Here is a 57,671-nt window from a genome sequence, read left to right on the forward strand (position 1 = left end):
AATGTCAATTTGTAAGACATTTTCTACCTGCTGAATGTCGACCTCAATAGGCTTATCATCAGGTGAGAACTTTGCTGCATTTTCCAAGACATTGAAAATCGCTTGTTCAATCAAGGCAGGATGTACATACAACTGCGGAATGTTCTCTTGAATAGCGACATCAATGTTCAACTGAGGCTGATAGCGCTTTAACCGCTGTGTTGCCGATCCAATTAATTCATCAACACCAATCCAAGCACGACTCAGGGTCAAGCCTTGATGCCCCAAACGGGTCATATCCAATAAATTTTGGATATAACGATCCAAACGCTCACCCTCAACATGAATGGTGTCCAGTAATTCATTCCGATCCGTTTCAGGCATCTGTTCGCCATAGTATTTCAAACTATCTGCTGAACCAATCATTGCTGCCAGCGGCGAACGCAGGTCATGGGATACGGAAGAGAGCAAAGCTGAACGCAATTTTTCTGTTTCAGCAACCACTCTGGAATTCTCCAGCTGCAAAGATAACTGCACCCGTGAGACCGTTTGTGCAATATCTTCAATCATCAATTCCGCCAAACGTTGCTGTTCAAAGTTTATGGGCAACGTATCAGGCTGAAATCGAATCGCAATCACACCATGCTCACCCTCTAAGTTTAAGGGGTTAAACCACCATTCAGACTGAGTCAACGTATTGGTAAAGCGTCCACAGGGCTTGCCATTTTTTTGAGTCCAGTCAGCAGCGATCTGGTCTTTCTCATTTAAGTACACACCATCGTCCAGCATTTGCGTGCCGACCCTTAGCCAAACCGTTGCCTTCAAAGCACTCTCTACATGTTGTTTGGCAACATTTAAAACTTGTTCAATATCCACACAAACTGACAGCTTTCGTTCCAACTCCTGTAACTGCAATGAAACCGAATTTGCCGCACGCAAGCTCAGAACCTGAGCACGTAATTGATTGGCCAACCGTCCGACCAGTAAAGCAGAGACAATGAAAATAATAATGGTCATGACCCCACGTTCAGCACTGATCCGAAAGGTAAAACGCGGTTCAATAAATAGATAGTTATAGAGCAGGAAGCATATAAATACACTCATGATGGTAATCAGCATCCTTGCACGCATTGCCACCACCAGCACAGTAACCACAAAAATTAAGGCCAGTTCACTATAACCAATAAAATGATCACTCACGGCCGCTGCCATTAAGCCCACTAACACAATCACGATACTTTCAATAAGCTCACGCGGATTGAAGGCCAGCCCCTGCTCTAACCATGCACGATAAGAATGATCGATGTTGGGTACAGTGCTTTGATTTTTGCTTTTTAAAGGTTGGACAAAAGTAATCTCAAAAGGATGCTGTTTCTCTAATAACTGATCGGCAATATGATCTGAAAATAAGCGCTGCCATACTGACTTTTTAGGGCTTTTTCCCAATAGAATATTGGATGCCCCATAATCATAAGCCGCTTGCAAAATCGTAGAAGCGATATGATTGCTATACAGCAAATACGTATCAGCGCCTAGCTTGCGTGCCAAGTTAAATGCTTTGGTCACGGCGAATGTTTGCTTATTTTCAATCTTGCTTTTTTGAATTGAGATCACGCTCCATATCGCATTACGTCTTTCGGCAATACGGTGCGCACGTCGCACCAAATCTTCCGAAAACTCAGAGCCATCAATCGCTAACATCACATGATTTTGAATCGGAATGATTTGTCCCTGTGCGACAAACTTCTCCCGATAATCAATTTCAACTTGCCCTGCTACCGTTTGAATCGCGAGATCACGTAAAGCCGTTAAATGTGCGGGTTTAAAAAAACCTTGTAAGGCGTGCGGTGCGACATCAGCCAAATAAATCTTGCCATGATTCATACGCTCTAATAGCTCAGGCACAGGCAGATCAACCAAGCGAATATCTTTCAAACGTTTGAGCAATGCATCGGGAACGGTTTCACTGACCCGAATTCCTGTAATTTGATAGACCACATCATTGAGACTTTCCAGATGCTGAATATTTAAGGTGCTATAGACATCAATCCCAGCATCCAACAGTTCATTGACATCTTGCCAACGGTATTCATGCCGACTATTTGGCACATTACGATGCGCGAGTTCATCCACCAACACAATTTCAGGCTTTAATTTAAGGATTTGATCAAGATCCATCTCTTCCAGAGTACGACCCTGATAGTCCACGGCCTTTCTTGGAATCACATTCAAGCCTTGAATCAAACGCTCGGTATCAGATCGACCATGCGTTTCCACCACGCCCACTACCACATGAGAGCCTTGCTGCATCAACTCATGCGCCCGTGTCAGCATGGCATAGGTTTTCCCCACACCCGGTGCCGCACCCAAGAAAATGGTTAAACGACCAGATTGCTCCCGTTGACTATGCGCCAACCATGCATCTGCTTTATTATTTCGGTCGATCTGCATATCCTGTGCTCTATCAACGTTGGGTCGATGACAATTGATCTAATGCCAGATTCAATTTCAGCACATTAATCCGTGCTTGCCCATACACACCCAATTGAACAGGTTGAATCTGTTGTTGTACTAAATTATGTACCTGCTGCTCGGACAAATGACGCTGCTGCGCTACACGTTTTACCTGCAATAATGCACTTGCTGGTGAAATGTCTGGGTCAATACCACTGCCTGATGCAGTGATCATTTCAAGTGGAACCTGTTGCCCGGAAATATGATTATTCTGAGCAAACTGCATGGTTCTTTCCTGAATCTGTTTTTGCAGTACTGGGTTTGAAACAGCCAGATTGCTCCCAGCCATTGTATCCAATTGATAGTTGGATGCGCTTGGGCGGGCATGAAAATATTGTTCACTGACAAAGCTTTGTCCAGCTAAACTTGAGCCGATAATCTTGCCATTAAGCTCGATTAAACTGCCATTGGCCTGTTTGGGAAAGAATAACTGCCCCAGTGCTACACCAGCACTACTATACAGCACACCTGCAATTAAAAAGCCAACCAAAATCAGCCCTAAAGCAGGACGTAACAACGCGTGCGTATCTACCGACAATGGAAGATTTTCTAATGTATTCATTTTTCACTCCTAAATCCACAATGACACAACAAGGTCAATCAACTTGATCGCAATAAACGGAAAGATCACACCACCCACACCATAAATCAGCATATTACGGCGTAATAATTGCAAAGCACTGGCAGGTTTAAACTGCACCCCTCTTAAGGCAAGCGGAATCAGCATTGGAATAATTAACGCATTAAAAATCAGAGCAGAAATCACAGCGCTACTTGGACTACTTAAGCGCAAGATATTCAGTACATCGAGCTGAGGAATTGCCACGGCAAATAACGCAGGCAAAATCACAAAGTACTTGGAAACATCGTTTGCAAGAGAAAAAGTAGTTAATGCCCCACGCGTAATCAGCTGTTGTTTCCCGATTTCAACCACATCCAGTAACTTGGTAGGATCAGAATCCAAATCCACCATATTGCCCGCCTCTTTAGCCGCCTGAGTCCCCGAATTCATAGCAAGGCCAATATCCGCTTGGGCCAAAGCAGGCGCATCATTGGTACCATCCCCCACCATTGCCACCAGCTTACCTGCAGCTTGTTCTTGACGGATACAGGCCAGTTTATCTTCGGGTTTGGCTTCAGCAATATAGTCATCCACTCCGGCTTCAGCGGCAATTGCTGCAGCGGTTAGCGGGTTATCGCCTGTAACCATGATGGTTTTAATCCCCATTTCACGTAACAGCGCAAAACGTTCTTTTATGCCCTGCTTGATGACATCGGAGAGTTCAATCACACCGAGAATATTATGATTTGAGGCTACCACCAACGGGGTTGCCCCTTTTGAAGCCACTTGTTCGACGCGAGTCTTCAGCTCAAGGTTGTCCTGAATATTTTGCTCGGTAAATTTAAGAATGGCATCAACAGCACCTTTACGAATGCGTTGCCCAGTGACCAAATCGACGCCAGATAGCCGTGTTGATGCACTAAACTGAATAAACTCTGCATCTTTCGGCTCTTGAATATGTTCACCCAATTCTTTGCCTAAACTGACCACAGATTTCCCCTCAGGGGTTGGATCAGCAAAAGAAGTCAGCATGGCAGCTTGGCGCAACTCACCTGGACTCACACCTGCCAGTGGATAAAAGGCTGTGGCTTGGCGGTCACCATAGGTAATCGTTCCTGTTTTATCCAGCAGCAATACATCAATATCACCCGCAACTTCGACAGCCTTACCCGATTTAGCCAGCACATTGGCTTTTAAAGCACGGTTCATCCCTGCAATTCCAATCGCAGGTAACAAACCGCCAATTGTGGTTGGAATCAAACACACCAACAATGCAATTAATAATACCAAGCTGATTTTGACACCCGCCATCGCCCCAATAAATGGCAGGGTTGCTACCACCACAATAAAAGTGATGGTCATGATATTCAGTAAGATACCCAGTGCAATTTCATTCGGTGTTTTTTGACGGTTAGCGCCTTCAACCAAGGCGATCATACGATCCAAAAAGCTATGGCCAGCTTCATTACTGACACAAACTGTAATTTGATCGGATAGCACTTTGGTTCCACCAATCACCCCTGAACGATCCGTATTGGCTTCACGCAATACTGGTGCAGACTCTCCTGTAACTGCTGATTCATTGATGGTCGCAAAACCTTGAATGATTTCACCATCCGCAGGCACAATTTCTCCTGCTTTAACGATGACCAAATCATCTTTTTTCAATAGGTTTGCAGAAACAACTTCTGGGATTGCATTTAAATCAGCAAGGCGGTTTGCGGTTAAGTTCTCGCGCGCTTGGCGCAATGACGCCGCTTGCCCACGTCCTTTGGCTTCTGCAACTGCCTCTGCATAATTGGCAAATAATACGGTCACCAATAAGATACAGCTTAACAGTAAGCCAAAAACCAGACTTGCACTCCCCATGAATGTTGCGATGAGGCTTAAGACTGTTCCGATCCAGACGCATGCCATCACTGGATTTTTAAAAGCGTGTTGAGGTAACAGTTTATGAAAAGTCTGCTGAATAATCTCTTTATTCAAAATATCCAGCTGTTGTGTCGCATTTGAGTGTTTCATTGTGCTTGCTCCACACTTAAACTTTTATTGATAAATAATCAGCAATTGGTCCAATCACCAACACAGGCATGAATTGCAATAAGGTCAGAATCAGTACGATACCGATCAAGGTCAGTGCAAAGGTCGGAGATTCAATATGTAAAGAGCCTTTACTTTCCGCTGCTTGTGGTTTGGTTGCTAAACTGACAGCGATCAAAACAGGAATCATCAATACGCTATAACGCCCTGCCAATAACGCAACGCTCGCACTCAAATTCCACCACAGTGTGTTATCACCCAGTCCTTCAAAACCGGAACCGTTGTTGGCATAGGCAGAGACATACTCATAGAACACTTGACTAATACCGTGAAATGCTGGATTTGAGTTGGCTGTCAGGGACGGGAAAGCAATCGCAATTGCTGTCAGTCCAAGAATCACCACGGGCTGTAATAAAATCACCAGTGCCAACAACTTAATTTCGGTGACTTCAATTTTTCGGCCGAACAGTTCAGGGGTACGTCCGGTCATCAAACCCGCGATAAAGACCGCTAAAAACAGATAAATAAAGAACTGTAACAGACCACAGCCAATGCCTCCCCAGATGGCATTAATCAGCATATTGCAGAGTTCAACCAGTCCGGTCAGTGGAGATGCGGAGTCATGCATCATATTGACTGAGCCGTTATTCACTTGTGTGGTTAAACTGCCCCAAAGTGCAGAAGCCTCCACGCCAAACCGGAACTCCTTGCCTTCCATTACGGCAAGATTTGGAGTCAAAGATGATTTTTCAGCCCATAGGGTCAATACTGTCGAAGCCAATGACATCAATAACATGCTGCCAAAAATCATCCACATTAACTTTTTACGCTGGATAAAACGCCCCACCATAAATACGACAGACAGTGGGATCAGTAAGATCGCAATCATCTCCATCACATTGGACAAAGGTGTCGGGTTTTCCAAAGGCACGCTACTGTTTGGGCCATACCATCCCCCACCGTTGCTGCCCAACTGTTTAATCGCAACCATGGGTGCAACTGGACCAAGTGGAATATGTTGTGTTTTAACTTCTGTGCTCTGATCCAGAACTTGTGCTGTTGGCCCCGCAGATAAGGTTGCAGGAACCCCTTGAAAGGTCAGAAATAACGACAAGACAAGACCTAAAGGAATAAAGAATCGAAATAAAGGCCGAATGATATCCATCCAGTAATTACCCAGATTGATCTGGTTCCAACGCTTTTTATCCATACTTTGCGCATGATTAGGATTAGATTGTAAAAACAAAGCTCTTAGCATTGCAGCCAATAATGCCAACCCCATAATTGGGGACAGATACTGTAAACCGACAATCACGGTCATTTGTGACAGATAGGACAACTGAGCCTGTCCGGAATAATGTTGCTGATTGGTATTGGTCAAAAATGAAATGGTGGTATGTAAAGCCAAGTCCCAGCTCATATTCGGAATATGATCTGGATTCAGTGGCAACCATGCTTGGGTCATTAAAATGATGACGCTGCTCCCAAGCAACAACAGATTGCTGAGTACAAATGCAGCGAGATATTGTCGCCAGTTCATCCCGACTTGCTTTATATTGAGGACGGCGTAGATTGGCCGCTCAATCCATTTAAACAAACGGTCACTTTTCATTGGTTTGGCTTGCATCACATCGGCAAGATAAATGCCAAGTGGATAAGCCAATAGCAATGAAAGAATAAAGACAGAAATAAATTCCCACATAGCAAATGCCATTTAAAAATAGGTCAGCTTTAGTATGGAAATGAGGGACGTAAATTCTCTATATTGAAAAAAGAGCAAGGCGTAAATTTTGCGTAAAATTATTCAAGTCTGATCTGCTACGCTTAAAATTTTGCCTAAAAAGCATATGTGGAGAAATAAATCTCATTTTTTACAAAAAATCTTTGACCAAATAAAAAACATTATTTTGAAAAATGCAAAAAATAACGATTATTATTTGAGATTAATAATTTATATTTATCATTATTTTACAAATAAAAACACATATGTATATAAATTTTTTAAGATTTATTTTTATCCAATTTCAACAAAATTCGCATACTACATAGTTCATTTAGAACATTTACTCTTATTTTAATTATGGTATTTTTGTTACATGAAGTTATAGCCAATCACGATAGATAACTTTTTGTTGTCAGATCATAGCTTCTTAACACTTAAGAATCTTGAAGTTCAAGGAAAGATTTACAATGAAATTAAAACATCTTAGCACTGCCATGATTTTAGCAACGCTACCTGCAACTGGAGTTTTTGCAGCTGCGTTAGACCGTTCAGGTCAATCTATGTCTGCTTTTTTCCAGCCGGGTAACTATTTTGAAGCGGGTATTTCGGTTCTAGACCCAACAGTGAAAGGCCAAGAAGCTGGCACATCATCAACAACACGAAAAATTGGGGATATGGCGGATGACTATTATTTCCCTAGCGCAGCATTAAAATTACAACTGACTGACAACGTTTCTTTCGGTTTATTATACGACCAGCCATTTGGTGCAAATGCAAAATACACTGGCGATAACGTTTTTGTATCAAGTCCAACAGATGGCGTATTATCTGCAAAGTCAATTGATGGTATCGTCACTAAAAAAGCAATTGAATCATTACAAGAGAAAAACCTACCTGTAAATGCTCAAACAATTGCAGCAGCTAAAGCTCAAGTACAAAGTAGCCCACAATTTCAACAGTTAGCAGGTGCATTAAATGCAGCTAAAAACTACTTGGGCTCAAGTACAGGCTCTGATAGTACAGAAGTTAAAGTAGACACGCAGAACATTTCGATGGTCTTTGGTTTCCAACCAAACAAAAACTTAAATTTCTATGCAGGTCCTGTACTTCAAACAGTTAAAGGAAATGTAAGTCTTCGTGGCGAAGCTTACAGTGTCTATAACGGCTACGATGCGAATATTAAAGAAACAACTGGTGTGGGCTGGTTAGCAGGTGCTGCCTATCAAATTCCTGAGATTGCACTAAAAGCATCTTTAACTTACCGCTCTGAAATTGATCATGATGTAAAAATTAAAGAAGACTTATCATTACTCGGCTTCCCAGCGCTTACTAGCGTTTTAGGAGGATTAGGACTTGACCCAAGCAAACTCACAGCAGGCCTTGCGCAAGACAAGAAAACTAAAATCACAACACCTCAATCTGTTAACTTAGATTTCCAGACAGGGATCATGGCGGATACAGTTGCATTTGCAAATGTTCGTTGGGTGAACTGGAAAGATTTCTCTATCCAACCTTATAAGTTTGGTGTTTTATCACAACAAGTTGGTGGTTTAGTTGGTCGTCCAAACGGTTTCAACTTAGTTGAATACTCAGATGACCAATGGTCTGTCAACGCCGGTGTAGGCCGTAAGCTAAGCGAACAATGGGCTGGTAACGTTTCTGTAGGTTGGGATTCTGGTGCAGGCAACCCTGTAACAACACTTGGCCCAACAGAAGGTTATTGGAATCTGGGTGTAGGTCTTCAATTTAGCCCAACGCCTGCGACTTTCATTGCTGGTGGTGTGAAATACTTCTGGTTAGGCGATGCTAAAGCGCAAACAGGTGCTCAAGCAGGTGGTGATGACTACGTTGCGAAGTTTGAAGATAACCATGCAATTGCCTATGGCTTAAAAATGGGTTACCGCTTCTAATCAAGTTTTTTTAAAGCAAAGGTCATCTTAGGATGGCCTTTTTTTATACAATTTTAATAAATAAAATCAAAATCATAACTAAATAAATCGGCAGTGGCCCAAAGCTTAAAACCATCAATAAAAACTGTGAATGCTCAAGCATTTTCAGTGACTTCACCGTTCATTTATTGACATTTGTAAAATATTTAAGCGAATAAAAATTATGTTACTTTTCGCGCCATTCTGTTACAAAGTGATTTGAGAGAACATATTAATGAAGCTGAATGCTATTCAAACGGCTCTTCTACTTAGCTTAGTTCCAACAACAACATTCGCCGCAGCACTGGATCGCTCAGGTCAATCAATTGCCGCTTTTTTACAGCCAAATAACTATTTTGAAGCAGGGATCACCGTTCTAGATCCAAGTGTATCGGGTAAAGACACATCTAAAAACAATACTGGCGATATGGCGAATCATTATTACGCGCCAAACGCAGCCTTAAAAATTCAAGCCACCGATAAATTCTCGATTGGTTTGATTTATGATCAACCCTATGGTGCAGATGCAGAATATACAGGCCATAGCAATTTTATTGAAAGCCGCCCAGTTCCCTTCAAAGGCGGTACATCAGTGACGGTAGATACTGAAAACTTAAACCTGTTATTCGGTTACCAACCGAATCAAAACTGGAACCTCTACGCAGGCGCGGTCTATCAAACCCTAGACAGTACCGTACTGTTACGTGGTAAAAGTTATAGTGCCTACAGTGGTTATGACTTTAAAACAGGTAAAGATGAAGCCGTTGGTTGGTTAGCGGGTGTTGCTTATCAAATTCCTGAAATTGCACTTAAAGCTTCTTTGACTTACCGTGCCAAAATCAAGCATGAAATGAATGCTTATGAAAATCATGGTATTGCAGGTATGACTGGCAATGCAGGTTTGGATGCAGTTTTAAATAAAATTAATCATTCAGAAGGCACAACTGAAATCACCACCCCACAATCGATCAATCTCGATTTCCAAACAGGGATTATGGAAAACACCGTTGCGTTTGCCAATTTACGCTGGGTGAACTGGAAAGACTTTGCCATCCGTCCCTATAAATTTGGTGCTGCTTCGACTTTGCCACCAATCGTTGCCTCAACCGGTAAGAAAGATGGTTTTGATCTGGTTGCCTATACCGATGATCAATACTCGATTACGACAGGTGTCGGTCGTAAATTTAACGATCAATGGGCAGGTAATCTATCAGTTGGTTGGGATTCAGGTGCAGGCAACCCAGTCACTACACTTGGGCCAACTGAAGGCTATTGGAACGTAGGAGTCGGTGTTCAATACAGTCCTGCTCCAAATTACTTTATCGCAGGTGGGGTAAAATACTTCTGGCTGGGCGATGCAAAAGCACAATCAGGTTCACAATTTAATACACCTGGCTATGTTGCTGAGTTTGAAAATAACAATGCCATCGCCTATGGTCTAAAGATTGGTTATAAATTTTAAAAAATCTCCCCTAGCTCCTCTTTAATAAAGAGGGAAAGCTCCCTCCTTTACTAAAGGAGGGTTGGGGAGGATTAGTTATTCTGGAATATCACGTTGCGATACAGAACGAATCGCCTGTTTAAGTGCTTCATAACCATGCAATGGTGGGAATTGAGGGAATTCTGCAATCACATTTGCTGGCGCATCAAATAGGAAACCATGATCTGCTTCACCCAGCATAGTGGTATCGTTATAAGAATCCCCTGCTGCAATCACGCGGAAATTCAAACCATGTAACGCTTTTACCGCCTGACGCTTTTGATCAGGTTGACGTAATTTATAAGCTGTGATCATGCCATTTTCGTCGGTTTCAAGTTTATGACAGAAAATGGTTGGCCATCCCAATTGCTTCATCAATGGATGAGCAAACTCATAAAAAGTATCTGATAAAATAATCAGTTGGAAATGGGTGCGTACCCACTCAACAAACTCTTTGGCTCCTTCAAAAGGACCCATATCTGCAATCACTGCCTGGATATCATTTAAGCCCAAACCATGCTGTTTTAAGATATTGAGACGTTGTGTCATCAGCACATCGTAATCTGGAATATCACGTGTGGTGGCTTCTAGTTCTTTAATCCCTGTTTTTTTTGCAAAGTTAATCCAGATTTCTGGAACTAAAACCCCTTCAAGATCTAGGCATACGATTTCCATGCTTATCCAAGTACCTTATGTGTTAAAAATTGCGCTAGTTTAGCATGGAGATGTATTGAGCAATTGCCCTTTTTTCATACTCTAACCATAGATTTTTTGAATAAGAATTTGCTTTACGGAGATATCCGGCCAGAGATAATTACATTACTATATGAGCTAGTGTGTCGTGTATACGATAAAGACTGACGAAAAGAAAAGGCAACGCGTTATGACTTTAAACTTGGATCAAATCAATAGCGAATTGGGCAACGATGCTGAAAAATTAGTTGAATGGGCATTAAGCTTAAATGAAAAAGCTATTGTGACAACGAATTTTCGTCCATTTGAAGCTGTCATTTTACATATGTTGACCCGTGTTAAACCTGATATCCAAGTGGTATGGATGGATAATGGCTATAACACCGAAACAACCTATAAGTATGTTGATGAAATTACTAAACTCTTGAATCTTAATCTTCTGACTTATTTGCCAAAACGTTCACGTGCACATCGCGAAGCATTAGAAGGACCAGTCCCAGCACTGGATGATCCAAAACATGAAGCATTTACTGCCGAAGTAAAATTAGAACCTTTTGAGCGTGCCTTACGTGAGACTGCACCCAAAGTTTGGTTTACCGCTTTGCGTGCAACAGACACAGCTGTCCGTGCAGAAATGGATCCTGTAAGTATTAATCCAGATGGTCTTATCAAAGTTGCACCACTATTAAAATGGACCTCAAAAGACCTATGGGAATACATGCAAAAGCATAATTTACCTGATAATGAAGATTATTTTGATCCGACCAAAGGTGAAGAGCACCGCGAATGCGGTTTGCATCTCAATCACTAAATCAAATCCCTCATTAAAATAAAACCACTGATTCGTCAGTGGTTTTATTTTCCATGACTCGCTTGTCTAAAGTCATATTTTAACCAGAACAAACAGTATATACTGCGCAGAACGGTTCCAATAATTCTAATAAGAGCTCCAAGAGAGTATCTTAGAAAAAATGCGATGAGAGGCTAGATCTGCTATGCGCCCACTACACCCCATTGATTTTATCTTTCTCTCGCTAGAGAAAAGACAACAACCTATGCATGTAGGTGGGTTGTTTTTGTTTGAGCTTCCAGAGAATGCGTCACCCACATTTGTGCATGATCTCGTCAATGAAATTCGTCAATCTAAGAGCATTCCTGTTCCTCCATTCAATAACCAATTGAATGGTTTATTTTGGGGTGAGGACAGCGAATTTGATCTCGACCATCATTTCCGTCACATTGCCTTACCTAATCCGGGACGTATTCGTGAACTTCTGGTCTACATCTCGCAGCAACATAGCTCGTTAATTGATCGCGCCAAGCCACTTTGGACCTGTGACATTATTGAAGGCATTGAGGGCAACCGCTTTGCCATGTATTTCAAAATTCATCATGCCATGGTCGATGGCGTAGCGGGGATGCGCCTGATTGAAAAATCACTTTCGCAAGATCCGAATGAAAAACATGTGGTGCCACTCTGGTGCGTAGAAGGAAAACGCACCAAGCGTCTTAAAGCTCCGAAACCACCAACGGTCAGTAAAATTAAAGGGGTGATGGAAGGAATCAAATCGCAGCTGGAAGTTGCGCCAAAAGTCATGCAAGAGCTTTCACAGACTATTTTTAAAGAAATGGGCAAAAATCCAGATTATGTCTCAACCTTTCAGGCCCCCCCTTCAATTTTAAATCAGCGTGTAAGTTCTTCACGTCGCTTTGCAGCACAATCCTTTGAACTCGAACGTTTTCGCCGTATTGCCAAATCATTGGGCGTGACCTTGAACGATGTCATTTTAGCCGTATGCTCAGGTGCTTTACGGGAATATTTACTCAGTCATAATAGTTTGCCAAAGAAACCACTCATTGCGATGGTACCTGCCTCAGTTCGTACCGATGATTCAGATGTCAGTAACCGTATCACCATGATTCTGGCCAATCTTGCCACGCATATTGAAGACCCGATTGAGCGTTTGGAAATCATTCGCCGTAGTGTACAGAACTCGAAACAGCGCTTTAGTCGTATGACCGCCAATGAAATTTTAAACTATAGTGCCGTGGTCTACGGTCCGGCAGGCTTAAACATTGCTTCGGGCATGCTACCGAAACGCCAAGCGTTCAATCTGGTCATTTCAAATGTACCCGGCCCACGTGAACCGCTGTATTGGAATGGTGCGAAGCTCGATGCACTCTACCCTGCATCAATTGTGATGGATGGTCAGGCGCTCAATATCACCATGACAAGTTATTTGGATAAATTGGAAGTGGGGTTGATTGCGTGTCGTAATGCTTTGCCAAAGATGCAAAACTTACTCACTCACTTAGAAGATGAAATTCAACGCTTTGAACAAGCCATTCAGGATTTACCACAGAAAGTGGCAAATTAATTGCCCAGAAAAATTAAGGGGCTTTCGATGGCCCCTTATTTTTTAATTGTGCGACAACGCTGCAACAGCTGGTGGCAAGCCAAACGAATCATTGCCGTGGTAATCTGAACTTCCTTACCTTGACTGTCTACCATATAACATGTGTTTACAGGGTTACTGTCCAAAACATGCTTGAAACCGTGGTTCACTAAACTTTCACTCACATTCATGATTATATACCTCATATTATTTGCTAAGGGACCTAAAAGTACCTATGGCTCATTTTATGGTTCTAGTATTTAAAATTCGTGATAGAAAGTAAAATTTCAGTTGTAACAAGGCTTAAGCGAAATCTTGTTACAACTTTAGGTTAAAATGATATCGTATTGCTCTTGCGTATACAGATTTTCAACTTGGAATTTAATCACACGATTAATGAAATGTTCTAAATCCGCGACAGCTGGGGCTTCTGCTGTTAGTAGACGGTCAATTACCGCTGGATGTGCAACGACAGTAAAGCCACCCTTGGAATCAAATGCACGGGCATAACGCAAGATCTCGCGAAATATCTCGTAACATACTGTCTCTGCTGTTTTCACATAACCGCGCCCCTGACAGGTTGGGCATGATTCACACAACAAATGTTCTAAGGATTCACGGGTGCGCTTACGGGTCATTTCGACCAGACCCAACTCAGAAACCTGCGTAATTTTAGTTTTGGCGTGATCTCGTTCCAGCATACGCTCAAACTGACGCATCACCTCTTCGCGATGCTCGGCTTCTTGCATGTCAATAAAATCAATAATGATAATACCGCCCAAATTACGCAGACGAAGTTGCCTTGCAATTACCTGAGTGGCTTCCATATTGGTTTTAAATACGGTGTCTTCCAAGCTGCGACCACCGACATAAGAACCGGTATTTACATCAATGGTGGTCATGGCCTCGGTCTGGTCAATCATCAGATAACCACCCGACTTCAGCGCCACGCGAGTTTGTAAGGCTTTTTGAATATCCTCTTCGACATTGTATAAATCGAATAACGGCTTTTCACCAGGATAGTGAATCAGCCGATTCTGGATGGTCGGTACAAATTCATCAACAAAGTCACTGAGCTTGGCATGAATCTCACGCGAATCGACATAGATCTTCGCAGTTTCGCCACTGGCCAAATCACGCACAATCCGTTGCGGTAGAGGTAATTCTTCAAAAATCAGTTCAGCAGTTGCAGCTTCTTTTTGTTTACGCTGAATAAATTCCCACAGCTTGCTCAGATAGCACATGTCCTGCGCAATCGCAGCATCATCTACCCCTTCAGCAGCCGTACGCACAATCACACTGCCCGGTAAATTATGTTCAGCCTGAATGCCTTCAATAATGCCACGCAAACGATCACGTTCTTCTTCAGACTCGATCCGTTGTGACACACCGATATGATTGCCATAAGGCATCAACACCAGATAACGAGAAGGAATAGAAAGATCAGTACTGAGCCGTGCGCCTTTGGTGCCAAGCATGTCTTTCATGACTTGGACAGTCAGCATTTGACCGGGGTGCAATAGCTCAAAAACGTTGGGGGTTGGCTGCGAACGCGACCACACCATATCGTTAATATGCAAAAAAGCTGTTCGAGACAAACCTATATCCACAAAAGCAGCCTGCATTCCTGGGAGTACACGGACTACTTTGCCTTTGTAGATGTTCCCTACTAAGCCACGTTTTACAGTTCGTTCAACAAATAGTTCATTGACCGTACCATTTTCAATCAAGGCCACACGACATTCCATCGGCGTGACGTTAATCAGCAACTCTTCTGCCATAACAAACTCAAAACTTTATAAAAATTCTTATACCCGAAAGTGTCAGCGTAGTGCTTTAACCCTTTCTAATAACTGTGCTGTCTCATGCAAAGGCAAACCAACGACATTACTATAGCTGCCACGGATTTGCGGAATATATTGCGCTGCAATTCCCTGTATTGCATACGCACCCGCTTTGCCTATTGGCTCGCCTGTTGCCCAATATTTTTCCATGTCTGCATGACTGAGTTGTTGTAACTCGACTTGCGTTGCCACCACGGTACTCAACATCTGAGTCGTGCTTGCCACACAAACACCAGAGTAGACCTCGTGCCATTGCCCAGAAAGTGCCGACCAGATAGCAAAAGCATGCTGCTTCGACTCTGGTTTGCCAATAATCTGCCCAGCGAAACTTAAACTGGTATCTGCTGCAATCACGATGGCATCTGGATATTTATTTAAAACAATCTGTGCCTTATCTCGCGCCAAGCGCTCTACATAATGCGCAACTGTTTCCCCATCCCGCACCGTCTCATCGACATCTGGACTATAGATATCGAAATCCAGTCCTAGTTGCTGTAACAGCTCCTGCCGACGAGGCGAGCTTGATGCGAGAATTATATGCGCCATTTATGTAAACAATAATAAACCAACGGCCATGCCAGCACACTGCTCACCAATGGTTGCCAGTGCCGTGCAATCGAGAAATGCGCGCCTGCAATGGTCTGGCTAATCCACAAGAATGTCAGATGCGTAACCACTGCAATCACCGCAATCACCCATGAATTGCCAAAAGTCAGAATGCGGCGTTCCCGAATAAAATAACGTATCCCAAATGTGATAATGACAAAACTCAGCGCATTTAAGCCAAAAGGTGCGTCCAACAACAGATCAGCAAAAAGTCCCATGCCAAATGCAAACCAGACCCCGCACCACACGGGCTGATAGAGAATCCAGAACAGCATGATCATCAGCATGACACATGGACGCCATCCAGAGGCCTCATAGGCCATTGGATAGACCATGAGCACTGAACCCACCACAATAGACAGGATAATCATCCAGAGTGGGTCTTTACGCTTCTCATAATTCAACTTAGCGATCGGCATAAGGTTGCTCCTGCGCTAAGGATTCAGAGAATAGCACCACCACATGATGACCACTGGCAAGTTGAGCTGCCGGCGTGACATCAATTTCAGCAAACTCACCCGACGTATGTCGACTGACTTTAGATACGGTACCCACTAAATAACCTGCTGGAAAATGTTCACCCAAACCGGAACTAAACACTTTGTCTCCAACCTGAATATTGGCACTGGTTGGTACATATTCCATTTTGAGTTGACCCAAATCACCTGTTCCCGAAATGATCGCACGCATGCCTGTCCGTTCTAAACGTACTGACAACGAATGTTCTTTATCAGAGAGCAGCATGATACGCGCGCTATGAGGATAGACGTTAATAATCTGCCCCATAATCCCTTTATCATCCAACACCGTCTGCCCGACTCTTAAATGATCGACGGAACCACGGTTAACGATAATAATATGGCGCAATGGGTCTGCATCCGTTCCAATCACTTCCGCAATCTGCATACGCCCATCAATAATCAATGGGGTATCCAAAAGCCCTCTTAAACGGTTATTTTCCGCAGAAAGTTCTGAAAGTTTTTGTAGACGGACTTGAGCTTGAAGAAGTTCTGCTTGCATCGCGGTATTTTCACGGCGCAATTGAGCTTCAGATTTGGTTTGTTGATTAAGCCATTCTCGCGACAGTACAGGATAGCTTGCCAGCGCATAAATCGGGTTATACGCGGCATACAAGACATCCCTTGCTGGCTGAATTACATAGGGCATGCGCCAATCAAAGAAAAGCACCACCAAACATGTAATGACCGCAATGACAAATGAGCGAAAAGATGGCGGTTGTCTTGAAAAAAGATTCGGTTGCACCGCCTAGTCCTTATGATTTAACCAACGAAAAGCATGTCATGGTTTGGATTGTCAAAGAACTCTAATACTTTACCACCACCACGAGTGACACAAGTTAAAGGATCATCTGCAACAATCACAGGTAAACCTGTTTCCTGAGCAAGCAATTTATCGAGGTTACGCAACAATGCACCGCCACCTGTCAACACGATACCACGCTCTGCAATATCCGAAGACAGCTCAGGTGGTGTTTGCTCAAGCGCAGATTTCACTGCACTCACGATGCTTTGTAAAGGATCGGCAATTGCTTGTGTGATTTCATCAGAAGTCACCGTAATCGCGCGAGGTACACCCTCAGCCAGGTTACGGCCACGAACTTCGATTTCGAGGGTTTTGCCGTCAGTCACAGCCATACCCACTTCTTTCTTGATCACTTCAGCTGTGGTTTCCCCGATCACACAACCGTGCGCTTTACGAACGTAGTTGATGATCTGTTCATCAAAAACATCACCGCCGATGCGTAATGAGTCTGCGTAAACACAGCCTTGTAATGAAATGATCGCGATTTCAGTCGTACCACCACCCACATCAACCACCATCGAACCACATGCTTGCTCAACTGGCATACCTGCGCCAATTGCTGCAGCCATCGGTTCTTCGATTAAGCGAACATCACGTGCGCCTGCATTGAATACAGCCTCACGAATTGCACGACGCTCAACCAAGGTTGATTTACATGGTACACACACCACGACACGTGGTGCTGGTGGGAATAAACGCTTTTCATGCACTTTGCCAATAAACTGATTCAACATGGTCTCAGTCACTTCAAAGTCAGCAATCACACCGTCTTTCATAGGACGAATCGCTGAAATATTCGCTGGTGTACGACCTAACATTTGTTTAGCATCGAGACCTACAGCGGCAACAATTTTTTGTGAACCACTATGGCGAATTGCCACAACAGTTGGTTCATTTAATATAATGCCACGGCCTGGTGCATAAATAAGTGTATTTGCAGTACCTAAATCAATGGCTAAATCCGGCGAAAACAAGCCAATTAGTCGTTTTAGAATCACGGGGGCGTTCTCAATTAAACTTTGTGTGAATACAAGGTGGCAACTTTAACTAAATGTGATGATTTGAACAAGTCAATCGCTTATTATAACGCACGATATTTTGAAATTTTTTAATACTGAATTAGGTAAAGTTATGTCTACATCATCAGATGCTCAGCAGACAACAGACTTAAATGCGCAAACGGTATCGCAAATTGCACACCTTGCACGTTTATCTCTCAATGACACGCAATCTGCTGAATATGCTCAAAGTTTAAATAAAATCCTTGGCATGATGGAAAGCTTGAAAGGCATTAATACCGATGATGTTGAGCCTTTAAAGAGCCCATTTGACAACCCGCAACCCCTACGCGCTGACGTTGTGACTGAAAGCAACCATCGTGATGAATATCAAGCGGTCGCGCCTGCTACAGAAGCAGGTTTGTACCTCGTACCTCGCGTAATTGAATAAGATTTATTCGATTAGTCAATATTTTATATTTAGAATGTAAAGAAATTTTTCATATGACAGATTTACATCGCTTATCAATCCGTGAACTCTCTGAAGGCTTAAAAACAGCCCAATTTTCATCACGCGAATTGACTGAACATTATTTGAAGCGTATTGCCCAAATTGACCCAAAAGTAAAAAGTTATGTAACAGTGACTGCAGAACAGGCGCTTGCGGAAGCAAATGCGGCTGATGCGGCACTGAAAGCAGGCAATGCCCATGCGCTGGCAGGTATTCCGCTTGCGCACAAAGATATTTTTTGTACCCAAGGCATTAAAACCACGGCCGGTTCAAAAATGCTGGATAACTTCATTTCACCATACGATGCAACGGTGGTTGCAAAAGCTAAAGCTGCGGGTCTCGTGACTTTAGGTAAGGTGAACATGGACGAATTCGCCATGGGTTCAACCTCTGAAAACTCTTATGTCGGTGCAACGTCTAACCCTTGGGCACTGGATCATGTTCCGGGTGGTTCATCTGGTGGTTCTGCTGCGGCTGTCGCGGCTGATCTTGCGCCGATCGCAACAGGAACCGATACAGGTGGCTCAATTCGTCAACCTGCTTCATTCTGCGGCTTAACTGGCTTAAAACCGACCTATGGTCGTGTATCTCGCTTCGGTATGATTGCGTATGCCTCATCTCTCGATCAGGGCGGCCCAATGGCGCGTTCGGCAGAAGACTGCGCATATTTGATGAATGTGATTGCAGGTCATGATGCCAAAGACTCGACTTCAATCAACAAAGAAGTGGACGATTACGTTGCTAACTTGAACGGCACAGCGGTGAAAGGCCTACGCATTGGTATTCCAAAACAATACTTCAATGTGGCAGGTTTAGATGCAGATGTAAAAGCACGCGTTGAAGAATCGTTGAAAAAGCTTGAAGACATGGGCGCGACCTTGGTTGAGATTGATCTCAACATGACTGAAGCCTATGTACCAACCTACTACTTGATCGCACCTGCGGAAGCCTCTTCGAACCTGTCACGTTTTGACGGCGTACGTTATGGCTACCGCTGTGAAAATCCTGTGGACTTGATGGACTTGTACAAACGTTCACGTTCAGAAGGTTTTGGTGCCGAAGTACAACGTCGTATCCTGATCGGGACGTATGCCCTTTCTGCGGGTTATTACGATGCCTACTATGTGAAAGCACAAAAAGTACGTCGCTTGATTCAGCAAGACTTCCTTAAAGCATTTGAAAATGTCGACGTGATTGCTGCACCATCTGCACCAACCACAGCCTATAAAATCGGTGCGAATCTCAGCCCGACTGAAATGTATTTAGGTGATATCTATACGCTTGCTGTGAACTTGGCAGGTCTACCTGCCATCAACGCACCTGTTGGTTTCGATAAAGACAGCTTGCCTGTGGGCTTACAGTTGATTGGTAACTACTGGTCAGAATCACAATTGCTTTCGATTGTGCATCAATATCAACAAAACACAGACTGGCATACCAAACGTGCGGCAATTGCTGAGGAGAATGCATAATGGCTGAAGCTCAAAAGTTAAAGTTAATTGACGGTTGGGAAGTCGTTATCGGGATCGAGATCCACACGCAGTTGGCGACCAAGTCTAAAATCTTCTCAGGTTCATCGACTGAATTTGGCCAAGACCCAAATACACAAGCCAGCCTTGTTGATTTAGCCATGCCGGGCGTATTGCCTGTATTGAATGCGGAAGTGGTTGATCTTGCGATTCGCTTCGGTTTGGGGATTGATGCCTATATCGACCAAGCTTCGGTATTTGCGCGTAAGAACTACTTCTACCCAGATTCGCCAAAAGGCTACCAGATCAGCCAGATGGACAATCCGATTGTTGGCTTGGGTCATATCGACATCCAGCTTGAAGATGGCACTGTGAAGCGTATAGGCGTGACTCGCGCCCATCTTGAAGAAGATGCAGGTAAATCGATTCATGATCAGTTCGAAGGCATGTCGGGTATCGACTTAAACCGTGCGGGTACACCCTTGCTAGAAATCGTATCTGAGCCAGATATGCGTTCAGTTGAAGAAGCGGTTGCCTATATCAAATCGATTCACACGCTCGTGCGTTGGTTAGGGATTTCTGACGGTAACATGGCAGAAGGTTCTTTCCGTGCCGACTGTAACGTGTCATTGCGTCGTCCAGGTCAACCGTTCGGTACCCGTTGTGAGTTGAAAAACCTCAACTCATTCCGTTTCATTGAGCAAGCGATCAATGTCGAAATTGAACGCCAAATGGAAATCTTGGAATACGGTGGCACAATTGATCAGGAAACCCGTTTGTTCGACCCGAACAAGATGGAAACCCGTTCAATGCGTTCGAAAGAAGAAGCGAACGACTATCGCTACTTCCCAGATCCAGACTTATTGCCAGTGATTATTGCCGATGAGCAAATCGAAGCGGCACGTGCTGCCCTTCCAGAACTGCCTAAAGCGCGCCGTGCACGCTTTATCGCTGATTTTGCTGTGACTGAGTACGATGCACATGTATTGACGCTGTCACGCGAAATGGCGGACTTCTACGAAGCGGTTGTGGCTGCTGCGGGTGGTGCGAAGCAAGGTAAAGTCTCTGCAAACTGGGTAATGGGTGAATTCTCAGGTGCTTTAAACAAAGCAGGCTTAGAATTGGCGGACTCACCTGTTTCTGCTGAGCAATTAGGTGGCATGATCGCGCGTATTGTCGACAATACCATTAACGGCAAAATTGCGAAGCAAGTGTTTGGCTTTATGTGGGAAGCAGAAGGAAAATCTGCGGATGACATTATTGCTGAGAAAGGCTTAAAGCAGGAAACCGATACAGGTGCGATTGAAGCAATCATTAAAGAAGTGCTTGCAGCCAATGAAAAAATGGTTGAAGAGTACAAGTCTGGTAAGGAAAAAGCCTTTAATGGTCTTGTTGGTCAAGTCATGAAAGCTGCAAAAGGTAAAGCTAACCCAGCTCAAGTAAATGAATTAATGAAGAAATTGATTAGTTAAACTGATTTAATTTCAAAAGAAAACCCGCTTTAGAGCGGGTTTTTTGGTTTTTATAGGATAAAATACCTGCACAATAAATTTTTAAACTAAAACTGACATGATCATTCAACTTATGAAAAATAGATTACTCCTGAGTGCTTGTTTACTTTTAATCAGCAATTCTAATTTTGCACAAACACCTCAAGTGCCTAAAGCTGATGCTGAGGCCATTTTTAAAGCAGCAGGGTTTACAAAAAGCAAAAAAGGCTGGAAAAGTGATTGTTCAGTCGGTGAAATTACAACTTATGCCGATTTAAACGGTGATAGCTTAAAAGATGCAATCGTTTCAGATTACGGCACCATGTGTTATGGCAATACAGGGGTTGGTTATTATGTAGTTTCACAGCAAAAAAATGGAGAATGGAAGCAATTATTTAGTAATTCTGGTATACCAGAATTACTAAAAACGACAGGAAAAAATGGCTGGCCTGATATTGAGAATGGTGGACCTGGATTCTGCTTTGCCATTTATCGTTGGGATGGTCAAGCTTACAAGGTTAATCGTTATGAGTATCAAGGCAAGGCTTGTGAGATGTAACGGATAAAATTTCACTCAAATTATTGAACTAATCAAGAAACAAATTGGCTAAACCAATTTAATAAAAAACTGTTTTAGAGCCAGTTTTTATTAAATTGCAATTTTTTCATTCGTGTTTAAACACAAAACGTGCTCTTCATCAAGCTTTTGAAAGGCTAACCTAATAGGTTCTTCCTTTTCTATCATGTGGAATAAATTTGTATTCAGCAGCTCCAAACTGTAGTGCGCTTGCTGTTGAGATGAAATTAAACTAATTTTTAGCTTTTTTAGCATTTTTAGCTTCCGCTCTTCTAAAAGATCCGACTTCTTAATTTCACCAAATATTTTCTTATGTAAAACACCTACCGGTTCTAATAAAATTGTGTTTTTCAGACTTCCTGTCATAACAGCAGCTCCTATCCCTACAGCCAAAGGAACTGATATAAATGCTGCTGCGCCGCTGAGTGCAATACTATCTTTATTATTTATCACAAAGCTTTGAGCATCGTTCACTCTAGACTTAAGTTCTTTTACTTCTTTTGTTATATTTTCACCAATATTATCTATAAGATGCTTTAGGTTTTCTATTTCTTTCTTTACTTCCCCTGTACGATATTCAACCAACTCACCATTCGTGCCAAGATATTCAATCAATGAAGTATTCATGCTTCTTAGATTTAAAGACAGATATGCAAGATCAAGATTTTTTTGAATTTCGTCTACTCTCGCCTCTAGAGCCGCTTTATAATCAGCTGTACCAAAAAATTCCTGATGTTTAGTTTTTGTTAACCCATAGTTTTTTAAATCTGCTTTTAAATGTAAATATATTTTCTCCAGAGTATCATCATAAGAATTCAGTTCAACCAAACTAACCACCTTGTCTTTTTCTTGATTTTTTAAATTTGTAAAAATTATTATTTTTTCTTTTAATTTATTAGAAATCATATAAATACTAGATTTTCTATCATTCTGTTGAAAATCCTGAATACGATTTATCCCATCTTTTAGATCTTCTAACTTTTGATTAATATCAGCTAAGTGTTTTTGCGCCACTACAACAGATAAAATTTGCCAAACTGCTGCAGCATTTATTAGACTTGATAATTTATCTGCATTATATAGACGTGCATTTTCAATAATTTTCCCATCAGCTCCTTTTACCATTGCACGAAATCCATTGCCATCAATAGCTTTTGTTAAACTGCCATTAACTACAACCTCCATTATAGAACTTTTTGTAAATTCTGCCTGAGTTAAGAGTGATGGAATTGCTTGAACTGCAACTGAAGCAAAACTCTTTAAATTATCTAAATGATGAAATCTTGTATAAGATGTTCCATTAATTTTATCAGCCACTCGAATTTCAATTAATGGATTTTTTTCATCCTCCCCTAAAATAATACTAAACTGACTCATCTAAATTTAATTCCTCTGATTTTTTAATAGTTATATGAATATTTATAAAACAAATCAACAAGATTTTTAAAATCAAGATAAAGAAGAATCTTTCCTAAATAAATATTCATGAAAAGATTTTATTTTCTTTCTCAATTTAAAACACTTAAAACAAGCCAAAAACCTCATGATAGTCTTTGGCTAAAAAGCTATAAAATTATGTACAAAAAATAAATCACTGCCCTCTTATCACACCCAACTTATTCCAAATATCAGGCGTTAAAAAAGTCGTGACCAATTTATTTAAATCAATATAACGCAAGGTGCCTTGCAACTGCTGTCTGACCGCTGGGTCTTTAATAATATCTTGCCCTGCACTCTGACCTAACTGCTGAAAAGCCTGTCCAACGGCTTGAATTCCTTCCGCCTGAATCACAGCTTTGGTCTGTGTCGAACACTGCTCCACAATCACACGCTGTAAAACTTGTGCCAACTTCTGATCCAGCTGGGTTTTCTGCTCAGGCGTAACATTACTAAAAGACTTTAAATCAGGATGCGCTGCCAAAGCAGTAAAGGTCCATTGCAAAACCGTGGTTTTATCTGCTGCGGTGGTCGCTTTCACCAAACAATCACTGAGTTGATCCACTGTTGGCCCTGCTATTGCCACTTGGGTTGTGCCCAACACAGCCGCAGCCATGAATACAGAACGACTCAAATAAGAAAGTTTACGGCGGGCAGAAGTATAAACACGAGACATAAGCACAGTTCCAAATTGCAATCTTTCCCTTTGTACCATGCTCTGACGAGATCATCTGTTATGACGCTGTAAATTGCGTAAGCCCACGCGCTCAAAGCTTTGAAAAAATGTAAAAACCATGAAGATGGTAAATCACTCAACCTGCACCTTCATAATCCCACTCTGCTGGAATATTCGGTTGCTCAGGTGCTTTATTTAAATCGATATTCAGGTTACGACTGCCCTTAAATGATTTCTCTCCCGAATCTGACGCAGGTGATACATCCAAACTGTAGCGATAACGAAATTGCCAAAGCATCGGCTTAATCGGACGAATATCTAGACCTAAACTATCTTCATCATGACACTTGCCATTAGAATTCTCATAATCCTGTTCCGAGAAACAGGCGCGAATCATACGATAAAAATTAAAAGGATAACGTTCAATAAAACGATGGGTCTGACCTGAATTCTGTAACTCATAAAAACTGGCACGTTCAACACTAGCACCGCCACCTGAATATGATTCTGTCAAAGTATCAATCAGCGCAACCGCATAACGGTTTTGATCCATTGGAAACAGTTTAGGGTAAATATATTGTTTTGATCGTGCCATTTCCTCAGCAGACGCTAATGGAATATGCCATTGCTTCAATAATTTAAAGCCAGAATTTGAATGACTAAACTGGGCAATATTGCCCTCAGACAATAACCATAAACTTTGATCAGGTGTTTTTAAACTCAACCATTGTGGTTTCGTCTGACACAGCTCTTTTATTTGTTCACAGAGTTGCGTCTGTTCCGTTGCACTCAGTCGCCCCTTTTTAAATTCCAAAATCTGTAAAGGTGCAGCCAAAACAGATGCACTAAAATAGGCGGATGCACCTATTAAAATCATTCCACCTAAACCCATCTTATATTTAAGCATTGTATTTCCCTAGGCTATTTTTATCTTTACCGTATTACTTAACAATCGCTTCAATCTGATCAAGCTCCCACACCCCACCCGCAGCAAGACCTCGACACATCCCAGTCCAGCGATCTAGCGTATGTATAAACTTCTGTCCATCCCAAACCCATTCATCACTCGACCAACAATCACCAATACCACGCCCTTTCTGCGAACTGCTGAGAATTCCGTTATAAAACTCAGAGGAATGTTCCGTCACAAAAGTTGCTTTATTCGCAAGTGACTCATCCAATACCCATGCACCATAACCTTCGTTATATGCACCTCGCCAACATAGCGTAGCTGCCAAAACTTTTTTATTGGTCAATTTATAGAGATCAATCGCTTGGGGTGCTGTTTGCTTACCGTCATAAGCCCCTTCACAGAATCCTTCTTTTTTAGGCACTGGCTGATTCGCCATCAGATTCTGATATAGCTCGGCATAACGTTTGTCACTGGGTCGCAAGGTCAAATAAGGTTTACTCGAAGTTTTAATTTGTTTAACCGTGAATTTGGGTTGAGCTGCTAATACATTCGACTCATCCGCTTTACCTTTTTTAATCAAAGCACCCACTGTGCTCACGCGCTTTTGAAAATCATCCATTTTCAGCAATACGGCTGTCAGACCTGTGTCTGATATTTTCCAATTTAAATTGGCATTTTTAAAAATGATTTCGGTCTTTTTCTTGGATTGTTGTAATAAAGCGTTGACTTGATTTGTAGAGAGTTGTCCCATCAATGGGAATTCTGTTCCATCAACAGACACCTGTCCAAAGTCTTTGCCATTCACATAAAAATGAATATTTTTAAGCTTTGCAGCTGGCATGGACGGTTGTTCAAAACGCGACAAGGCAAATTCGACTTTTACAGGCTGCCGTGCACCTGCCTGACGGGTCAATAACAGCGAGGCGGGTTCATCGTCACTATATTCATTGTAATAACCCGCAGCTCGACAAGTACCAGTATTGCTACAGTAAATTTCCCAGTCCTCATGATAAAATGCAATGCCTTTGATCTCTTGGGCAAAGGTACTAGAACTCAGGGCAACAAGGTAACAGGCTAAAAGAAACTTTTTCATAAGACTTATGCTCTAGGCCGTCTAAATTTAATACTATTATTTTAATCATTATGAATACTGACATGATTATTCATACTATATACGTTTTAACGCTACAGATTAAGCAACTTTACTAAAAAACAAATAAACACAAACAACTGTTTTTAAATAAATTTTAATTATTTTTCTTTAAAAAAAATTCAATCAAGAATACAAGAGGAGTTGTAATATAGAGTAACATTCTAAGCATCATATACCCAAACAAAAGAAGAACATCACTCACAATGAAATTAGCATCCTCGCTATTGAGTCGAATAAATAATATAGAGACTACAACACTAGAGAAAATGATAGAAATAAATGCCCTAAGAGAATAATTTTTAATAAATTTAGTAAAAAAGAAAAAAATATTCGCAATAAAAATGACTGACAAAGTAAAAGCTAAAACATGGTCTACAATAATATGTCTATGAAAATAATCATAAGAATAAGCAAAACCGATAATCAATTGTAAATTGAGTAATCCCCACCCTAGATAGCTTGACTTCATCATGGTTTATTTCTCAATATTTTTATGGGATTAGAGATTTTATCGAGTTCCTTTTTCAACTTAGACGGTAAGAAAATATCAGGTGGTAAATTCTTAAATACACCAATCCCTGTGATTGCATTGGAGGTACATCTAGTGCAGCTCAAAACACCACTGCAACCCTCTTCATTTAAAATTCTGTCTTCAATCTTTAGGAACTCATCTTTAGTAAGATAAAATGTATAAATATACACTTCACCACCATCAGCTAGTTGGTATTCTAAGTAACTTCTATAGACATCAGCTCTCTTTTGTAGCTCATACACAGGGAACAGTCGTAACCGCCCTTCAGCAATTTCTGGATAATAAAAACTTCCATTAGGATCAAATATCTCAAACCCCTTCGGGCTGATAAGCAACATTCCAGCATGAGTGCCAACCATAACATCGTTATTATTTACCATAATCGTAATTCTGTAGGAAGTTCTCACCTCAATTTTTACTGGATCTTTTTTATTGTTACCCCCTACGGTAAGTGTCTTATTTAAAGTTTTCATTAAAAAATCTTTCCAAATCAAAATCATTGATTTCTATTGTTATATTTTCAGCTCTTTCACTATTCGATATATTTTTTGTATATCCATTTTCATCAGTAACGCCTTCTTCTATTTCCCCATTTTCTCTATGTATTAAATATGGAATACCTGATAGTACATTTCCTGTTTTCTGGTCAACAAGCATAAATTGATCAGAGAAGAATTGACCATTTACATAATCTGTTAGTAGAGGTACGACGTTTACGAAAGTATCTTTTCCAGAATTACTGCTACGGACAGCTAAATCTGAAATCTTTATATACCTTGAACCACAAGTAGAAACATCACCAGCAACAATAGGGTTTCGTCCATTAACTTGTATGAATCCTCTTTCAGTAGCAATCGCTTTTGATAAAACTTTGCATCGCGGGCAGTAATGAGTCATTCCTTCTAGATGAATAGCCTTTCCATCGACTAACCATATTTCCTCGCCTTCCAAAATTTTACCACCATGATCGGTGAAGCAACCTCTTGTTATAAATGCTTGCATATCTGACTAGCTAGCTCTAATTAAGAAAATATCAGCACTAGATTAGTTGCTTTACCTTTGTTCCTTTAATTTTTTAAAATAACTAAATTATGTAATTATTATTAATTCATAGTTTTGTAATAAGGCATGAATTCTAACTAGAAAAGCCTTTATAAATTCTCACCCTATTAATTAGAGCAATGAAAACCTAAGTAGCATTCAGTCTATTTTTTTATTATGATTAAAATCTGCTTTCCCCCATATCTCAAACAATATGCTAATTTGATCTCAACCTCAAATGCACATTAAAAATGAAAACATCACTCACTATTTCTGCTGTTTTATTCACATTATCAATCACTTCAACTCATGCAGAAGTCAGTACCTTTCAGCCTATTTTTCCCAAATTTTCAAACACTTCTCAAGAGCGAAAAGCCGAAAACCAAATTTATGCCTTGGGCGAAGTGTCCTTTGCCAATGATGTCCGTGTTCCCTTTTATGGGGTCACAGCACTGAATCCTGCCGATGAAGGCTTATTAAAAGACTTTAAAAGCTGTAGCGCGAAAAGCTGCCATTTTGACTTTAAGCTGGATACACTTCAGGCCAAGCAACTCAAATTAGTGGCACTACCTGAAATTGGTGTCGTACTTGTACCTAAAGATTGGCACGATGTGGAGGCACATGCGGGCGCAAATGGTACGGGTTCAGCCTTGCTGATGAGTCCAAATCAAAAACAGGCCATAGAATTATACGATTCATCCTTCTGTGTCGGTTGCGGTATGCCCAATGCCACGCTTTACTTTCCCAATCTGTTAAAAGAAAGTATTCAAAATGAATTTGGTGGCTATAAAGACCCAAAAAAATTGCTAACCGTGGTTCACCCATCTAAACAAGTGGCTTTCTTTAGTTATCAGATTCCGAACTTCAACAATAAAACCCATGGTGTGGCGAAATACCATGATGAGGACACCTTCAATTTTAGAGAAATCATCGTAACGCTGGATCAATCACAACAGCACTTGCTCGGGCCAATTTTAAACTTCTATCACTTTAGCCACTAGCACCCTACAGCTTTCAAGTCATTTGACTGGCTTTGAGTAGATTTAAAAAATGCTCCACCCGAACACTATTGCCTTTAGTACGACAAATCGCATAAATCGGGGCGATACATGGCTTTTTCGCTTCTAGCGGTTTATACACAATCTGCTTATTCCAGAAATCCTGAATTGACGCAGGAACGATTGATAGCCCAATCCCTGCCGCAATCAGATTCAGACTCGAAGTTAAACGTGGTGCTTCCTGCACAATATTCGGGTTAAACCCTGCCTGATAGCAATTTGCCAAAATATTATCAAACAGGTCTTGCCCAGCAATACGGCGATACAACACAAACTCATACGGCTCTAAATCGAGTAGGCGGATTGATCCCTCTTGCTCAACCAAAGGATGATTACTCGGTAAAGCCACAATCAAGGGCTCATCCAATACATGTATGCTTTGAACTGCGGCATGAATCGGCGCGGGTTTGCGCAGGAAAACGATATCCAGTTTTTCATTGATCACCGCATCGGTTAAGGCGGTACTGCTGTCTTCTTCCAAATGAATGGCGACGGCAGGAAACTGTTCCCTGAATTGACGTAATAAGGCAGGCAAAAAAGGATGCAAACCTGCCGAGTTGGTAAAGCCAATATTGATCTGACCTTCCAAGCCTTGCGCAATGTTTTTGACCCGTTTCGGAATCGACTGGGCATGCGCCAAAATGGTAATGGCTTCCTGATATAAAGCCTTACCTGCTTCGGTGACTTCCACACCGCGAGGCAAGCGTTTAAGCAAAGCGGTATCCAGCTCTTCTTCCAGACTTTTAATCAATCGGGTCAACGGTGGCTGTTGCATATGCAGTCTAACTGCGGCTTTGGAAATATTACTTTCTTCTACCACAGCAACGAATGCATTGAGTTTATGAATATCAATCATACATACCCTAAAAGTATAGATAACGGCAAAAATAGCATTTGTGAATATACCATAAATCTTTCATGCTATAGCTCACAAGGTTGAACAGAAAGGTAATCCAATGAAAGCCCAAGCCCTAACAATAGAGAGTGAACCACTAGCGACTGCTCCTGATTGTAAGGCACTTTTTACGGGATTTATGAAATTGGGACTGATGGGTTTTGGTGGCGTTTTGCCACTGGCACATCGCATTATCGTTGAAGAACATAAATGGATTGATGCTGGCAAATTTACCGACTTACTGGGTGTCTGTCAGTTATTACCAGGCGGCAACATCATCAATATGGCCGTTGCCATTGGCATGGAATTCCAAGGCGTGAAAGGTGCGATCAGTTCAGTGCTCGGCTTAATCTCTGCCCCTACAGCAATTGTGCTGATCATCTATCAGGTCTATGAGCATTTTCAATACCTCCCTGCCGTTAAACACATGATTCAAGGTTTGGCCGCCGCCGCCGCAGGCTTGCTGTTTGCAACTGGATTTAAGATGCTCAAGCCAATTTTAAAAAGCTATCTGACTCTTTTTACCATCGGCCTAACCTTCGTGTTTATGATCTGGATCAAGCTGCCCTTAGCCCTGACTTTAGCGATTTTACTGGCCATTAATATGCTGGTTTTAGGAGTGAAAAAATCATGATTTTGCTGACACTTGCAATTGTATTCACTCAACTTTCGCTACTGGCTTTTGGTGGTGGTAATGCCATCCTGCCTGAAATGCAACACCAAGTGGTGACCGTGCATCAATGGATGAGCGCTGAACAGTTTAGTTCGCTGTTTGCCATGGCACAGGCTGCCCCGGGTCCGAATATGATGATTGTGCCTTTGGTCGGTTGGCATGTGGCAGGGCCAGCAGGTTTGTTAGTCACTTCATTGGCGAAGTTTGGCCCCTCTTCCATCATCACCATATATGCGCTGAAATTCTGGGAACGCTTTAAAGCCAATCCATTACGGGCACGTTTTGAAAAAGCGCTGAAACCGATTACCGTGGGTTTGGTTCTGGTCAGTGCGTGGTTGATTGCCGATGCATCTGCACAAAACCTGCTTTTGGCCGTCATCGTGATTGTGACTGCGATTCTCGGCATGTTTAAAAAGATTCATCCCCTCTGGGTCATGGCCGCAGGCGCAGGACTTGGAATCGCCTTCCTTTAAACTGGCAATAAAAAACCTGCTTGATGCAGGTTTTTTATTGAATCTCGAATTACCAGATACTGACCCGTTTTTCAGGCGCTAAATACATTTTATCTCCTGCTTTGATCTTGAAAGCATCATAGAACGGCGCTTGATTGACTAAAGCTCCGTTGGCTCGCACTTTATCTGGCGCATGCGGATCAGTTTTTAAATACACAATCGCTTGCGCTTCACGGGTTTTGGCACGCCAGACTTGCGCCCAGCCCATATAGAAGCGCTGCTCACCCGTACGCCCCTCGATCACAGGCGCAGGCTTCCCTGCTAACGAAATTTGATACGCTTTATAGGCAATCGATAGACCTGAGTTATCGGCAATATTTTCACCCAAGGTCAGTTCACCGTTGACGTGATAGCCCGCAATGGGTTCATAGGCATTGTATTGGGCAATCAAGGCCTGTGTTTTGGCTTTAAACTTTTGATGATCTTGCTTGGTCCACCAGTTGCGCATATTACCCAACTCATCAAACTGGCTGCCTTGATCATCAAAACCATGACTGATTTCATGCCCGATCACACTGCCAATCCCACCATAATTCACTGCATCATCGGCATCGATATTAAAAAATGGCGGTTGCAGAATTGCAGCAGGAAAAACGATTTCATTTGATGACGGGTTGTAATAGGCATTCACGGTTTGCGGTGACATAAACCATTCATCACGATCAACAGGCTTACCCAATTTATCCAGACTGTCTTGATGTTCAAACTCTCTGGCACGAATCACGTTGCCAATCAGGTCACCATCTTTGATCTCTAGCGCAGAATAATCACGCCATTTGTTTGGATAGCCGACTTTAATCGACAAACTGGCTAATTTCTTCTTGGCCTGTAGTTTGGTTGCAGGACTCATCCAGTCCAGTTGGCTAATGCTTTGATCATAGGCTTGAATCAGATTCTGTACCAAGGCATCCATACGCTGTTTTTTATCCGCAGAAAAATGTTTTTCTACATAGATCTTGCCCAGACCATCACCCAGTACCCCATTCACAGTTTGCACACCACGCTTCCAGCGCACTTCCTGCTCGGCAACATCGCGTAAAGTCTTGCCATAGAAGGCAAAGCTTTCATCAACCAAGGCTTTGTTTAAGAATGGGGAAAAATTACTGATCAGGTTCCATTTAAAATACGCCTTCCATACATTGAGAGGTGTTTGATTGAAGACAGGATCAAGCGCTTTAAAATAGCTGATTTGATGCACTTGAATGGTCTGGATTTTGTCCTTGACCCCGACGGTATTGAGATAAGCATCCCAATCAAAACTCTGGCTTAACTTGTTTAAATCTTTCAGTCGGTAAATATTGTAACGTTTAGATAAATCACGGTTCTGGACATTACTCCACTGAATCTTGGCCAAGTCGGTTTCCAGCTTCAAAATTTCTTTTGCGTGCTGTGCCGCTTGCTGATCGCCTGCCAGTTGTAGCATGCGTTCAATATGCTTGAGATATTGGGTACGTGTTTCCACAAACTTCTGGTCATCTTTTAAATAATAATCACGGTCAGGTAAACCTAGTCTGCGCTGTGCCAGTCCCGCAATCATCACATCAGAATGCTTCATGTCTTGATCAATACTGATATCAAATGGGGTTCTGACCCCGATGCGCGAGAAATGCCCCATTAACGTAGCAAGCTCTTTTTTATTTGTAATCGCATCGACTCTTGCCAACTCTGGCTTTAACGGTGTGATGCCCTGTGCTTCAATCTTTTTTTCATCCATGAAACTGGCATACAGGCTGGCAACTTTCTGCTCAACTGTCCCAGTTACCCATTTTTGTGCGCTCAGTGTTTCAACAATACTGTGCAATTGATTGGTCGATAACTCCTGCAACTCATTGAATGCCCCCCAACGTGATTTATCAGCAGGAATCTCGGTGTCTTTCAGCCATGTGCCATTCACATAGTTATAAAAGTCCTGATTGGCAGACACACTGTTATCAATATATTGCGGGTCAATACCTGAGATTTTTTGCGTTGTGGAAGATTGAATTGCTTGGTCTGCCCATACAGGTGCAGTAAAAGCCGTCAGTGCCAGCGCCAATGCACTTTTAAGCAATACAGGTTTCATGATTTATCCTATTTATTTAGGTTCTAAGTTATACAAAAGAAAAATGAGAGATCATTAATTTTATCAAGCGACTATAGTGAAGTAGTTTCATCAAATAAAGTCATTTTCGTTGCAATATATATTCACTTTTCACATAAAAACCACAAACTGGCTAAAATCGTTGGTAATAAAAAAGCCCTAGCATCAAGCTAAGGCTTTCTGAAACGAAGCTATTCAAACTAATCTAATATTTTTTCAAAGGCTTTCAGACGTTTATGAATCGACAATAACTCGATAATGGTTTTCCATGAACTGATCAGATATTGGAAGGATTCACGAACCTTACCAAAAACCCCACCAATCTGGTTAATTAAGCCAAGGGTTAACTTACCTGCTGCAATCGCAGGGAATAACACAAATAAGTTGTAAATCACATCCAATTGCCCATACCACGTCGCAGTTAAGTTAAAGTAGGTGTAGTGAAAATATAAGCGGAAATAGTTTTTACGCACCCGACCGAATAACTCTTTCAAAGTCGCAGGTTGCGCTCGATCCGCATGGTCTTCACCATAAACCAACTCCTTACGAAATGCCGCCTCGACTTTCTGGTTATTAAACTGAAGACCAGGTAGTTTTATCCCCACCACCATCAGTAGAACCGTACCAAAGATTGCCCAAACCACCGCAGCCCAAACCAGAGAATATTGCAACTCGCCCACAATCGGAATTTCGGGTACATGTTTTGAAAGCTGAAACAATAAAGGTAAAAATGCGATCAATGTCATGATTGCCTTGACTAGTTCAACGCCTAAGTCTTCCACAATCGTGGCAAAACGCATGGTATCCTCTTGCACACGTTGTGCTGCACCCTCTACATGACGTAATTTCGACCAATGCTCGGTATAATATTCATTCATTGCTGTACGCCAACGGAATACGTAATGACTGGTAAAAAAAGCATTGATAACCGCAAGGGTCACGCCCACCATGGCAATATATAGAAACACCATCGTTTCTTTATACAAGTCGGAGATATTTCCTCCACCATTGGTGAGCATGTTTTGAATCATATCCCAGAAGGGTACATACCATGCATTGACGGCAAGGCTCACCTGTACGCCAAACCAGATATTAAACAGGATAAATGCAGATCCCAAAATCGACCAGCGCTGCCATTTATTGTCTGAGAAAATCCGCCAAAATCCAGCAAATAATGCAGTTGCAGCGATAAACCAGAGATAAAACCAAAGTGAAGAAGGTTCCCAGAATCGGCTAATCCCAACAGATAACTCTGCCTCCGCATAGCCTTTAGGAAAACCCAGATATTCCCCCCAGCTATGCCCCCCTGTGTACCAGAGCAACATATTGAGTGCTAACCAGACGATGACTGAAATAAAAAACAGACGCGGATTCGGAAAGAAAGACTTAAACATGGTGTTTAACAATCCTTGTTATGTAGCGATTCATTTGATTAGGTCATCCTATGGCCTAAAACTTAAAATGATCTGATAAAAAGTTTGATGATTTGTAGTTATTTACCTGTTTTTTCAACTTTTTGATAGCTTTTTGTAGATGATTTACAATTTGTTTTTATCGACAAGCGATTTTAGTAAATGGACTCAAACACTTAAGTCCATTATGGCAATCATGACAGAATAACTTAACGTGGTACGGAGGTACTCATTTTCAAGGCAATATCCTGCTGTTCATTTTGTGCTGGATAGCTTTTACTTTGAATCGCCCATTGAATTTCAGCTAACTTTTCATTGGCAGCATCAACACCTGCTTGCATGGTCATCTCACGGCCTTTGACATCAAAAATATGCGCTTTCTCACGCAGGTCAGGCTGAATCACGATATCCGCTTCTTTCAGTTCTTCTTCGGCCAGACGCCCTTGCATGATATTGATATTTTGATTGAATAGCCCCCAGACATTACTAGTTTCGGTATGAATTGGTTGTGCAAGGATATCCACAGCAATCACCACATCCGCCCCCAGCTCACGTGCGACCTGCACAGGTACTGGACTGACCAAGCCACCATCGACATATTCAACATCATGAATCTTGGTCGGGACAAACATGCTTGGAATGGATGCTGAAGCCCGCACAGCCTGCCCTGTATTGCCATAATTAAATACAGTTCGGGTGCCATCTTTTAATTCAGTTGCCACCACATACATGGGGATTTTCATTTTTTCTAATGGCAGGTTATGCACTTGCTCGTTGATATAGTCTTCTACTTTTTTGCCATCAAAAAAACCCTTGAGGCTCACATTGACTTCGCGAACATCATTGGCTTTGAGTTTTAATGCAATATCACGCAACTCAGCAGCACTTTTGCCACTGGCATAGATCGATCCCACAATACTGCCCGCACTGGTGCCCACGATAAAATCTGGGTGAATCCCTTGCTGCTCCAGAACCTCAATAACACCAATATGGGCATAGCCCCGCGCGCCACCGCTCCCCAGAACCAATGCAATCACAGGACGTTTTTGCTGCTGTTTAATTGCAGTAAAGGGTTGGTTCACAGCTTGAGCTTGGGCATCCTCAATCACGGGTTTCAAATGTGATGTTGTTTGGCACCCTGCCAAAACAGTCATTGAAAAACCCAACACCCATAATTTAAGCTGTTTCATACGCCACAATTGCCATATCTACGATATCTACTGCTCAAATTTTAGCGTTTACTCAACCAAAAACTGTATCAATTTTTTGTATTTTTCATAAAAAGTTCATAAAAAAAGCTCCTCGAAAGGAGCTTTTAGATTTGATCAATCTTAGCAGGATTAATTACCAGATATCTGAATCGACTTTTTTCTTCAATTCTGGATATTTATCAATTTTAAACTCAGGCTCTTTAATCCCTTGCTTCAACTGTGAGGTATAGTCTTTCAGTAATGTACGCGCCATTGGCGTTAACAGTAAGATTGCGACCAAGTTAATGGTTGCCATAATCCCCATGAACAAGTCAGCCATCGACCAAACTAACGGCACACTACCAATTGCACCGAAGTACACCATCACCAATACAAAGATTCGGAAGATGAACATCACTTTCGGATTGTTATTGATAAACTGCACATTACTTTCCGCATACGCATAGTTACCTAATACGGCCGAATAACAGAATAAGAACAAGAGAATCGCAAGGAAATCGCCCCCCCAGCTTCCCACTTGAGACTCTAAAGCACGTTGTGTCAGTTCAACCCCGACAAAGCCCGCATCATGGTAAACACCAGAAACTAGGATAATGATCGCGGTACTGGTACACACAATAAAGGTATCAACGAAAACACCGAGCATCTGTACCAAACCTTGGTTGACTGGATGTTTTACATCAGATGCTGCAGCTGCGTTCGGCGCCGAACCCATACCCGCTTCGTTGGAGAACAAACCACGCTTGATCCCTTGCATCATTGCCATCGAAATCATGGCACCAAAGAAACCACCCGCTGCGGCATTAAACTGGAAAGCCTCGGTAAAGATCAGCTTGAAGATTCCAGGAAGGAGTTCATAGTTACTTAATGCGATATACAACGCGACCGAAAGATAAAGACCTGCTTTTAATGGTACAAACATTTCAGCAAATTTAGCGATACGCTTAATACCACCGAAAATTGCTAAAGCAACCAAGACAACAAGTGCCAAACCGACCCATGAGATTTCTAGATCAACACCACCTAAGTGGGCAACCAGATTGGCTTTGTCCCAACCCCATGCATGCGAAGAAGCATTGGCAATCGCATTGATCTGAACTGAGTTGAATACGAAACCATAAGTAAAGATCAATGCCAGTGCAAAGATCACACCAAAGGTCTTGCTGCGTAAGCCTTGAGTAATATAGTACGCTGGTCCACCCCGGAACTGCTTGCTATTACTATCTCTTACTTTAAACAACTGCGCGAGCGATGATTCAATAAATGCAGAACTCATACCTAGCAATGCTGTAAACCACATCCAGAACACCGCACCTGGTCCACCAATCGCAATCGCGATTGCTACACCGGCAATGTTACCTACACCAACACGGCTTGCTAACCCCGTTACAAATGCCTGAAATGGTGTAAGTCCATGTGAGTCTTTTTCTTCAGCTTTACTACGGCTGCCCTTCATCACCTTGATACTGTGGAAGAACATTCGAATCTGTACCGCTTTCGTCGCAACAGTATAGAAAATACCGACCGCAAGCAGGAAAACAACGAGGAAGTCCCATAAAGGATCATTGAAAAAACTTACCCAAGCCATCAGGGTGTCATTTAATTTTTCATTCATCACTTATTCGCTTTTAAATATTTTATGTACATCCGTACATATACGATAACAATGGATGAATCAAAAAAGCCCCGCTTGGGGCTTTTGATCCGACTTAGACAAAGAATTTCAAAATTAATTGAATTACTGTTGCGTTAATTAAATCGACGAAGAACGCACCACAAAGCGGAACAATCAAGAAGGCTTTATGAGAGGGTCCATACATATTGGTAATCGCTTGCATGTTTGCAACCGCAGTTGGTGTTGCACCCATACCAAAACCGCAATGACCTGCTGCCAATACCGCTGCATCATAGTTTTTACCCATAACACGGAAGGTAATAAATGCTGCATACAGTGCCATGGTAATGGTTTGCGCCCCTAAAATCACAACAAGTGGGCCAGCCAAATCTGCCAATTGCCATAATTTCAATGAAAGCAAAGCCATTGCTAGATAAAGTGATAATGATGCATTACCAAACACATCAATCGCACGGTCAAAGATATCTACTTTTAATACGCTTTCCAGAACATTACGTAAAATCACACCACCGCCAAGCGCCCAAACGAAAGTTGGTAACTCGAACCACGTGCCCTTACTAAAGCCAGTCATGAATTCTGCAAATGCTAAACATGCAGCAAACATCCCCAACGTGGTAATCGCATTATCCGCAGTAATTAAACGGACTTGATGTGGATTTTCAAATGGTGCAAGCTCATCCGGATGTTGATCTAAATGCGTATCACGATTTTTGATCTCTGCAGGCGTTTGCGCTTGGGCTAGACTATAGCGGTTGATCAATAGTTTCGCCAATGGGCCACCGATAATACCACCGATAATCAGACCAAAGGTTGCACTTGCCATACCTAAAGCTAAAGCACCCTGAATCCCATGTTGGGTTTCAAGAATTTCACCCCATGCACCAGCGGTACCATGACCACCCGTCAATGTGATTGAACCTGCAATCAAACCAACCAAAGGATCAATCCCCAGCATCGTTGCAAGGCTCATACCGACTGCATTCTGTACCACAATAAATGATGCGACACAGACCAGGAAAATCACTAAACCAATACCGCCTTCTTTCAGCTTCATGAAGTTAGCACTTAAGCCAATCGAAGCGAAGAAGATCAACATAAAACTGGTTTGTAATTCACTACTAAAAACAATACTGTACCCCCAAAGTGAGTGTACAAGTAGTGAAAGTACCGCTGCAACCAAACCACCCGCAACAGGCTCAGGAATGTTATAGCGTTTTAAGAAGTCAATTTTATTAACGAGCAAACGCCCTAATAACAAGACGATAACCGCCGAAATTAGGGTATAGAAACCATTAAAAGTAAATTCCATATCTTCTTCCGTTTATTTTAATTGTTCTTCCGATGGTTTTTTCGCCACGTTGGAACGCATAAAATAGTAACTCTCAAAATGAGTGAAAACTCAATCAACTTAATAAAAAGCATACAGTTCTAAGCAAGAACTTTGCCTGTATTCAGCAATTCAGTTTTCACGGATGATTTACACCTACAGGATAGATGGCTTAGAAGTTATAGCGAGCCATTGCTCCTACACGATTATCCTTACCTTTTTGTCCATCAAAAGTTTTACGTTCGCCATAAATATACTCAAGACCAAACTTAATCGGTGTGACAGGTGAATACATAATATTCCACCAACCTTGTTGCAAGGTTTTATTCTGCGCAGTGTCTTTAGCGACAACCGCCTGCTTGGCAAAATCATTGCTATCATCAGCAAACATCGCGCCATAAGCCAAAGTACTACGCAGTTTTGGTGTGATTTGATACGTTGTGCCCACAGTCAGTGCATCAAACTCATTTAGGTTTAGACCAAAATTATTTGGGTTTACGTTATAGGCATTGTTGGTATACAACAAGAATTTACTGTCACCTTTAACATGCGAATAATCGATCATCGCCTGTAATTCATCAGTAAACTTATATTTTGCACCAACCGCAACGCCCCAACCTAACTCGGAATCATTGGCACTAATTTGCTTAGTTTCTTTCTTGAATGTGTCTTTATCAATTGCCGTTAACACTTCTTTATAGGCATCTCTGCTACGAGCTTCGGTAAGAAGAATACGTGCAGATGTCGTACCCTTGCCTTCAGCAAAATCATATTTCAATTTTGAAGTCAAAGCAGGCGCACGATTGTCATCATTGCCCTTTTCCAAGGCAACGAAATAATGTGTATCTGGATTCAATGCACCACTATAACGAACCATTGGGGTACGGTAAGTACCGATGCCCAGTGGCGAGTTGAAATCCAGCATTTCTGGCTGCAAATCGGTTGCCAAGAAGGTCGAGGTGGTTTGACCAAATAACCAATCATTTAGGGTCAGATACGCATGACGGATACGAATGGTGTCATTGCTGCTACCACCACGGAAATCCACTTCTAATTTACCGCCGACCTTCGCCCCTTCAACAGGTGCTTTAAAATCAAGTCCTAAACGCGTCACTGTGGCCGTGCTATAGAAACGATCACTGTTCTTTTCAGCGCCTTCTAAATCGACTTTATTGATACGGTTAAAGATCCCATCGCCACCTTTGGCCTGATAAGAAGCATCACCGCGTAAGAAACCATGTAATTTAACTTCTGCGCCAGAGGCGGTATTAAATACCAGTTGTGATTTTTGAGGTACCACAGGAGCAACTGCTACATTTGCAGGATGATCCGGATGTGTTTCCTTTAAATTAGAATGCTCCTGTCCTGGAACAAGCACACTTTGTTGTTTTGCTTGGGGAACATATTGCTGAAGCAACGCTCTTAATTCTTTCACTTCATCACGAAGTTGCTGAATCTGTTCTTGCTCGCTGGCAGCATGGGTGTTGTTCATCATGAAGGCTGCAACAGTCATTGCTAAACCTTGTACTACGAACGGCTTACGGATGAGAGATAAACTCATGAGAAGCTCCTTGTATCTGGTGTATATTTCAACATTTTCCATAAGCATATAGTCGGAAGAACTTAATATGCCCGAAATAGAAAATCCCCCTCACCCTATCAGTAAGGAAAGCCTAATCAATTTTTTAAAAAGGGCGTATTATGCATAAATTTCGGATATTGTGTGTACTTTTTATTTAAGGAGTTTTGCTCATTTTGACAGCAATAAAAAAATAGTTTTTCGATTTCATTATGTTACTAATAGTTTTCTTTTTCACACAAACTAAACAAAATATCAAAAATGCGTAACAAGCCACATTAATTCTTTTATTTTTTCGGCTATTTTCCATATTCGATTAAATTTTGCTGTGAAAATTATCACGAAAGTTTATTTATTGATTTATAGTCTGCGGATACCATAAGACCAACATGATAAGGAGTTTTTATGAACACGGAACAAGTCCGCTATGTGGATGATGCCATCACCTCTCGCCATTCGGTACGTGCATTTTTAGATACTCCTGTTGACACCCAAACCATCAAAGATATTTTAGCTGTGGCCAGTCGTGCGCCTTCAGGGACCAATGTGCAGCCGTGGAAAGTGTATGTGGTGACAGGGCAAAAGCGTAACGAAATGATTGACCGTGTCTGTCGCGCGCAAATTGAACTCCTGCAAAAACCTGAACTGGCAGCCCAATATCAAGAAACTTTTGCCTATTACCCTGCGACTTGGATTTCACCCTTCATTGACCGTCGTCGTGCCAATGGTTGGGGACTGTATGGCTTATTAGGTATCCAGAAAGGCGAGAAAGAAAAAATGGCGGCGCAGCAATTGCGTAATTTCCAATTGTTCGATGCTCCTGTTGCCTTGTATTTCACCGTCAATAAGATTATGGGCATCGGTTCAAAAATGGATATTGCCATGATGATCCAAAATGTCATGGTCGCCGCTAAAGCACGTGGCTTAGACACCTGCCCACAAGCAGCATGGAATCATTTTCATCCTATCGTACTCGATATTCTGGGTGCACCTGAAGATGAGGAGCTGGTCTGTGCGGTGGCTTTAGGCTATGCGGATCCTGAACATATCGTCAACACATTTATTACCCCACGCGAATCGGTAGAAAACTTCACAGTGTTTTTAGACTAAGTCTGGAGGTCAAGCAGTGTCTCTAAGTAGAGAGACTGCTTTTTTGCTGTTGTCCAACTTTTAAAATCGCGAAAAAGCCAGCGCTGGTAAACAGCAGCATCATGATGCCCATATTCAAAGATGCTTTCCATACCAAGAAGTTCAACATCAATCCTGCCAACAAACCACAGGCAAATTGCATACTGCCCATAATGGCACTGGCTGTGCCTGCACGCGCACCTTGCTGAGACATGGCCAAAGCCATGGCATTTGGACCCGTCAAACCAATTCCAGACACCACCAAGAATAGACCAGACATTAACAATACCAAGGGTGCATCTGCCATTAAACCTGCACTCAGTACAATCAAGGCACCAAAACACTGGATTAAACCACCTAAGCGCAAACGCTGGAAAATCCCCATTCGGGTATTCAGATGTTTATTGAAAGATGACATCAACATAATCCCTGCGGCATTTAACGCAAAGGCATAAGAGAAATGCTGTTGAGATAAGCCATATTGCCCCATAAATACTTCAGAAGCCGAGCTGATATAACAGAATAAGGCTGCTCCCGTTAAACAACCCGCAAACATGGGCACACGGAAGCTTTCATCTTTGAGAATTGCGGCATAAAGCGTCGTGACCTGATAAGCCGAAAGTTTTAAACGGCGTTCGACAGGCAGAGATTCTTTAAAGAAGAAATGCACACATAGCCAACACAGCACCCCAATCATCGACAAGGTGATAAAAATCGCCTGCCATGGGAAGAAATTCAAAATCCATGCGCCAAAAATAGGCGCCAGAATCGGTGCCAGCCCCATCACAATCATCATGCTGGAAAACGCTTGTGCAGAACCTTGCATGTCCAAACGATCACGGATGGTCGCCCGTGCCATTACCACGCCCACACAGCCCCCCACGGCCTGAAAGATACGTGCGGCAATCAAGGCCCATTCATTGGTCGCGAACACACAAGCCAGACTGGCGATTGCATACAGTGCCAAACCAAAATATAGTGGTTTTTTACGGCCAATGCGGTCACTGACGGGTCCATAGATCAATTGTCCAATCGCCAACCCTAAAAAATAAGCTGGCAAGGTATTGGCCACCATTTGTGTACTGACCCCAAACTCATCTGCCATTTGTGGCAAAGCGGGTAAGTACATATCAATTGATAAGGGCCCTAATGCGGTTAACAAGGCAAGCAACAAAATCCATGCTGTTGAATATTGACGCTGATGGGGTTGCTCTGCCTGCATAATGCTCTACTTTTCATCTATTACTTAGATTCTAAGCTTAGCATCCCCAACATATTTGTGCATAATAAGAATGAGAAAATCGATTGCAGAATACAAAAAGGACAAACTTTGAATCCTTGGTTCGGACGTTTAAGACAAGCAACCTATAACACCACGTTTATGTATAACGTGCGCATGTTAATCGCCTTTACGGGTACAGCTTTTGTTCCCTATCTTTTAAATTATCAATTGGCCACCATTCCATTGACTTTGGGTGTAGTTGCCGCCGCGATTAGTGATATTGATGATCGCTTTTCAGTGCGCATCCAAAATCTGCTCTATACCTATATTGGTTTCTTTATTACCGCCGCTTCGGTGCAACTGTTATTCCCCTATCCTGTCGCTTTTGCCATTGGCTTAATCGCCTCATGTATCGGCTGGATTTTATTGGGTTCTTTGGGCCGTCGTTACGCCACCATTGCCTATGGCTGTCTGGTAATTTCGGTCTATGCCATGCTGGGTGTGCACTTATTTGAACAATGGTATATGCAACCTGCCTTATTGGTCGCGGGTGCTGCATGGTATGGTTTGCTTTCTACTATTAGCTTCCTGCTTTTTCCAGTCCGAAAAGTTCAAGATCAGCTTGCTGCATCCTACACGGCTCTGGGGAGTTTCTTGTTTGCCAAGTCAAACTTATTTGATGTGGACATGACCCCTTCAAGCTATCAGCAAAGTATGATTGATATCGCAATGGAAAACGGTAAGTTAGTCGCAATCTTTAATGATCTTCGCATGTCATTATTAACGCGGCTCAAAGGTGACCGAGGGCAAAAAGACACTCGACGTAGTCTGCAATATTATTTCGTAGCACAAGATATCCATGAACGCGCTGACTCAGCCCATATTGATTATCAAAAGCTGGCAAAGGTATTTCAACATAGCGATATCTTATTTCGTTTTCAGCGGATTTTGTCCATCCAAGGCAAAGCCTGTCAGGACTTGGCGCAATCGATTTTAAGTCGTACCCGTTATACGCATAACAAACGCTTTAAACATAGTTTTGAGAACTTGCGTCTATCGCTGGAAAAACTGCGTGAAGAGGGTCAATATGATCAAGTCCGGATCAATGCCCTGTTTGCACTGTATCAAAATCTCAAATCAATTGATGCTCAATTACAAAACTTAGAGACTGAACGTAATCTGCAAAAGATTAATGCAGAGCATACCGAGAGCCAGCTTAAAGATGATGATCTCAAGGGCTGGAATGACATCATAGTACGGGTAAAACAACATCTCACGCCTGAATCAGTGTTATTCCGTCATGCCGTGCGTTTATCCATCGTCCTCTTTATTGGCTATCTGTTTATTCAGCTCACCAATATTGCTTACGGCTACTGGATTTTACTCACGGCCTTGTTTGTCTGCCAACCCAACTTCAATGCCACCAAACGCCGCTTATACCTTCGTATCATCGGCACACTGGTCGGGATTATTGTCGGTCTGGCGATTATCTATTTTATTCCTTCGATCGAAGGACAGTTGGTAATGCTGATTCTCAGCGGTGTACTGTTCCTTGAATTGCGCAGTAAACAATATGCCCAAGCGACCGCTTTTATTACGATCCTTGCCCTCATTAACTTTAATTTAGATGGTTCTGCTTTTGCTGCAGGTTTTCCGCGTTTGATTGATACCGTGATTGGTTGTGCCTTGGCATGGTTTGGGGTCAGCTTTATCTGGCCAGACTGGAAATTCCGCAGACTGCCCCGCTCGATTCAACGTTCTTTACAGGCACAATGTAAATACCTTGCGGAAGTGGTTGAACAATATCATCAAGGTCGTAACAATGCTTTGAATTATCGAGTGGTACGCCGCACCGCACATAATACCGATGCAGAAGTCGCATCACTGATCTCAACCATTGCGACAGAACCGAATATCGATATCAATAAAAAAAGTCAGGCGTTTGAGTTTTTATGTCTCAGCCATACTTTTTTAAGCTATATCGCCGCATTGGGGGCGCATCGAGAGCAAATTCAAGATCAGGAAGTCTTAGCTTTACTTGATAAGGCTCTGGATGATATCCAAGGGGCGCTACTTAGAGATGAAGTTCCTGATTTATCTGCGCAAAACCTGATGCAAACCATCCGTGAGCGCCTGAGTGACAATAATGATAATGATCCAAAATCGCTCATCATTTTACAGCAGCTTTCACTGATGCTCAGCGTATTAACGCGTCTCAGTATGCTAAAACAGAGCCTGAGCCATGAACCGAATGAAGAGGGTACCGAATTTGCTTCACTTTAAGAGCGGTTGAGATTGCAACCGCTCCCATGATTCGCCATTGGCATAATATCTTTGCCTGCCAATAGATGTTAAACTAAACCCAGTTATATACTCATTTTTTATACTATGACCGCCAAAACGCTATACGCTTATACGCTACAACCTGTTCCTTACGAAGTTTCTGAAGCTGAACAACGTCAAGCTCAACTGATGATTTGGCGTAGTACCAACAAATTCAGCCGCAAAGCATGGATGATTATGATTGCACTGGTTGTGCTTTCATTGGTTGCTGCAGGACTTATTAAATATTATTCAACCTACTCAACCGTGATTTGCTGGGTCGTGATTGTCAGTGTGGTACTGTTCTATCTGATCAAACGTTTTGGTCTGGAATGGTACGTTAAACGTAAAATGACTGAATTCCCAGTACAGGAAATCAAAGGTTTACGTTTAGGGGTACAACCACATGGTATCGTAATGCGCCAAAAAATGGGCCTACAAGAAGGTACTGCAACTATTGGCTGGAAAGACATTTACGAATGGTATAGTTCTCCTGATTTTATTTTGGTGAACTTCAAAGTAAAAACGCCAAAAGGTGAAGAACAACAAGGCGCTTATATTTTGCCAAAACGCATGGATTCAAAGAACTTCTCTTTCAATACCGTACGCAAGCATTTAAACGAAACCGTTGGTGCTGCCAAATCAATCTAAGTTTTAAAGATTGATTCCAAAACCTCCCTTACTGGGAGGTTTTTTTATACCCATAAAATAAATGAGAATCAAAATCAATATTACCTGCAAAATCCATATTATGTTCTTATTCTTGAGTTATAATTTTTTACATGAATTTCATTATCTTTTCATTTTTTGACCATGTTTAAAAAAGTTTTCTTTCAGATCCATTGGTTTTTAGGGATTACCGCGGGGCTTATTCTCTCTTTGATGGGAGTTACTGGTGCAATCTACTCATATGAACCGCAAATTCTAAAGTGGATCAACCAAGACAGCTATGTCGTTGAAGTTGCCCAAACACCTAAACTTAGCCCTGCCCAGCTGTATCAACATTTCAATCAGCAACAACCCGAGATTGAAATTAACAGCATTACCATCGCTTCCGACCCCACAGCCTCTTCTACCGTCAATATTAAAAAAGAAGGTGCACGTCGTGGCTATAACATGATGGTCAATCCATATACAGCAGAAGTTCTCCCCGACATTAAAGGTCGTGACACGCTGCAATTTATTCAGCGGTTGCACCGTAATTTAACTGCGGGAGAATTTGGGGCACAGATTACTGGGGCATCTACGCTGATGCTGATTTTCTTTGTTTTGAGTGGGCTTTATCTACGCTTTCCAAAGAAACACACTTTTAAACAATGGTTCTTTATTAAACCCAAACTGAAAGGCCGTAATTTTATTTGGGATCTGCATGCCGTGGTTGGAACATGGGTAGTGGTATTCTATCTACTCTTTGCATGTACTGGCTTATATTGGTCTTATGACTGGTGGCGCGCAGGCATGTTCAAAGTCATGGGCGTTGAACAACCACAACGCAATCAACACAACAATGAACGCGGCAAAGATAAACAACCAGAATTGACCAAAGCACAGGTCAGCACCATCCTGACACAAACATGGACTGGGGTAAATGCACAGATCGGCCGTGAATACTCAAGCTTGACCCTGAATATTCCAAAACGTGAAGATGCTAAAGTTGAGCTTTCCTTTGTTGATGCCATTCCTCAGCATGAGCGCGCACGTAATCAAGCGGTCTATAACTATCAAGAAAATAAATTTGAAAAGTTTGAACTGTATGAAGACAAAAAGCTCAATGAAAAAATCATGAGCAGCATGCTACCTGTACATCGGGGTAGCTTCTTTGGTTCAACCTATCAATTTATTGCCATGCTGGCTTCATTGGCAATGCCACTATTCTTTATAACAGGCTGGATGCTCTATCTAAAACGTCGCAAGCAGAAGAAACTCACTCTCGCAGCCCGTCAATCACTCAGCGCACAACCAATTGATCCGAATGCCAAACCTTGGCTGATTACTTATGCATCGCAAACCGGAGTGGCTGAACAATTGGCTTGGCGTACAGCAACCAGCTTGCAAGAAGCACAGCAGCCAACCACAGTCAAACCGATTCAACAATTGACGGAGCAAGACCTTCTACAAGCAGCACAGGTTTTATTTGTAATCAGCACCTATGGCACAGGTGAAGCACCCGATCTTGCCGCCAGTTTTAGCAAAAAACTGATGCAACAAGACCTAGACCTCAGCCAAATGCAATATGCAGTGCTTGCGCTGGGATCAAAAGAATACCCTGATAGCTATTGTAGCTTTGGTTATGCTGTTGATACGTGGCTAAAACAATGCAAAGCCCAAGCATTATTTGACTTAATCGAAGTCGATAATGCCAATGCCAACGATATTCAACGCTGGAATCAAGCCCTTTCGGTCGTGACCAAGCATGAACTACATGCCATGAATATCGAGAAAGTGTTTGATCAATGGACTCTCGCTGAACGCACATTGCTCAATCCGAATAGCTTAGGACAAGCCGCCTATAACATCGAGCTTAGCTCAGCTTCAGATATGACTTGGCATGCAGGTGATATTGCGGAGATACAACCAGCCAATAGTTTAGCTGAAATTCAAAATTTCTTGATCCAATATCAAATTCCAGCAAACAGTCTGGTTGAGTCATTGAGTCAAACAATTGAACAGCTGCTTTGGGATAAGAATTTACGGGTCGAGATCAAACCTTTTAGTACGCTTGAAGATTTATTGGAACAACTTCCAAGCTTACCGACACGTGAATATTCGATTGCCAGCATTCCTTCGCAGCAAATATTACGACTGGTGGTTCGTCAACAACAGGATGAACAAGGTCAACTTGGTCTAGGTTCAGGTTGGCTCACGGAGTTTGCCCAGCTAAAACAAACAATTGCTCTGCGTATTCGCACCAATGAATCTTTCCATCTGATTGGCGATAACCGTCCAATTATCTGTATTGGTAATGGAACAGGTATTGCTGGACTCATGAGTTTATTACAGCAACGGAATCGACAAAACTATACCGCCAACTGGCTGATCTTTGGTGAACGTCAACGCGAATGTGATTTCTTCTATCAGGAAACCATTCAAGCCTGGTTAAACATGGAGAGCCTGCAACGTTTGGACCTCGCCTTTTCTCGCGACCAAGAACAACGCATCTACGTACAAGATATCTTACGCAGCAATGCCGATGAGCTGGTGCAATGGATTGAGCAAGGTGCAGTAATCTATGTCTGTGGCAGTATTGAAGGCATGGCTGCTGGGGTCGATCAAGCGCTGACTGATCTTCTCGGCGAGGAAAAAGTAGATGAATTAAGACAGGCGGGACGTTATCGTCGCGATGTTTATTAGTTCTTTTCGATCTAAAAAAACGAGTGCCAGTCACTCGTTTTTTTCATCAGACCATAAGAGAATTTGCCTTTCTCAGAATTTTGCATACACTTAGCACGATTCAAATCGACTACAATTAAGATTATGCAAATAAGTTCATGGGTTCGTATTGTTTTAGCCCTTATCGGTTCAGTCTTGTTCTTAGATGGTGCCATTCTCATCGCCTTTAAGAAGATTCATATCGGAACAGTACTCCCCTTACTGCTTGGTCTATTTTTCTGTCTTTACGCTTATTTTTATTATCATATTGAGCGTTTCTTTTTCTATCATTTTCGCCTGCACTCGATTTGGCGCTTTGGCTGGCTATGCTTCTGGATCTGGGTTATTAGCTTAGGCTATTTCTTTGATTATCTTTCTCACAATAATACTCAAGCGCAAACCATCTCTCCTGTTAAGGCCATTATTGTATTAGGGAGTGGTATTGAAAATGGGCAACCTTCTGCAACACTGGCCAAACGACTGGATCGTGCCGCCCCGATTGCTCTGGCTCAACCACAAGCCAAATTGGTCATGACAGGAGGGATTGATTTTGGTGAGCGTGATAGTGAAGCAATGGTGATGTCACGTTATGTACAACAACACTATCAAATCCCAACCTCACAAATCATCTTGGAGGATAAAAGCACCAGCACCGAGCTGAATCTTAAAAATAGCCAACAGCTCTTGCAAGCACAACAGATTAGCATTCAGCAGCCGATTGCGATTGTGACCAGCGATTTCCATACCTTACGTGCGGCAGCCATTGCCAAGAAGCAAGGCTATCGCAATATTACCATGCTCGGTGCAACCACACCTTTGGCAACACGCTACAACGCCTGGTTAAGAGAATACTTTGCCTATGCCAGTGGTTGGCTACTCAATGAATACTGATTGAGGAGCTCTCAATCTTAGGATGATGCTGAGTTATGCAGACGAATATCGCGTGGTAACGGAAGTTTTAACTCAGCAAATACATCAGGACGCTGTAAATAGATTTGGTACAGAAAATTCTTAATATCCAATAATAAAGTATCTGGGGAAACCAAGAGGTTGTTTTCTTCCGGGGTCAAGTCCAGAGATAAAATCGTATTATTTTCTTTTAGAAAGGGAATTATTTTTTCAATAAACGCCAATAAAGAGACTTCCTGAACCTCATATTGCAGCCAATTGTCTTTAATCAATAACTTCGCCAGACTTTTACTCTGCCAAACCGACAAAGCATGCTGTCCAGATGGCGTTGAACACAGTGCCCAGCCGTCATGATAGAGCGCAATCACTTGGCGCTGCATAATAATATTTTGAATAAATTGACGATAGCTCTCTTTGAGCGAAGAATTGACAGGTGTAGCTTGAGATTTCGACGCAGCCTTGCGTTGATAAGGGTTTCTCATAGAGTAAGTCTTATTAGAATCATTATTAATGCTAATAATAAAATAACTCTGTCGTGATTACAATGATGAGGAATTCGAGGAGAAATATGGTGGGCGCTGACGGGATCGAACCGCCGACATTCTGCTTGTAAGGCAGACGCTCTACCAACTGAGCTAAGCGCCCTGAGGAATAAAAATTGATTGACTATCAATTTTTATGACGCAAGACAAACGGAGTGCGTAGTGTCTTACATTATCATTTTCCTGAACAGGGAATCAAGAAAATGGCGCAGCGGACGGGGCTCGAACCCGCGACCCTCGGCGTGACAGGCCGATATTCTAACCAACTGAACTACCGCTGCACGGTATTACTTCCAGATAGAAGTAAGTGTCACAAATTATGGTGGGCGCTGACGGGATCGAACCGCCGACATTCTGCTTGTAAGGCAGACGCTCTACCAACTGAGCTAAGCGCCCTGAGGAATAAAAATTGATTGACTATCAATTTTTATGACGCAAGACAAACGGAGTGCGTAGTGTCTTACATTATCATTTTCCTGAACAGGGAATCAAGAAAATGGCGCAGCGGACGGGGCTCGAACCCGCGACCCTCGGCGTGACAGGCCGATATTCTAACCAACTGAACTACCGCTGCACGGTATTACTTCCAGATAGAAGTAAGTGTCACAAATTATGGTGGGCGCTGACGGGATCGAACCGCCGACATTCTGCTTGTAAGGCAGACGCTCTACCAACTGAGCTAAGCGCCCTGAGCGAGGTAACAAACTTAAAGTACAACTTTAAAATTTGTCTGAATATCAAGGATGTTAATCCTATCTAATCAACTCTAGCTATTCTTGCAATCTTAAAGTGGCGCAGCGGACGGGGCTCGAACCCGCGACCCTCGGCGTGACAGGCCGATATTCTAACCAACTGAACTACCGCTGCACAATAATTTTGCAATCACAGCAAACGACTATTAAAACTTAAGTGGCGCAGCGGACGGGGCTCGAACCCGCGACCCCCGGCGTGACAGGCCGGTATTCTAACCAACTGAACTACCGCTGCACTTGAGTCTTAACGTAAAGGCTTGGTGGGCGCTGACGGGATCGAACCGCCGACATTCTGCTTGTAAGGCAGACGCTCTACCAACTGAGCTAAGCGCCCTTAACGTCTTCATCGTTTGTGAGGTGCATTATAGAGAATCTTTACAGCCTGTCAAACGCTTTTGCCATTCTTTTCCAAAAAAACCGCACGAGTGATTAAAAAATAAGTAATTCCTTGAAAAAACCGACATTTCCGTATTTTATTTAAGCACTTATTGCTATTTTCACAGCTCATTTTCGATGGCATGTTCTGAGATATAAACCAGCGCTTGCTCAGAAACGAGTCCAAATAGTTCGAGAATTTCATCATTCTTCATTCGAATACACCCATGCGACATGGGAATCCCCATCGGTTCTGTATCGGGTGTACCATGAATATAGATATAACGCTTAAATGTATCGTGCCCTTCTCCATGGTTAAAGCCTTCCTCTAAACCATCCAGCCATAAAATTCGCGATAAGATCCAGTCACGTTGTGGGAATTGCTGGGCCAATTGCTGGTCATAGACCTCACCTGTTGGTTGGCGTGCAATAAATACGGCATTTTTGGGACATTCAGCACCGATCTTTTGTGCGACCTGATGCCAGCCTCGAGGCGTTTTCCCACTATTCTCCTGTTCACCAATACCGTTCTTCCCAGAAGAGATCACATAAAATTTATTCTGTTTTGGCAAATGTAATGTTTGTTGTGCTAAATCAATGACAATGTCTGCCTGATCTAAGGTATAGCTCATTTTTATCTCAATAACGGATAGAACAACTTTATTTCAACATAGACCGTAATCTTTTTCTTGTATTTTTAGGTAGTTTTAATTGCAGGCAAGCTTTAAATATCAGTATAAAAGCACGCCCCTTCTATTTTTTTTCTCATTGCCAACTTTATTTCATCTCTTGCATTTAGGCATAGTCTTCTTGTTGCGGAGCTTTAGCCACCCCCTCAGCATAAAGCGTTGCTTTTCTTTTAATTCGCCACTCGCAGCATAGCTGCTCGTCTTGCGCTTCGGGCAAAGCGTTGCTTTTCTTTTAACTCGCCACTCGCAGCATAGCTGCTCGTCTTGCGCAGCTAAAAAGCGTTGCTTTTCTTTTAACTCGCCACTCGCAGCATAGCTGCTCGTCTTGCGCAGCTAAAAAGCGTTGCTTTTCTTAACGCTGCTCAGGCTCGGGGCGTAACCACAACCACACCGCAACGATAAACATGGTGACATCGGTAAAGACTTTGACCCAAAATGGCGCATTGGTAAATAGCATCAAAATACCGCTAATCAACATCATGATACTGGCAATCCATTTTGCCTTACGCGGTACAGTGCCATGTTCACGCCAGTTGCGTAAGGTCGGACCATATTTAGGATGATTGAGTAACCACGCATCCATTTCAGGCCAACCTTTGGAAGCGGCCCATGCGGCAAGAATCAGAAATACTGTCGTGGGCATTCCGGGTAAAATTGCCCCAATGATTCCCAACGTAATAAAAAATACGACCAAACTACGCCAGAACAAAGTTTTCATTGAGCGATTAACCAACACCTGTTTACAACCGTGCTAGTATAAAGCGTTTTTGGTGTTGTTTCTTAAACTTAACCTATTATTTCAATGATTGAGTGACTTCATGTCTAAGATGATTACCACCCCTTGCTATTTTGAGCCGTGGTTACAGTTTAAGCATCCCATCGTACGACATTTAGCATTTTGTATTGCCAGTCCGAATATTTTGGCGCAAATCCCACCTGATCTAAACCTTAAGCATCCGTTTGAGCTTCATTCAAATCAGAAATGGCTAGATCACTATCTATGCTATGAAAACCGCTTAAAACAACTTGATCAGCATCCTCAACCCTTAATTGATTTTCTGGCGCAACTCAAAAGTACTCGGCTTGGTTTACGTTTTGAAAATCTATTATGGTTTTGGTTATTAGACGGCGATTATCATCCTTACCAGCTCCTTGGGCATAGTATTCAGAAAATTGCAGGTGCCATCACATTAGGCGAACTTGATTTCTTACTGCTCAATCAAGACACTCAAGAAGTTGAACACTGGGAAGTGGCTTTAAAATACTACTTAGGTGAAGGCGAGCTAGATTTAGCACAGTGGTATGGACTGAACCGAGAAGATACATTACAGCGTAAATTAAGACATTTTACTGAGCGTCAATTTCAGTTTACAGAAGCAAATCATCATCAGATCCAACGCAAATTCGCGGTGATGAAGGGACAGTTATATCTTCCAGCAGCACACCACCACCTCAACCTGCCCTGCTGGATCAACACCTCAAGGCGTTTAGGCCTTTGGGGAACACACCTTCCTGAAACAGCCTATTATCGCTTACAACGGCACGAATGGCTCTGTCCAGATCAACACGCCTCTTCTGAAACAGCGGTCTGGTGGAGCAATGGTCTTTATTATCAGGATTCACCGACTCCTGTGTTTTATATGTTTCGCCAGCCCTCACTATTGTTTAATTTACCTAAACAAACTTATTAATTGATGGAGTAACATTTTATAACACATTTACCATCAAACCCTTATGTTCATTTAATGGTAAATTTTTTAGCCTCTTAAGTACATCATAATTACATTTAAACGGAGAAGATGATGAAAAAAATCTTAGTTGCTTCAATCATGACTGCTTTTGTTTTAACTGGTTGTAATACATTTAAAGGTATTGGTAAGGATGTATCTAAAGCGGGTGACAAAGTCACTCAAACAGCTGAAAAAACGCAAGATAAAATGTAATTCGATACAACCCGCCTTACGAAACCTTATCTAGACCTAGATAAGGTTTATTTTTAATACCTTTCTCCACAATATTCCCCTATTATATCGGTTCACATTTCACCAGATTTAGCTACATCTCGCATGAATCATTCCGATACGCTCGAACTTAGTTTACAACTCCTACGCCAACCTTCTGTCACCCCGATAGACCATGATTGTCAAAATATCATGGCAGAACGCTTAGCAAAAATTGGCTTCAATATCGAAAACATGCGCTTTGAAGATGTCGATAATTTATGGGCACGTCGTGGTACTGAAAATCCGGTATTCTGTTTTGCGGGCCATACTGATGTTGTTCCAACGGGCCATTTAGATGCATGGAATTCCGATCCATTTTTACCAAGTATTCGTGATGGTAAATTATATGGTCGCGGTTCTGCTGATATGAAAACTGCTTTGGCTGCCATGGTGGTTGCCTCTGAACGTTTTGTGACTAAACATCCAAACCATAAAGGTTCAATTGCTTTTTTAATCACTTCCGATGAAGAAGGCCCATCGATCAATGGTACGGTGAAAGTTGTTGAGACCTTGGAAGCACGTAACGAGAAAATGACCTGGTGCTTGGTCGGTGAACCATCGAGTACCAATCAACTTGGCGACATCGTTAAAAATGGTCGTCGTGGCTCACTCAATGCCGTGTTAACCGTACATGGCAAGCAAGGTCATGTTGCTTATCCACATCTGGCAGAGAACCCGATTCATACTGCATCTAAAGCCTTAAATGAGCTATGTGAAACCGTTTGGGACAATGGCAATGAATATTTCCCTGCAACTTCCTTCCAGATTTCAAATATTCAGGCAGGTACTGGCGCAACCAATGTGATTCCAGGCACATTACAAGTTACGTTTAATTTCCGCTACTCCACGGAAGTGACTGCAGATATCTTAAAACAACGCGTAGTCGAACTCTTAGATCAACACCACCTTCATTACGATATTCAGTGGACTTTATCAGGCTTGCCGTTTCTTACGCCTGTAGGTGACTTAGTCAATGCAGCAAAAACCGCGATTAAAAATATCACGGGGATTGATACCGTACTTTCAACCAGTGGCGGCACTTCTGATGGTCGCTTCATTGCACCAACAGGTGCACAAGTACTTGAATTGGGCGTATTGAATGCAACAATCCACCAAATCAATGAACATGTGAATGTCGCAGAATTAGAACCATTGGCTGAAATCTACGAACAAATTCTAGTCGAGCTACTGGCCTAAAATAAGAATCTATAAATAAAAAAGGAACTCCGATGAGTTCCTTTTTTATTACAGCCCAAGCTGGGTCTGTATATTCTGTAGATGCGGGACATAGAATCGGTTTTCCCCCATCTTCACATATTTAAAGACCTTGTTATCGTCAACTTCACCTTCTTCATCGACCACTTCCGAAATACGCAAACGGATCGACTCAGGCATTTGATTGCAAACTAGTGCAAAGCGTTGTGATACATCATCCCCTTCGACAACCAAGGCCACACCTTGTTTTTGCATCGGATCATTGACCGCATATACAGGGAGTTTTAAATCATGCCATTCAATATGACCAACATTGGTTTGAGTATCCATTGCTGACAATACAATATTTTGTGGCAACAGCATTGGTACATTTTGATGACATTCAATAATGTATGCATCAATAAACCCAGTCGAAACCGTAATTAAATGTTGTAACTCTTGCTGGTCAATTTGTCCCAACGCCGAGTTTGCGCTTTTCTTCACCATTTTTTTTACCTCTTAGCGCACCGTAAGTAAGCTTTCAATATTCTCCAAGAGTGCTTCTTCTTGGAATGGTTTACCCATATATTGGTTAACACCTAGTGATAGTGCACGTTCGCGATGCTTTTCACCTGTACGCGATGTAATCATGATGATCGGCAAGTCGCGGTGTATTTCATGATGTCGTACTAGATTCGACACTTCGAAACCATCCATACGTGGCATCTCAATATCCAGTAACATCAGGTCTGGTTTCACGGTTTCAAGCTGCTCTATGGCATCTACACCATCTTTTGCGGTCACGACATCATAACCTTGGCGTTCTAATAGACGTGAGGTCACTTTACGTACCGTCACCGAGTCATCGACAATCATAATCAAGCGACGTTCATCATAACGCTGTTTGCTATATGTCTCATCTGCCTGCTTACTCCGCGCAGTAGACTGTGCTTGTCGTGCAATATTTTGACCATCCAGAATCAAACAGACCTGACCATCACCAAGAATCGTTGCACCTGCAATCACCCCAATATTGGAGAACTGTTGCCCCACAGGTTTGACGACAATCTGCCCACGTGAACCAATTAGCTGATCGACCAACAAGGCTGTGGTTTGTCCTTGAGCACCTTTAATCAACAACACGGGTAAAGAATGAACCACCCCACTTAAGCGAGGAACAGGCTGTCCTGCAACGAACTCAGATAAGTAGCGTAAGCGATAACGCTCTTGGTCAATCGTGAAATAGTCATCCTGACTTTCAAAGTATTGCTCTAATGCCAATGGAGAGATACGCACAATACGATCGATCTGAGCCAATGGGAAGGCAAACTGCTGATCGCCTGCTTTTACCATTAAGGCGTCACTGACGGCAACCGTGGTTGGTACGCGAATGGTAAAGATTGTCCCTTGACCCAGCGTAGAGTCGACACTGACATGCCCCCCCAAGGCTTTAATGTCACTCTGAACCACATCAAGGCCAACACCACGGCCCGAGATTTGAGTCACTTGGGTTGCAGTACTAAAGCCTGGATGGAAGATAAACTGTAGAATTTCTTCCTGATCCAGTTTCTGATCTTTGGTCATGAGGCCGGTTTGTAACGCTTTTTCTTTGATGCGGTTAACATCAATCCCTTTACCATCGTCACTGAACGTCACCACGACATCTGTCCCTTGGCGACCAATGTTCAACACAATATGCCCAGTTTCTGGTTTTTGTGCTTGTAAACGCTGTTCACGGTCTTCAATACCATGGTCAATCGCGTTACGTAACATATGCTCAAATGGTGCAACCAACCGCTCAAGGATACTGCGGTCCAATTCACCTTCAGTATTGTTCACCACCAGTTCTGTTGGTCGATTCAAAGTCGATGCGGTTTGACGCACAATCCGTTGCAGACGTGGCAATAGACGAGAGAATGGAACCAGACGGGTACGCATCAGGCTTTCTTGAATTTCAGCTTGAATCCGCGACTGCTGTAGTAGTAAGCCTTCAGTATCACGTATCTTTTCAGACAGTGTGGTTTTAAAATCAACCAAATCCGAAGCCGATTCAGCCAGTGATTTGGACAGCTGATTCAACGATGAATATTGGTCCATTTCCAGTGGGTCAAAGTCTGCATAACGTGCCTCTTCGCCACCATGTCGTGCGATAATCTGGCTTTCCAACTCACCTTCCATTCGGCGTAACTGATCCGCCAAACGCTTGATTGCCAATTCCATTTCCGTCAACGTACCGCCCAATTGACCTAAGTCCATCTCAATACGTGAACGGTTGATCGCATTTTCCCCTGACAGGTCAATCATCTTCTCGATGACCTCAGCAGAGACACGAATCATTTCATTGTTCTGTTCTATGCGTTCCGTGGTTTCCCACTCACCCAACATCGATGGAGGTTCAGTGCCATCCCCCTGCACAAACTCCATGGTAAATTCAGGCGTAAAGATATCTTTGGTCGAGAGTTTCTGCGGAAGTTGTGCAGATACATCGACAAACTCCATCTTCTCCAAGCTTTGTTTCAAGCCGTCAAAATTTGCATATTGACGTTTAGAGATGGCATCATTTAACCACGCCAATGCGGTATTGAGCAGGTTGTCATACACATTCGAGTTGAAATGATGTACACCAAATTGCTCAAAAGCATTCTCTAAATGATAGGCGATAATCGCAATGGCATCCATTTCAGCCATGCGCGCGCCACCTTTCAGACTATGCGCATTACGCTGTAACTGTAGTAATAAACTACGGTTACCCCGTTGCTCAAACCATTGCTTCAATAAGCCTTGTGCTTGTTCTAGCAGTTCTTCAGCTTCTTCAAGGAAGGTTTGCTCAACCAGAGAACGAACGTCATCATCCGTAGGCTCCGTCACTGTCTGCGGCAGTTGTGCTGCTGCAGTATG

Annotated in this window: 50 protein-coding genes and 8 tRNA genes (2 of these 58 cut by a window edge); 19 read left to right on the forward strand and 39 right to left on the reverse strand. The window is 42.4% G+C overall.

The window, feature by feature from the left end:
• The 4 genes in view from F907_RS16880 to kdpA are tightly spaced (at most 16 nt apart) and all read right to left on the reverse strand, a layout consistent with a single transcriptional unit that may run on beyond the window.
• Positions 1–2,430 carry the 5' portion of a sensor histidine kinase gene (locus tag F907_RS16880; RefSeq protein WP_016651086.1) on the reverse strand. Its footprint begins 219 nt before the window's first position, so 2,430 of the gene's 2,649 nt are visible here — the first part of the coding sequence; it begins with the start codon at positions 2,428–2,430; the stop codon falls past the left edge of the window.
• 13 nt (positions 2,431–2,443) lie between these two features.
• Positions 2,444–3,055 carry a potassium-transporting ATPase subunit KdpC gene (kdpC, locus tag F907_RS16875; protein WP_005269513.1) on the reverse strand — a complete coding sequence of 204 codons (612 nt, stop codon included), beginning with the start codon at positions 3,053–3,055 and terminating at the stop codon, positions 2,444–2,446.
• A gap of 9 nt (positions 3,056–3,064) precedes the next feature.
• Positions 3,065–5,077, reverse strand: coding sequence for a potassium-transporting ATPase subunit KdpB (gene kdpB / locus F907_RS16870; protein ID WP_016651087.1), 2,013 nt, complete (start codon positions 5,075–5,077; stop codon positions 3,065–3,067).
• A gap of 16 nt (positions 5,078–5,093) precedes the next feature.
• Entirely contained in the window at positions 5,094–6,797 is a 1,704-nt protein-coding gene (gene kdpA, locus F907_RS16865; protein WP_032861646.1) for a potassium-transporting ATPase subunit KdpA, read from the reverse strand.
• A 488-nt stretch (positions 6,798–7,285) separates the two neighbouring features.
• On the opposite strand from kdpA, the gene F907_RS16860 reads away from it, so the two are divergent.
• The gene (locus F907_RS16860; protein WP_005269510.1) at positions 7,286–8,728 is read left to right on the forward strand and encodes an OmpP1/FadL family transporter; all 1,443 of its coding nucleotides are present in this window, start codon (positions 7,286–7,288) and stop codon (positions 8,726–8,728) included.
• 253 nt (positions 8,729–8,981) lie between these two features.
• Positions 8,982–10,208, forward strand: coding sequence for an OmpP1/FadL family transporter (locus F907_RS16855; protein ID WP_016651089.1), 1,227 nt, complete (start codon positions 8,982–8,984; stop codon positions 10,206–10,208).
• Positions 10,209–10,283: 75 nt separating this feature from the next.
• Here F907_RS16855 and thrH read toward each other — a convergent pair whose 3' ends face one another.
• Complete coding sequence (gene thrH / locus F907_RS16850; RefSeq protein ID WP_004652299.1) at positions 10,284–10,901, reverse strand: bifunctional phosphoserine phosphatase/homoserine phosphotransferase ThrH; 618 nt, start codon at positions 10,899–10,901, stop codon at positions 10,284–10,286.
• A gap of 208 nt (positions 10,902–11,109) precedes the next feature.
• Here thrH and F907_RS16845 point away from each other — a divergent pair, with 208 nt between their 5' ends.
• Entirely contained in the window at positions 11,110–11,730 is a 621-nt protein-coding gene (locus F907_RS16845; RefSeq protein WP_016651090.1) for a phosphoadenosine phosphosulfate reductase domain-containing protein, read from the forward strand.
• 184 nt (positions 11,731–11,914) lie between these two features.
• Positions 11,915–13,297: a WS/DGAT/MGAT family O-acyltransferase gene (locus F907_RS16840; protein ID WP_005243968.1), complete on the forward strand. Its 1,383-nt coding sequence runs from the start codon at positions 11,915–11,917 to the stop codon at positions 13,295–13,297.
• Positions 13,298–13,332: 35 nt separating this feature from the next.
• Here the strand turns inward: F907_RS16840 and F907_RS18735 are convergent, their stop codons facing one another.
• From F907_RS18735 to F907_RS16815, 6 genes are all read right to left on the reverse strand, one after another.
• Complete coding sequence (locus F907_RS18735; RefSeq protein ID WP_005243969.1) at positions 13,333–13,506, reverse strand: PA1571 family protein; 174 nt, start codon at positions 13,504–13,506, stop codon at positions 13,333–13,335.
• 135 nt (positions 13,507–13,641) lie between these two features.
• Positions 13,642–15,096 (reverse strand): ribonuclease G, encoded by a 1,455-nt coding sequence (gene rng, locus F907_RS16835; RefSeq protein WP_005269502.1) that lies wholly within the window; start codon positions 15,094–15,096, stop codon positions 13,642–13,644.
• A gap of 42 nt (positions 15,097–15,138) precedes the next feature.
• Positions 15,139–15,705, reverse strand: a complete 567-nt coding sequence (locus F907_RS16830; protein WP_005269501.1) for a Maf-like protein — start codon at positions 15,703–15,705, stop codon at positions 15,139–15,141.
• Positions 15,693–16,184 (reverse strand): rod shape-determining protein MreD, encoded by a 492-nt coding sequence (gene mreD / locus F907_RS16825; protein ID WP_005269500.1) that lies wholly within the window; start codon positions 16,182–16,184, stop codon positions 15,693–15,695. Before mreD ends, F907_RS16830 begins: the two co-directional genes overlap by 13 nt.
• Positions 16,171–17,028: a rod shape-determining protein MreC gene (gene mreC, locus F907_RS16820; protein ID WP_005243984.1), complete on the reverse strand. Its 858-nt coding sequence runs from the start codon at positions 17,026–17,028 to the stop codon at positions 16,171–16,173. Before mreC ends, mreD begins: the two co-directional genes overlap by 14 nt.
• 17 nt (positions 17,029–17,045) lie before the next feature.
• The gene (locus F907_RS16815) at positions 17,046–18,086 is read right to left on the reverse strand and encodes a rod shape-determining protein (RefSeq protein WP_005226999.1); all 1,041 of its coding nucleotides are present in this window, start codon (positions 18,084–18,086) and stop codon (positions 17,046–17,048) included.
• 133 nt (positions 18,087–18,219) lie between these two features.
• Here F907_RS16815 and gatC point away from each other — a divergent pair, with 133 nt between their 5' ends.
• From gatC to F907_RS16795, 4 genes are all read left to right on the forward strand, one after another.
• Positions 18,220–18,537, forward strand: coding sequence for an Asp-tRNA(Asn)/Glu-tRNA(Gln) amidotransferase subunit GatC (gene gatC, locus F907_RS16810; protein ID WP_004652310.1), 318 nt, complete (start codon positions 18,220–18,222; stop codon positions 18,535–18,537).
• 53 nt (positions 18,538–18,590) lie between these two features.
• A complete protein-coding gene (gatA, locus tag F907_RS16805) occupies positions 18,591–20,069 on the forward strand; it encodes an Asp-tRNA(Asn)/Glu-tRNA(Gln) amidotransferase subunit GatA (protein WP_016651091.1) in 1,479 nt (492 codons plus the stop codon).
• A complete protein-coding gene (gene gatB, locus F907_RS16800) occupies positions 20,069–21,538 on the forward strand; it encodes an Asp-tRNA(Asn)/Glu-tRNA(Gln) amidotransferase subunit GatB (RefSeq protein ID WP_016651092.1) in 1,470 nt (489 codons plus the stop codon). The genes gatA and gatB overlap by 1 nt, the downstream gene beginning before the upstream one ends.
• A gap of 97 nt (positions 21,539–21,635) precedes the next feature.
• The gene (locus F907_RS16795; RefSeq protein WP_016651093.1) at positions 21,636–22,115 is read left to right on the forward strand and encodes a hypothetical protein; all 480 of its coding nucleotides are present in this window, start codon (positions 21,636–21,638) and stop codon (positions 22,113–22,115) included.
• Positions 22,116–22,205: 90 nt separating this feature from the next.
• Here the strand turns inward: F907_RS16795 and F907_RS16790 are convergent, their stop codons facing one another.
• The 7 genes from F907_RS16790 to F907_RS16760 form a co-directional block, all read right to left on the reverse strand.
• Entirely contained in the window at positions 22,206–23,510 is a 1,305-nt protein-coding gene (locus F907_RS16790) for a hypothetical protein (protein WP_016651094.1), read from the reverse strand.
• Positions 23,511–23,724: 214 nt separating this feature from the next.
• Positions 23,725–24,246 (reverse strand): hypothetical protein, encoded by a 522-nt coding sequence (locus tag F907_RS16785; RefSeq protein WP_016651095.1) that lies wholly within the window; start codon positions 24,244–24,246, stop codon positions 23,725–23,727.
• A gap of 136 nt (positions 24,247–24,382) precedes the next feature.
• Complete coding sequence (locus tag F907_RS16780; RefSeq protein WP_016651096.1) at positions 24,383–25,153, reverse strand: hypothetical protein; 771 nt, start codon at positions 25,151–25,153, stop codon at positions 24,383–24,385.
• A gap of 34 nt (positions 25,154–25,187) precedes the next feature.
• Positions 25,188–26,252 (reverse strand): DUF1176 domain-containing protein, encoded by a 1,065-nt coding sequence (locus F907_RS16775; protein ID WP_016651097.1) that lies wholly within the window; start codon positions 26,250–26,252, stop codon positions 25,188–25,190.
• A gap of 154 nt (positions 26,253–26,406) precedes the next feature.
• The gene (locus F907_RS16770; protein ID WP_016651098.1) at positions 26,407–26,784 is read right to left on the reverse strand and encodes a hypothetical protein; all 378 of its coding nucleotides are present in this window, start codon (positions 26,782–26,784) and stop codon (positions 26,407–26,409) included.
• Positions 26,781–27,317, reverse strand: a complete 537-nt coding sequence (locus F907_RS16765) for a hypothetical protein (RefSeq protein WP_016651099.1) — start codon at positions 27,315–27,317, stop codon at positions 26,781–26,783. Before F907_RS16765 ends, F907_RS16770 begins: the two co-directional genes overlap by 4 nt.
• Positions 27,301–27,846, reverse strand: coding sequence for a PAAR domain-containing protein (locus F907_RS16760; RefSeq protein WP_016651100.1), 546 nt, complete (start codon positions 27,844–27,846; stop codon positions 27,301–27,303). The genes F907_RS16765 and F907_RS16760 overlap by 17 nt, the downstream gene beginning before the upstream one ends.
• A 290-nt stretch (positions 27,847–28,136) precedes the next feature.
• On the opposite strand from F907_RS16760, the gene F907_RS16755 reads away from it, so the two are divergent.
• A complete protein-coding gene (locus tag F907_RS16755) occupies positions 28,137–28,886 on the forward strand; it encodes a DUF4850 domain-containing protein (RefSeq protein WP_016651101.1) in 750 nt (249 codons plus the stop codon).
• Positions 28,887–28,899: 13 nt separating this feature from the next.
• Here F907_RS16755 and F907_RS16750 read toward each other — a convergent pair whose 3' ends face one another.
• Positions 28,900–29,799 carry a LysR family transcriptional regulator gene (locus F907_RS16750; RefSeq protein WP_016651102.1) on the reverse strand — a complete coding sequence of 300 codons (900 nt, stop codon included), beginning with the start codon at positions 29,797–29,799 and terminating at the stop codon, positions 28,900–28,902.
• Positions 29,800–29,899: 100 nt separating this feature from the next.
• Between F907_RS16750 and F907_RS16745 the strand changes: the two genes are divergently transcribed.
• Together F907_RS16745 and F907_RS16740 are read left to right on the forward strand one after the other, a co-directional pair.
• Positions 29,900–30,472 (forward strand): chromate transporter, encoded by a 573-nt coding sequence (locus tag F907_RS16745; protein ID WP_016651103.1) that lies wholly within the window; start codon positions 29,900–29,902, stop codon positions 30,470–30,472.
• The gene (locus F907_RS16740; protein WP_016651104.1) at positions 30,469–30,984 is read left to right on the forward strand and encodes a chromate transporter; all 516 of its coding nucleotides are present in this window, start codon (positions 30,469–30,471) and stop codon (positions 30,982–30,984) included. Before F907_RS16745 ends, F907_RS16740 begins: the two co-directional genes overlap by 4 nt.
• A 49-nt stretch (positions 30,985–31,033) precedes the next feature.
• On the opposite strand, the gene F907_RS16735 is transcribed toward F907_RS16740, so the two are convergent.
• The 6 genes from F907_RS16735 to F907_RS16710 form a co-directional block, all read right to left on the reverse strand.
• Positions 31,034–33,085, reverse strand: a complete 2,052-nt coding sequence (locus F907_RS16735; protein ID WP_016651105.1) for a M13 family metallopeptidase — start codon at positions 33,083–33,085, stop codon at positions 31,034–31,036.
• A 218-nt stretch (positions 33,086–33,303) separates the two neighbouring features.
• The gene (gene sbmA / locus F907_RS16730; protein WP_016651106.1) at positions 33,304–34,497 is read right to left on the reverse strand and encodes a peptide antibiotic transporter SbmA; all 1,194 of its coding nucleotides are present in this window, start codon (positions 34,495–34,497) and stop codon (positions 33,304–33,306) included.
• A gap of 227 nt (positions 34,498–34,724) precedes the next feature.
• On the reverse strand, positions 34,725–35,705 hold the full coding sequence (locus tag F907_RS16725) for a patatin-like phospholipase family protein (protein ID WP_016651107.1): 981 nt from the start codon (positions 35,703–35,705) through the stop codon (positions 34,725–34,727).
• A gap of 154 nt (positions 35,706–35,859) precedes the next feature.
• Entirely contained in the window at positions 35,860–37,341 is a 1,482-nt protein-coding gene (locus F907_RS16720) for an alanine/glycine:cation symporter family protein (RefSeq protein WP_005269446.1), read from the reverse strand.
• A gap of 94 nt (positions 37,342–37,435) precedes the next feature.
• Positions 37,436–38,671: a sodium/glutamate symporter gene (gene gltS, locus F907_RS16715; RefSeq protein ID WP_016651108.1), complete on the reverse strand. Its 1,236-nt coding sequence runs from the start codon at positions 38,669–38,671 to the stop codon at positions 37,436–37,438.
• A 190-nt stretch (positions 38,672–38,861) separates the two neighbouring features.
• A complete protein-coding gene (locus tag F907_RS16710) occupies positions 38,862–40,250 on the reverse strand; it encodes a DcaP family trimeric outer membrane transporter (protein WP_016651109.1) in 1,389 nt (462 codons plus the stop codon).
• 423 nt (positions 40,251–40,673) lie between these two features.
• Between F907_RS16710 and F907_RS16705 the strand changes: the two genes are divergently transcribed.
• The gene (locus tag F907_RS16705; protein WP_016651110.1) at positions 40,674–41,378 is read left to right on the forward strand and encodes a nitroreductase; all 705 of its coding nucleotides are present in this window, start codon (positions 40,674–40,676) and stop codon (positions 41,376–41,378) included.
• Between the two features lie 22 nt (positions 41,379–41,400).
• On the opposite strand, the gene F907_RS16700 is transcribed toward F907_RS16705, so the two are convergent.
• Entirely contained in the window at positions 41,401–42,618 is a 1,218-nt protein-coding gene (locus tag F907_RS16700) for a multidrug effflux MFS transporter (RefSeq protein ID WP_016651111.1), read from the reverse strand.
• 108 nt (positions 42,619–42,726) lie between these two features.
• On the opposite strand from F907_RS16700, the gene yccS reads away from it, so the two are divergent.
• From yccS to F907_RS16680, 4 genes are all read left to right on the forward strand, one after another.
• Positions 42,727–44,901: a YccS family putative transporter gene (yccS, locus tag F907_RS16695; protein WP_016651112.1), complete on the forward strand. Its 2,175-nt coding sequence runs from the start codon at positions 42,727–42,729 to the stop codon at positions 44,899–44,901.
• 105 nt (positions 44,902–45,006) lie between these two features.
• A complete protein-coding gene (locus F907_RS16690) occupies positions 45,007–45,591 on the forward strand; it encodes a YcxB family protein (RefSeq protein WP_005269432.1) in 585 nt (194 codons plus the stop codon).
• A 162-nt stretch (positions 45,592–45,753) separates the two neighbouring features.
• Positions 45,754–48,291 carry a PepSY domain-containing protein gene (locus F907_RS16685; RefSeq protein ID WP_016651113.1) on the forward strand — a complete coding sequence of 846 codons (2,538 nt, stop codon included), beginning with the start codon at positions 45,754–45,756 and terminating at the stop codon, positions 48,289–48,291.
• A 123-nt stretch (positions 48,292–48,414) separates the two neighbouring features.
• Positions 48,415–49,200 carry a YdcF family protein gene (locus tag F907_RS16680; RefSeq protein ID WP_016651114.1) on the forward strand — a complete coding sequence of 262 codons (786 nt, stop codon included), beginning with the start codon at positions 48,415–48,417 and terminating at the stop codon, positions 49,198–49,200.
• A 17-nt stretch (positions 49,201–49,217) separates the two neighbouring features.
• Here the strand turns inward: F907_RS16680 and F907_RS16675 are convergent, their stop codons facing one another.
• The 11 genes from F907_RS16675 to F907_RS16625 all read right to left on the reverse strand — a co-directional run bounded on the left by F907_RS16675 (position 49,218) and on the right by F907_RS16625 (position 52,294).
• The gene (locus F907_RS16675) at positions 49,218–49,700 is read right to left on the reverse strand and encodes a DUF2750 domain-containing protein (RefSeq protein WP_016651115.1); all 483 of its coding nucleotides are present in this window, start codon (positions 49,698–49,700) and stop codon (positions 49,218–49,220) included.
• Between the two features lie 87 nt (positions 49,701–49,787).
• Positions 49,788–49,863 (reverse strand) — tRNA-Val (locus tag F907_RS16670).
• Between the two features lie 101 nt (positions 49,864–49,964).
• Positions 49,965–50,041 (reverse strand) — tRNA-Asp (locus F907_RS16665).
• A 39-nt stretch (positions 50,042–50,080) separates the two neighbouring features.
• A tRNA-Val gene (locus tag F907_RS16660) sits at positions 50,081–50,156 on the reverse strand.
• 101 nt (positions 50,157–50,257) lie between these two features.
• Positions 50,258–50,334, reverse strand: a tRNA-Asp gene (locus tag F907_RS16655).
• A gap of 39 nt (positions 50,335–50,373) precedes the next feature.
• Positions 50,374–50,449 (reverse strand) — tRNA-Val (locus F907_RS16650).
• 101 nt (positions 50,450–50,550) lie between these two features.
• Positions 50,551–50,627 (reverse strand) — tRNA-Asp (locus F907_RS16645).
• 43 nt (positions 50,628–50,670) lie between these two features.
• Positions 50,671–50,747 (reverse strand) — tRNA-Asp (locus F907_RS16640).
• A 23-nt stretch (positions 50,748–50,770) separates the two neighbouring features.
• Positions 50,771–50,846: transfer RNA gene (locus F907_RS16635), tRNA-Val, on the reverse strand.
• A 163-nt stretch (positions 50,847–51,009) separates the two neighbouring features.
• On the reverse strand, positions 51,010–51,519 hold the full coding sequence (gene elsL / locus F907_RS16630; protein ID WP_016651116.1) for a cell wall-recycling L,D-carboxypeptidase ElsL: 510 nt from the start codon (positions 51,517–51,519) through the stop codon (positions 51,010–51,012).
• A 409-nt stretch (positions 51,520–51,928) separates the two neighbouring features.
• On the reverse strand, positions 51,929–52,294 hold the full coding sequence (locus tag F907_RS16625) for a YbaN family protein (RefSeq protein WP_005244046.1): 366 nt from the start codon (positions 52,292–52,294) through the stop codon (positions 51,929–51,931).
• Between the two features lie 100 nt (positions 52,295–52,394).
• Here F907_RS16625 and F907_RS16620 point away from each other — a divergent pair, with 100 nt between their 5' ends.
• The 3 genes from F907_RS16620 (at position 52,395) to dapE (ending at position 54,776) form a co-directional block, all read left to right on the forward strand.
• Positions 52,395–53,267, forward strand: coding sequence for a DUF1853 family protein (locus F907_RS16620; protein ID WP_016651117.1), 873 nt, complete (start codon positions 52,395–52,397; stop codon positions 53,265–53,267).
• A 108-nt stretch (positions 53,268–53,375) separates the two neighbouring features.
• Positions 53,376–53,519 (forward strand): entericidin A/B family lipoprotein, encoded by a 144-nt coding sequence (locus F907_RS16615; RefSeq protein WP_016541456.1) that lies wholly within the window; start codon positions 53,376–53,378, stop codon positions 53,517–53,519.
• A 123-nt stretch (positions 53,520–53,642) separates the two neighbouring features.
• Entirely contained in the window at positions 53,643–54,776 is a 1,134-nt protein-coding gene (gene dapE, locus F907_RS16610; RefSeq protein ID WP_016651118.1) for a succinyl-diaminopimelate desuccinylase, read from the forward strand.
• Positions 54,777–54,824: 48 nt separating this feature from the next.
• On the opposite strand, the gene F907_RS16605 is transcribed toward dapE, so the two are convergent.
• Both F907_RS16605 and F907_RS16600 read right to left on the reverse strand, forming a co-directional pair.
• Positions 54,825–55,280, reverse strand: coding sequence for a hypothetical protein (locus F907_RS16605; RefSeq protein WP_016651119.1), 456 nt, complete (start codon positions 55,278–55,280; stop codon positions 54,825–54,827).
• 12 nt (positions 55,281–55,292) lie between these two features.
• Positions 55,293–57,671, reverse strand: the 3' portion of a protein-coding gene (locus tag F907_RS16600) for a hybrid sensor histidine kinase/response regulator (RefSeq protein WP_430622294.1). It continues 2,091 nt past the right edge of the window; 2,379 of the gene's 4,470 nt are visible here — the last part of the coding sequence; its start codon lies off the right edge, out of view; its stop codon occupies positions 55,293–55,295.

The organism is Acinetobacter colistiniresistens, from assembly GCF_000413935.1.
Lineage (GTDB): Bacteria > Pseudomonadota > Gammaproteobacteria > Pseudomonadales > Moraxellaceae > Acinetobacter > Acinetobacter colistiniresistens.

Bases quoted from the DNA above. Each gene is read 5' to 3' on its own strand.
- kdpC (WP_005269513.1), bottom strand. From the start codon at position 3,055: ATGAATACATTAGAAAATCTTCCATTGTCGGTAGATACGCACGCGTTG.
- F907_RS16615 (WP_016541456.1), top strand. From the start codon at position 53,376: ATGATGAAAAAAATCTTAGTTGCTTCAATCATGACTGCTTTTGTTTTA.
- F907_RS16775 (WP_016651097.1), bottom strand. From the start codon at position 26,252: ATGAAAAAGTTTCTTTTAGCCTGTTACCTTGTTGCCCTGAGTTCTAGT.
- F907_RS16765 (WP_016651099.1), bottom strand. From the start codon at position 27,317: ATGAAAACTTTAAATAAGACACTTACCGTAGGGGGTAACAATAAAAAA.
- F907_RS16710 (WP_016651109.1), bottom strand. From the start codon at position 40,250: ATGAGTTTATCTCTCATCCGTAAGCCGTTCGTAGTACAAGGTTTAGCA.
- F907_RS16740 (WP_016651104.1), top strand. From the start codon at position 30,469: ATGATTTTGCTGACACTTGCAATTGTATTCACTCAACTTTCGCTACTG.
- elsL (WP_016651116.1), bottom strand. From the start codon at position 51,519: ATGAGCTATACCTTAGATCAGGCAGACATTGTCATTGATTTAGCACAA.
- F907_RS16725 (WP_016651107.1), bottom strand. From the start codon at position 35,705: ATGAAACAGCTTAAATTATGGGTGTTGGGTTTTTCAATGACTGTTTTG.
- F907_RS16605 (WP_016651119.1), bottom strand. From the start codon at position 55,280: ATGGTGAAGAAAAGCGCAAACTCGGCGTTGGGACAAATTGACCAGCAA.
- F907_RS16760 (WP_016651100.1), bottom strand. From the start codon at position 27,846: ATGCAAGCATTTATAACAAGAGGTTGCTTCACCGATCATGGTGGTAAA.
- F907_RS16745 (WP_016651103.1), top strand. From the start codon at position 29,900: ATGAAAGCCCAAGCCCTAACAATAGAGAGTGAACCACTAGCGACTGCT.
- F907_RS16795 (WP_016651093.1), top strand. From the start codon at position 21,636: ATGATCATTCAACTTATGAAAAATAGATTACTCCTGAGTGCTTGTTTA.
- mreD (WP_005269500.1), bottom strand. From the start codon at position 16,184: ATGCCGATCGCTAAGTTGAATTATGAGAAGCGTAAAGACCCACTCTGG.
- F907_RS16625 (WP_005244046.1), bottom strand. From the start codon at position 52,294: ATGAAAACTTTGTTCTGGCGTAGTTTGGTCGTATTTTTTATTACGTTG.
- F907_RS16750 (WP_016651102.1), bottom strand. From the start codon at position 29,799: ATGATTGATATTCATAAACTCAATGCATTCGTTGCTGTGGTAGAAGAA.
- F907_RS16855 (WP_016651089.1), top strand. From the start codon at position 8,982: ATGAAGCTGAATGCTATTCAAACGGCTCTTCTACTTAGCTTAGTTCCA.
- F907_RS16720 (WP_005269446.1), bottom strand. From the start codon at position 37,341: ATGAATGAAAAATTAAATGACACCCTGATGGCTTGGGTAAGTTTTTTC.
- sbmA (WP_016651106.1), bottom strand. From the start codon at position 34,497: ATGTTTAAGTCTTTCTTTCCGAATCCGCGTCTGTTTTTTATTTCAGTC.
- F907_RS16690 (WP_005269432.1), top strand. From the start codon at position 45,007: ATGACCGCCAAAACGCTATACGCTTATACGCTACAACCTGTTCCTTAC.
- F907_RS16785 (WP_016651095.1), bottom strand. From the start codon at position 24,246: ATGTCTCGTGTTTATACTTCTGCCCGCCGTAAACTTTCTTATTTGAGT.
- kdpA (WP_032861646.1), bottom strand. From the start codon at position 6,797: ATGTGGGAATTTATTTCTGTCTTTATTCTTTCATTGCTATTGGCTTAT.
- F907_RS16705 (WP_016651110.1), top strand. From the start codon at position 40,674: ATGAACACGGAACAAGTCCGCTATGTGGATGATGCCATCACCTCTCGC.
- gltS (WP_016651108.1), bottom strand. From the start codon at position 38,671: ATGGAATTTACTTTTAATGGTTTCTATACCCTAATTTCGGCGGTTATC.
- F907_RS16755 (WP_016651101.1), top strand. From the start codon at position 28,137: ATGAAAACATCACTCACTATTTCTGCTGTTTTATTCACATTATCAATC.
- F907_RS16675 (WP_016651115.1), bottom strand. From the start codon at position 49,700: ATGAGAAACCCTTATCAACGCAAGGCTGCGTCGAAATCTCAAGCTACA.
- F907_RS16860 (WP_005269510.1), top strand. From the start codon at position 7,286: ATGAAATTAAAACATCTTAGCACTGCCATGATTTTAGCAACGCTACCT.
- gatB (WP_016651092.1), top strand. From the start codon at position 20,069: ATGGCTGAAGCTCAAAAGTTAAAGTTAATTGACGGTTGGGAAGTCGTT.
- dapE (WP_016651118.1), top strand. From the start codon at position 53,643: ATGAATCATTCCGATACGCTCGAACTTAGTTTACAACTCCTACGCCAA.
- F907_RS16680 (WP_016651114.1), top strand. From the start codon at position 48,415: ATGCAAATAAGTTCATGGGTTCGTATTGTTTTAGCCCTTATCGGTTCA.
- F907_RS16770 (WP_016651098.1), bottom strand. From the start codon at position 26,784: ATGATGAAGTCAAGCTATCTAGGGTGGGGATTACTCAATTTACAATTG.
- F907_RS16700 (WP_016651111.1), bottom strand. From the start codon at position 42,618: ATGCAGGCAGAGCAACCCCATCAGCGTCAATATTCAACAGCATGGATT.
- F907_RS16790 (WP_016651094.1), bottom strand. From the start codon at position 23,510: ATGAGTCAGTTTAGTATTATTTTAGGGGAGGATGAAAAAAATCCATTA.
- gatC (WP_004652310.1), top strand. From the start codon at position 18,220: ATGTCTACATCATCAGATGCTCAGCAGACAACAGACTTAAATGCGCAA.
- F907_RS18735 (WP_005243969.1), bottom strand. From the start codon at position 13,506: ATGAATGTGAGTGAAAGTTTAGTGAACCACGGTTTCAAGCATGTTTTG.
- thrH (WP_004652299.1), bottom strand. From the start codon at position 10,901: ATGGAAATCGTATGCCTAGATCTTGAAGGGGTTTTAGTTCCAGAAATC.
- F907_RS16735 (WP_016651105.1), bottom strand. From the start codon at position 33,085: ATGAAACCTGTATTGCTTAAAAGTGCATTGGCGCTGGCACTGACGGCT.
- F907_RS16830 (WP_005269501.1), bottom strand. From the start codon at position 15,705: ATGGCGCATATAATTCTCGCATCAAGCTCGCCTCGTCGGCAGGAGCTG.
- kdpB (WP_016651087.1), bottom strand. From the start codon at position 5,077: ATGAAACACTCAAATGCGACACAACAGCTGGATATTTTGAATAAAGAG.
- F907_RS16780 (WP_016651096.1), bottom strand. From the start codon at position 25,153: ATGCTTAAATATAAGATGGGTTTAGGTGGAATGATTTTAATAGGTGCA.
- F907_RS16620 (WP_016651117.1), top strand. From the start codon at position 52,395: ATGTCTAAGATGATTACCACCCCTTGCTATTTTGAGCCGTGGTTACAG.
- F907_RS16840 (WP_005243968.1), top strand. From the start codon at position 11,915: ATGCGCCCACTACACCCCATTGATTTTATCTTTCTCTCGCTAGAGAAA.
- F907_RS16845 (WP_016651090.1), top strand. From the start codon at position 11,110: ATGACTTTAAACTTGGATCAAATCAATAGCGAATTGGGCAACGATGCT.
- F907_RS16685 (WP_016651113.1), top strand. From the start codon at position 45,754: ATGTTTAAAAAAGTTTTCTTTCAGATCCATTGGTTTTTAGGGATTACC.
- rng (WP_005269502.1), bottom strand. From the start codon at position 15,096: ATGGCAGAAGAGTTGCTGATTAACGTCACGCCGATGGAATGTCGTGTG.
- gatA (WP_016651091.1), top strand. From the start codon at position 18,591: ATGACAGATTTACATCGCTTATCAATCCGTGAACTCTCTGAAGGCTTA.